The organism is Phenylobacterium sp. (assembly GCF_030646615.1).
Taxonomy (GTDB): domain Bacteria; phylum Pseudomonadota; class Alphaproteobacteria; order Caulobacterales; family Caulobacteraceae; genus Phenylobacterium.
Genome location: NZ_JAUSLG010000011.1, coordinates 1 through 55,635 on the forward strand (window position 1 = coordinate 1; position 55,635 = coordinate 55,635).

A 55,635-nucleotide genomic window follows, 5' to 3' on the forward strand; every position below is an offset into this window, starting at 1 on the left:
CTGACCCCACTCACCAGGACGCCGGTGAGGTCCCAATATTCCGACCCAGCGGTCCCCAGCACGGTCACATTGCTGTAGCCGCCACTCGTGATCGCCTCGATCCCCACAAAGCTGTGAAGGCCGATGTAGCTGTTGTGAGCACTGGCCGAGATCGTATCGGCGCCCGCGCCGCCATCGATAATGCTCCCCCAGCCGGCCAGGGAGTTCACGAGGATCGTATCGTCGCCCGTTCCGCCGCTAACGCTCTCCGCGTTCCAGCCGCCAGACAGCAGGTCGTTACCCTCGCCGCCGTGGATCGTGTCGTTCCCGCCTTCGCCATAGATGGAATCGGCGCCGCTACCGCCTGTCACGTGGTCGTCGCCGTCCCCCGCATAAATCAGATCATCGAAATCCGGCGCCCCGGCGTCTCCGAAATAGGTGTCTGATCCGCTGGTCAGATAAACGGTGTTGGTCATGGTCCCCCCCGGGAGCAGGCGAGCGTTGAGCTGGCCGATCCCGAAAACATGCCTGACAAAGCGGACACGTTAAAGGTATTGTTTGAGGCTCAGCACAACTTTTGGCTGAATCGGTTCACCCGCGCTGCGGCGTGGTTCCAATTTCAGCCGCTTTGCGGGGGCCGATGTTGAGCCTTGGCCCCGCCGCAAGAGATCGAGCGCTGCCAAGCTTGCGCCTGGGGGGCCCATTAGGGCCAGCGACTAGGCCGGAAACGTCGGCAATTTCTGGGGATATCGTGGGCGCAGCGATACACTGTTCGTTGGCTTAGGACGCTAACCACGGCGTGATGCGCTCGGACGCAGGCTGGTGGCGAAGGCTAGGATCGGCGTTGGGCGCGTCGCGGTCACCTGGCGCCCGGCGCTCTTCTCCCTTGCCGTCGAGCATTTCCGCCGCGCCCCCCTATATAGCCTCCATGATCCCGCTCTCAGTTCTCGACCTTTCGCCCATCGTGCAGGGCGGCAGCCCTGGCCAGTCCCTCCGCGACAGCCGCAACCTGGCCCGCGCCGCCGAGCGGCTGGGCTTTGCGCGCTACTGGATGGCCGAGCATCACAACATGACCGGCATCGCCAGTGCGGCCACCGCCGTGGCCCTGGCCTATGTGGGGGAGGGGACCTCGACCATCCGGCTGGGGGCCGGCGGCGTCATGCTGCCCAACCACGCGCCGCTGATCATCGCCGAGCAGTTCGGCACTCTGGACGCCCTCTATCCGGGGCGGATCGACCTGGGCGTCGGCCGGGCGCCGGGGACTGACCAGGTCACCGCCCGGGCCCTGCGCCGCAACCTGGCCGGCGGCGTGGATCAGTTCCCGCAGGATGTGATGGAGCTGATGGCCCTGCTGGACGACGCGCAGCCGGGCCAGACGGTGCGCGCCGTGCCCGGCGTCGGGTCCAAGGTGCCGGTCTGGGTGCTGGGCTCCAGCCTCTATGGCGCCCAGCTGGCCGCGGCGCTGGGCCTGCCCTACGCGTTTGCCTCCCACTTCGCGCCGGCCATGATGGACCAGGCCGCGCAGATCTATCGCCAGCAGTTCAATCCCGCGCGGCCGGGGGACCAGCCACGCCTGATGCTGGCGCTCAACCTGGTGGCGGCCGAGACCGACGCCGAGGCGAAGTATCTGTTCACCTCGCTGCAGCAGGCCTTTGTGAACCTGCACCGGGGTCAGCCCGGCCCCCTGCCGCCGCCGATCGAGGATTCGGAGGGGGCGCTGGCCGGCACGGTGGCGCCAGGCTCGCCGCTGTCCAAGGCGGTGGTCGGCGGCCCCGAGACCGTCCGCGCCGGCCTCGAACGGTTCGTGGCCGACCATCGCCCCGACGAGGTCATCATCACCGCCCAGATCTTCGACCAGGCCAAGCGCGCCCGCTCCCTGGAGATCGCCAGCGCCGCCCGCGACGCCCTGGCCGCGGCGGCCTAGACCCCGTCAATCAAGGGCGCGGCCCGGACGCGCGAACGCCCGGGCCGGCCTTGGCCTCAGTCGGTGATGGCCGAATAGATCAGGCTCTTCAGCTGGCCGCGGAAGTTGAAGGTGCCCGATGGCATCAGCTGGGTCATGAAGACCAGGGTCAGGTCCTCCTTGGGATCGACCCAGAAGATGGTCGAGGCCGCGCCGCCCCAATAGTAGTCGCCGACGCCCAGGGACCCGGTCTCCACCTGGCCCATGGTGGAGGCGAAGCCGAGGCCAAAGCCCACGCCCTCATTGGCGGTCTCGGAGAAGGCGCCGATAGCCAGCTTCGTCAGGTCCTTGCCGCCGGGCAGATGGTTCATGTGCATCATTTCCAGGGTGCGGGGACCCAGGATGCGGTGGCCGTCCAGCTCGCCGCCCCGGCGCAGCATTTCGGTGAAGCGGCCATAGTCGGCCACCGTGCCGGTCAGGCCGCCGCCGCCGGACTTGAAGCCGGGCTCGCGGACGAACTGGCTGTCGCCGCCGGGATCATCGATCAGCTTCAGCGTCTTGTCCGGCCCGCGCTGATAGTTGGCGCAGAACCGATCGATCTTGTCCGGGGTGACGTGGAAGGCGGTGTCGACCATGCCGAGCGGTTCGAAGATCTCTTCCTGGAGGTATTGGTCGAAGGGCTTGCCGGAGATGATCTCCACCAGGGCGCCGCAGACGTCGGTGGCCAGGGAGTACATCCAGCGCGTGCCCGGCTGATAGAGCAGGGGCACCTGGCCAAGCTTGTCCATGAACTCCTGCATGGAGTCAGCCCCGCCCACGGAGCGCACCTTCAGGCCGCGATAGATCTTGTCCACCGGATGCTGGATTCCCATGCCGGGCAGGCCGCCGCCATAGGTCAGGCCGCTGGTGTGGCTGAGCACGTCACGGAAGGTCGCGGGCCGGTGCGGCGCCTCGGTGACCAGGTCGTCGCCCTCGCCGGACACCCAGACCCGATGGTTGCGCCAGGACGGTACGAACCGGCTGATCGGATCATTCAGCTGAAAATGGCCCTGCTCGTACAGCATCATCAGGGCCACCGAGGTGATCGGCTTGGTCATGGAATAGATGCGGAAGATGGCGTCGTCGCGCATCGGCTTGGCCCGCTCCACATCCATGGAGCCAAAGGCCTTTTCGTAGGCGATGTGGCCGTGGCGGGCGACCTGCACCTGGCAGCCGGCGATCTTCTGCGGCTCGATATAGTTGCGTTGCAGGTGGTCGGCGATGCGGTCCAGACGCGTGGCGTCCAGCCCCGTCCATTGTGATTGGGCGTCCATGTGAAAATCCTCCCGAAAATCGCGGCGCTTCTAATTGGCGCCATCATGGGCCGGAGACGGCTTGCGGCCAAGACGTTCGTCGCCCGCGCCTGCTAGGTTCGGCGCGAAACCGGGAGAGACACGAGCATGAGCAATCTGGCGGAACTGGCGGCGCAGGTGGGCGAGGCCCTTAAGACGCAAGGGCAAAAGGTGGCCGTGGCCGAGAGCTCATCCGGCGGCCTGATCTCGGCGGCCCTGCTCGCCGTGCCGGGCGCCTCGGCCTACTATCTCGGCGGCGCGGTGGTCTATACGGGCAAGGCCCGGATGAGCCTGCTGGAGATCCCCCGCGAGGCCGTGGCCGGCATGCGCTCGGCGTCCGAGCCCTATGCGATGCTGCTGGCGCGCACAGTGCGCGAGCGGTTCGGCGCCGACTGGGGCCTGTCGGAGACCGGCGCGGCCGGGCCCACCGGCAATGGCTATGGCGACCCGGCCGGCCACACCTGCATCGCGCTCTCTGGCCCCGTGGAGCTGGTCACCACCCTGCGCACGGGCTCCGATGACCGGGCGGCCAATATGGAAGCCTTCGCCGCCGCGGCCCTGGACCTGCTGCGGCGGGCGACGGAGGCCTGAGCCGCCTCCCATCGGAACGAAAAAGGGCGGCCGCATAGGCGACCGCCCTCCCTCGCCCCGCAGGCATGAGCGCTAGAAGCTGCTCTTCATGCCCACATAGAAGTAGCGGCCCACGGGTCCGACGGGCGAGGCGCCCTCGGTGAAGGCCGCCGCCCCCGTGGTCGCCGTGCCGGTGGAGCCCCGATCCGGCAACTGGTTGGTGAAGTTGTTCACCCCGGCATAGGCCTGGTAGCGGTCCTGGAAGCTGTACTGGACCTGGATGTCGTGGGTCTTCCGCGGCGACCAGTTCCAATAGCCGTCCGGCACATAGTTCGGGTTGGAGGCGCGGCGCTCGTCGGTGAAGCGCTTGGTCTCGTCGAACCAGTTGAAGCCGTAATTGACCATCAGGTCGTTCCACAGCCAGGTCACGTCGAAGTTCGCCTGCCACTTGGGCGCGCCGGCGAAGCCGAGTTCGCTGGAGGCCTCGGCGCCGTCGATCTCCACGAATTCCAGCTTGGTCAGCCGGTTGGCCACCAGGTTGAACTGGAAGGTCCCGATGTCGCGGACGACGCCGAAGTCCACCGGGTTCAGCAGATACTGCATCGAGAAGTCGAATCCGGCTGTCTCATAGGACGAGACGTTGACCGAATACTCCCTGAAGGAGTCGACGAACTGGCTGCCCGGCGCGCGGGTGAACAGACCGCAGAAGTCGTTGGGCTGTTCCAGATCGTAGCAGCTCTCGATGATGGTGTTGGCGGTGAACAGGTTCACCGCATCAGCCAGGGTGATGCGGTAATAGTCCAGCGACATGGACAGGCCCGGCGCAAAGCGCGGGGTGAACACAAGGCCCAGGGTCTGGGTGTCGCCGGTTTCGGCCCTCAGATCTGGGTTGCCGCCGATGACGCCCTCGACCGAAGACGAGGTGGTGTTGATGAAGTCCACCTGCGTCGGATCGAAACCCAGGTCGGCGGTGCAGTTGGCGACGCGGAATTCCGTGCCGGCCTGGACATTGCGCGTGTCGCAGGGGTCGGTGATTGTGCGGAAGGTCTGGCTCTGCGGCAGGAAGAGTTCACTGATATTGGGCGCGCGCACCGCGCGGGCCCGGCTGCCGCGGACCATCAGGTCCTGGGTCAGCCGCCATTGGGCCCCGATGTTCCAGGTGTCGGTGGTGCCGATGGTGGAATAGTCAGAGAACCGGTAGGCGAGGTTTACGTCCAGCGACTCCACCATAGGCAGATCGCGCAGGATGGGGACCGCCAGCTCGCCGAACAGTTCGTGGACTTCGAACTCGCCGGTTGCGACCGCGCCTTGGCCGAGCCAGGTGACATTGTAGCCCAGCTGAGCGCCCAGCAGTTCGTCGTCCGACGGGGTGTCGGTGCTCTTTTCCTTGCGATACTCGGTCCCCAGCACGAAGCCGACCGGGCCGGCGGGCAGGGAGAAGGCCTGGGAGGAATCGCCGGTGATGTAGGCGCTGAAGACCTCCTGCTCGACCTTGGCGCTGGAGGTGGCGGCGCTGTTGATCCAGGCCGCGGCTTCCGGTGAGATGCCGCCTTCGCCGAAGATGTTGATGGGCACGCAACCGGCCGCTTGGCCGCCGCCGATATAAACGCTGTTCCAGGCGTCAGGATCGACGGTGGTCCCGAACAGATCGCCGTCGGGAATGGCCGACGGATCAAGGGTTGAGCGGCAGACGATGTTGCCAGAGCTCGGGTCCCGGACCGCATCGATGGCGGCGAACCAGCGCAGATTGTTGCGGTTGTTCAGTTCGGTGTTGGATTCCTTGGTCTGCCCGTAGGTGTAGGAGACGTTGTAGGCCACGGACGGGGACAGATCGCCCTCGAAGCCGATCACGCCGCGGAAGGTCTCGCGCTCGATCTCGCGGCGGACATTGCCGAGATCGAAGTTGTCGCGGGCCACCAGCACGCCAGGCGTGTCGAGCCAGGTCCCGGCCGCGGCCGTCCCGCCCGGCGCCAGGGCGTCGGCGCGAATGGAGTCGGGCATGAAGGGATTATCGATCGGGACCAGGATCCCGTAGTCGAAGGTCGGCTGGGATTTGAAGCTGGTCTTGGCGTTGTTGTACTTGAAATCGGCGAACAACCGGTGGTTCGGCGCGATCTCGAACATGCCGCCGACATAGCCGGTCCAGCGCTCCAGCCCTGGGACCAGCTCGGTCTGGAAGAGGTCGATGGGCGTGCCCGAGCCGCCCAGCATGGTGAAGCCGCCGGTATAGAGACCGTCCTGCCAGGGGGCGCCGTCGCCCTGGAAGCTCACGCCCGACAGGGTGTTGGGGTCGAAGCCCGCGCGGGTGTAGACGCCGCCGCCGAGGCCGGTGTCGATGTAGCGAGCGTCACGGGCGAAGACGAGGTCGGTGTCGCCCCAGGGGCCGCGGTCGATGTCGTTGTAGTCGGCCGGGTTGTTGACCAGGGTCTCGCGACTGCCTGCGCGAGAGAAGTCGCGATCTCTCGGATCAAGGGCGTCGCGGTTGGAATATTCCAGGCCGACGGTGAGGTTGGCCCGGCCGTCCATGAAGTTGCGGCCGCCCAGCGCGCTGATGAAGCTCTCCTCGCCGCCGCCCAGGTCCGACCAGCCGTACTGGGCGCGGACGTCCAGGCCATCGAAGTTGCGCTTGGTGATGAAGTTCACGACACCCGAGACGCCATCGGCGCCATAGATGGCCGAGGCGCCGCCGGTCAGGATCTCGACCCGGTCGATCAAGGCCACCGGAATGGCGTTGGTGTCCACGGCGGCCGAGCCGGGCTGGCCGGCCACGTGGCGGCGGCCGTCCACTAGCACCAGGGTGCGCTTGGTCCCGAGATTGCGCAGGTTCAGCAGGTTCAGGCCGACGCTGCCCCGGTCGGCGGCGTTGGACAGGGCCTGGGTGTCGGTGGAGCCGACCAGGGCGGGGTAGTTCTCCATCAGGTCGGTGACGTTGGTGACGCCCGAACGCTCAATGGCCTCGCCGGTCAGGGTGCTGACGGGATTGGGGGAGACGAAGTCCTGCAGCCGGATGCGCGAGCCGGTGACCACCAGCTCCTCGACGGCGACGGCGTCGTCCTGGGCGAAGGCGGCCTGCGGGGCGGCCAGGGCCGCTAGCGCGGCGGCGCTGGAAAGCAGCGTGGAGGCAAGAAGGCTGGTTCTGGTCGGCATCGGCTCTTCCCATGGAAAGGTTCGGTTGCCGAAACTTCGATCATGGAAAGACCGTCGGTACACATGGGGGAGGGCTCAATCTGGCGCAAAACCCCTAAAACGCGCCCAAAATCGCCCACATTTTGCCGCTGCTGCGGCGAAAAGGCCACAGGGTGACGGAACGATGGCATCTTGGAGACGCCTGTATGACGCCGAAAGCTTAGCCTTATCCGGACCTTAAGGCCAAGCTTGGCGTATGCGCGCGTGGCGCGAATTTTCCGCCAAGGTAAAGCATGCCTTGGCAGGCTAGCGCCGCTTGCCGAGTTCTGCGGCGATATCCTTCGTCATCCGGCCGACCTTGCGGTGGGCGGCGGTGATCTGGTCGCGGGTCACGCCCCAGCGCTTCATCCAGTATTCGACGGCCTTGCGCTCCGACAGGTCGAGACGATCCTTGTCGATGAAGCCGCGCTTGTCCTTGAGACCGGCCATGCTGTGAGCTCCCTGAAACCGCGGTGAGTGCGCTGTTTATCCCGCGTGCGCCGCGGGGGCCAGATCAGCCGAGGCCGCGGCTGGCCGCCAGCGCGACCTGCAGGGCGGCGACCACGGCGAGGGTCAGGCCGATGCGCAGGCGTCCGTACCAGACCGGCGCTTCGCCCCGACGTACGGTCCACAGATCGTAGAGCATCAGCGCCAGGAAGGCGGCCGACAGGGCCAGCAGGCCAGGCCCGCCGGGGATCAGGAAGGTCGCCCAGGCGAACAGGGCCGGCAGGACGCTGACCGCCAGGGCTCGGGCCGAGGGGCCTTGATCGTGGGCGGTGGCCAGGCCCCACTGGGCCCCGCCCATGAAGGAGAGGATAAGCGCAGCGTACAGCCGCAGTACCCGCTCGGCCTGTTCCGGCGCCAGGAGGCCGAGGCCGCCTAGGGCGATCACCAGGGCCAGGGCGGCGAACGGCAGGACGCCGGCTGCGCCCAGCAGCAGGGCGTGGGCGGGAATGGCTCTGCCTGGCTTCATGGAATCTCCTCGTGCCTGGCTGATCCTAGCACGCCCCCTTTCGCCAGCCGCAGATCGGCTACGAGGCGCCGGAGGGCGGTCGCACGTCGATGGCCTGGGGCGCTCAGGCCTCGCCCGTGACGGCGACGGGCGCAGGTTGCGGGCCACCCAGCCAGCGATAGACGAGACCGGCCAGCGCCGCGCCAACCAGTGGCGCGACCCAGAAGAGCCAAAGCTGGCCCATCGCCCAATCCCCGACGAAGACCGCGACACCCGTGCTGCGCGCCGGGTTTACCGAGGTGTTGGTGACCGGGATGCTGATCAGGTGGATCAGGGTCAGGCAAAGGCCGATGGCGATCGGCGCGAAGCCCTTGGGCGCGGCGCCGTGGGTCGAGCCGAGAATCACGATCAGAAACATGAAAGTCAGCACAATCTCGGCGGCCAGCGCGGCCAGCAGGCCAAAGCCGGCGGGCGAGTGCTCGCCGAAGCCGTTGGACGCGAAACCCGCCTGGACATCGAAGCCCGGCGCGCCGCTGGCGATCACATAGAGCACGGCTGCGCCGGCCACGGCGCCCAGCACCTGGGCGGCCACGTATGGGGCCAGGTCTTTGGCCGGAAACCGACCACCAAAGAAGAGACCGAGCGAAACAGCGGGATTGAGGTGGCAGCCAGAGACGTGGCCGATGGCGTAGGCCATGGTCAGCACGGTGAGGCCGAACGCCAGAGAGACGCCGAGCAGGCCGATCCCCACCTCGGGAAAACCGGCGGCTAACACCGCTGAGCCGCATCCGCCCAGGACCAGCCAGGACGTTCCAAGACATTCGGCGGCAAGGCGCTTCACCAGGGGCATCTCATCTCCAGTACGGTCGGCGGGCGGGCGACCGATAGGAGCCGAGACAGGCTCTGCTGTCGAATACTGAACTGTAAACAATTGTCCCATGGCGCCGCTCGTGTCGGAGACGGACCTTGTGGCTGCCCATGAAGGTTGGTTCTGCGAGCCTATAGACCGCTAGCCGCGCGTCATATCGAGGTCCTGCGGACCTCGCTGCGATGAACTGACTCAATCAACGGCGGGCTTGGCGGCGCTCATCTGCGGGACATAGAGGCCGGTGACGAAGCGGGCGCCGAAGCCTTCGACGCGGAACCGCGACCCATATTCCCGGCAGGGATCGGTTTCGGCGGTGATCTCCCGGGGCTGGTGATCCTCGGGCGTCATGGTCGCCGCAGCCGCATCGGCGAAGGGCTCGACGAACTGCAGGGCGTCGCCGATCCGGCTGAGGGACGGATTGTCGGTGCCGATGGCGGTGGCGGTGCGTCGCCAGACGATGGCGGCGATCTGCTGATCGGCGACGTCCAGAAGCTCGGCTTCCGCTCCAAGACCGCCCAGGCCGCCGGGCACGCGAATGCCGACCGGACCCGGAATGAAGAAGCCCGCCGCCGCCGAGGCCGCCGAGCCGGCCGGATTGGTCGCGACCACCTCGGTGATGGCGGCGCGAACCCGTGGGGTGGTGGGGGCCGCATCCGGGCCGGCGATCTCGAAGCGCTCCGAAAGTTCGAAGCAGAGCTGCGCGTCCACCTCGCGCAGCATCATCGTCTGCTCCTCCGGCGTCATCCAGGCCTTGGCGTTGGTGCTGGGGGAGAAGATCGTGGGCTCGATGCGGACGGCCCGGACGCTCGTAAGGGCGTCCTTATCGGCGCGGTCCAGGGCGCCGGCGCGGACCATGTCGGTCCGCGGGGCCAGATCCTCATAGCTGGACAGGAACTGGCCCTGGGTGGGCGCTCCGGCGCAGGCGGCGAGGCTGAGAAGAAGGGCGGGCGCGACGAGATGGGGGAGGGAGGTTTTCATGGCGACCTTTAACGCGGTCGCCGTCCAGTGGCTCCGCCTTATCCCATGTACGCCGGCATCCACCCTTCGTATGCATCCTGAAGCTGTTCCAGGGGCATTTGGAACAGGTCGGCGACCGCGAGGTCGGCGCCTCCGGCCAAACCGACGCGGCGCGCCGGGATCCCTGCGGACTTGGCGGCCGCCAGCAGCGGCTCAGCGTCGGCCGCGGCCACCAGATAACGGGCCTGATCCTCGCCGAACAGCTCGGCCTGGGGGGGCAGCACGCCCTGCAGTTCCAGGGTGATCCCAACGCCGGACGCCAGGGCCATCTCGGCGGCCGCGGCGATCAGGCCGCCGTCGGAGAGGTCGTGCACCACGGCGATCTGCTCGCCTTCGATCATGTCGCGCACGAAGTCGCCGGTGCGCCGTTCGCGGGCCAGGTCCACGACCGGCGGGGCGCCGTCCTCGCGGCCCAGGATCTCGCGCAGATACATGCTGGCGCCCAGCTCGCCGCGGGTTTCGCCCAGCAGCACCAGGATGTCCCCAGGTTTCAGGCTGGAGAAGTCGGCATGGCGGTCATAGTCGGCGATCAGGCCGACGGCGCCCACGGTCGGCGTCGGCGGAATGGCCTGGCCATTGGTCTCGTTGTAGAGCGAGACATTGCCGCTCACGACCGGGAAGTCGAGCTCGCGGCAGGCCTGCGCCATGCCTTCGATGGCCCGGACGATCTGGCCCATGATCTCCGGCCGCTCCGGATTGCCGAAGTTCAGATTGTCGGTGATGGCGATGGGCGTGGCGCCCACGGCGGTGAGGTTGCGCCAGGCCTCGGCCACGGCCTGCTTGCCGCCCTCGAAGGGGTCGTTCTGCACATAGCGCGGGGTGCAGTCGGAGGTGACGGCGAGCGCCTTCTTGGTCCCATGGACCCGCACGATGCCGGCGTCGGCGCCGGTGGCGGAATCTTCCATGGTGTCGGCCATGACGTGGCGGTCGTACTGCTCCCAGATCCAGCGCTTGGACGCCATGTCCGGGCTGCCCATTAGCTGGCGCACGGCCGCGGCGTAGTCGGCCGGGGCCGGCACGTCGGCGGCGACCAGGGCCGGTTGCGGGCTCGGCGCCACCCAGGGGCGGTCATAGAGGGGCGCGTCGTCGGAGAGCGGACCCAGCGGGAGGTCGCAAACCACCAGGCCCTGGTGGGTCAGGACAATGCGGCCGGTGTCAGTGGTCTGGCCGATGGTGGCGGCGTCCAGACCCCACTTTTCGAAGATGCGCTGGCCGTCGGCCTCGCGGCCGGGCTTGAGGATGGCCAGCATCCGCTCCTGGCTCTCCGACAGCATCATCTCATAGGCGCTCATGCCCTCTTCGCGTTGGGGCACGGCGTCGAGGTTCAGCTCGATGCCGACCGCGCCCTTGCCGGCCATCTCGACCGAAGACGAGGTGAGGCCAGCCGCCCCCATGTCCTGGATCGCGGCCACGGCGCCCGAGGCCATCAGCTCAAGCGTAGCTTCGATCAGCAGCTTTTCGGCGAAGGGGTCGCCGACCTGGACGGTGGGGCGCTTCTCATCGGAGGCGTCGTCGAACTCGGCCGAGGCCATGGTCGCGCCATGGATGCCGTCGCGACCGGTCTTGGAGCCGAAATAGACCACCGGCAGGCCAGGGCCAGGGGCGGCGGAATAGAAGATCTTGTCGGCGTCGGCCAGGCCCACGCACATGGCGTTGACCAGGATGTTGCCGTCATAGCCGCGATGAAAATTGGTCTCGCCGGCCACGGTGGGCACGCCCACGCAGTTGCCATAGCCGCCGATGCCGGCGACCACGCCTGAGACCAGGCGCCTGGTCTTCGGGTGCGACGGATCGCCAAACCGCAGGGCGTTCAGCAGGGCCACGGGCCGCGCGCCCATGGTGAAGACGTCGCGCATGATCCCGCCCACACCCGTGGCCGCGCCCTGATAGGGCTCGATATAGGAGGGGTGGTTGTGGCTCTCCATCTTGAAGACGCAGGCCTGGCCGTCGCCGATGTCCACCACGCCGGCGTTCTCGCCGGGTCCTTGGATCACCCGAGGTCCTGTCGTTGGGAATTTGCCCAGGTGTTTTCGGCTCGACTTGTAGGAGCAGTGCTCGCTCCACATGACCGAAAAGACGCCCAGTTCCACGAGGTTGGGCTCGCGGTTCAGGCGCTGGACGATCAGGTCATATTCCTCGGCCTTCAGGCCGAACTCGGCGGCCGTATCGGCCAGGGATTTCGCGGGCGCAGCAGTCATGGCGGCCTTCTAGAGCGCGTTCCGATAAGTGGGAACCGGTTATCGGAACGAAACGCGCTCAAGACTTGGAGTTTAGAGCCTGATTCAACGATCAGACGATTCCGTCTGATCGCATCGGGCTCGGCGAGGTTCGCGCCGCAGGGCGATAGGATGGTGCGAGAGTCCGGATGTCCTCGGTCTTGAGTTGCATTGTCGCGCCTGAATTCCCGCTAGGGGAGAAGCCTGCTTTCGCTGGGTTTTTGCGCGCGTTAACCATTCAGAGACCTATGGTTAACGAAACCTTGTCAGGTGCGACATTCCGTCCTAACAGGAGGCGTGAGCGTAAGGGGCTGATGGCTCACGCCAGCCCTTTGGTGAAATCAAACCAGGGTAGGTGTCATGCTCAAAATCGCATCCATGGCTGCTGTCACTTTGCTGGCCTCGGCCGGCGCAGCCAGTGCGCAATACCATCCGACAGCGCCGCAGCCGTCCTACCAGAACTGCCCGCCGCTCCACCCGGGCTATCCCGGGCGCGCCGACTGCTACTGCCCCCAGGAGCAGGTCTTCTATTATCCGCCGGCCGGTCCGGGCTGGAATGTCCGCCATGTGGGCGGCCCGGCGGTGCGGGTCTATTCCCAGCCGGTCTATGTGCCCTCGGGCCGGATCGATATCCAGGGGCCACCCATCTATGTGGAGGCGCCGCCGATCCGCGTCGCCCCGGCGCAGATCTATCTTCACGCGCCCGATGTTCGCGTAAAACCCTCGCAGGTCACGGTAGAGCCGCCGCAGGTCCATGTGGCGCCTTGCCCCGATGGCCGCGTCTGTGGCCCGGCCGGCGCCGGAAGCTGATCTGAAAGCGGGACACTGGAGGCCGAGATTCTGCGGCGACCGGATATGGGTTCGTCTAAGCGCCGACTGCGCAGTACAGCAGAGGGCTAGCGGCATTTGATATGGCGCATGGCGAAGTGCGTGCCTGAGAGGCAGACATTTCGCGTCTGACGAGGCCTGGAGCGCCATTTTGAATCCGCCGCACCCGGACGCCCCGTACGATGTCATCGTCATTGGCGGCGGGCAGGCAGGTCTGGCCTTAGGCTACTTCCTGCGCCGCACCGGCTTGCGCTTCGCCATCCTGGACGGCGAGCCGGGGCCCGGCGGGGCTTGGCGGCATGGCTGGGATTCACTGCGGCTCTTCTCGCCTGCGCAATGGAGTTCGCTCCCAGGCTGGCCGATGCCCTCGGCAGGCGAGGGCTATCCCAAACGCGATGATGTCGTCGCCTATCTCACCGCCTATGAGGCCCGGTACGATCTGCCGGTCGTTCGCCCGTCCGAGGTCGACTTCGTCCGCCGAGGATCGGACGGGCTGGTCGTGGAGACCTGCGCCGCCGCTTGGCGAACCCGGGCCGTGGTGAGCGCTACGGGCACATGGCGTTCTCCGTATTGGCCGCCCTATCCCAATCAGACGCTGTTTCGCGGCGTGCAGATCCATTCTGCGCAGTACCAACGGCCCGAGCCGTTCGCCGGCCAGCGCGTGCTGGTTGTTGGCGGCGGCAACAGCGGCGCACAGATTCTGGCCGAGGTGTCGCAAGTCGCCGACACCACCTGGGTGACTCCGGAGCCGCCCACCTTCCTGTCCGACGAGGTCGATGGGCGCGTGCTTTTCGAACGCGCCACCGCCCGCTGGCAGGCGCAGCAAGGCGTCGGCGGGGATGCGCCGCCGCCGGGTGGGCTTGGCGACGTCGTGATGGTCGAGCCGGTGAAGGCGGCGCGCGCCCGAGGCGTCCTGAACGCGGTCCGGCCTTTCCGGAGCTTCACCGAAGACGGGGTGGTCTGGGACGATGGACGCGAGACCAAGGTGGATGCGGTGATCTGGTGCACGGGATTCAGACCTGCGCTGCAGCACCTCACGGCCCTGGACGTCATCGAGGCCTCCGGACGCATCGCCGTCGAGGGCACGCGCGCGGTCAAGGAGCCGCGGCTGTGGCTGGTTGGCTACGGCGAGTGGACCGGCTTCGCGTCAGCGACCCTCATCGGCGTGATGCGCACCGCACGCGACACCGCACGGGAGATCGCGGAAGTGCTGGCGCCCGCTTGAGGTGATTGTCCTCGGGCCTCCGAGCGCGCGCCGATGGGCCGCGACCCAAGCGGCGACGTAAAAGGGGCGGCCTATTTTTCTGTGGCGCAGAAGGCCCGGATCTCGCGGGCGAGGGGCAGGTCGCCGCCCTCCAGGGCGGTGCGGACGGCGGCGTCGCACTGGTCCTGGGCGGCCAGGGTGGTGACCTCCAGCCTCAGGGCGGCCCTGGCGTCGGCGGCGTCCTGCAGGGCCCTGGCCTCCCGGCGATCGCCAGGCGTGCAAAGCGACATCCAGGAGGCCTCGGCGCAGCGGCGGATCAGGCGCGCCTGACGGATGGCTTCGGCGCCCGAAGGCTCGCCGACGGGTCCCGTAGCGGCGATGTTCGCAGGATCGGCTGGGGGCAGCAAAGGCGCGCTCTGCGGCGGCGAGGCGGCGGCCGCGTCTTGATCTGTCATCGGGCGGTAGATGGTGTCGGGGACCCGGTAGCGGCAGACCCAACCCTCGGCCTCCAGCACACAGGACTGCAGGGTGGCCTGGCTTTCCTGGCCGAGCAGCAACAGACCAAAGGCCAGAGCCGAAAGCACCCGATCAGCACCTCTATTCGGAAGGGCGGAGGCCGACGATAACACGTCGACCTCCAGCGCCAAGCCCGTCAGGACCTCTGGCTTCAACCCTTGGCGGGGTTGACCAGGTACTTCTCGCCCGTCGCCTTGCGGGTATAGGCGGCGATGACCTCGGGCTGCATGACCTCGGCCAGAGAGATTTCGGCCGTGTAGTGGCTGGCGAAGGTGGTCTTCAGCTCGGCCATCACCCGTTCGCGGAGTTTCTGGGCGTCGGCCGCCCCGATCTTCTGCAGGAAGTAGGTCAGCAGCCAGCCGCCGACGCCCCAGGCCATGCCGATGCTGCGGTCGATCTCGGTGCGGCGCAGTTCCAGGCCGCCATAGATATAGACCTGCTTGTGCACCGGCGAGCCGTAGCGGCTGTAGACCTCGGCCTTGCGGTTGAGCGCGGTCTCCATGGCCACCAGGATCTTGTTGGCCAGATCGCCGCCGCCGATAGCGTCGAAGGCGAGCGTCGCGCCGGTCTCTTCCATGGCGTCGGTCAGGTCGGCCATGAATGTTTCCGACGTGTTGTCGAGGACGTACTTCGCGCCGATGTCGCGCAGAATCTTCGCCTGAGCGTCGCTGCGCACGATGTTCACCAGCGGGACGCCGTCCTGGAGGCAGATCTTGTTCAGCATCTGGCCGAGGTTGGAGGCCGCCGCGGTATGGACCAGGGCGGTATGGCCTTCGCGGCGCATGACCTCGACCATGCTGAGCGCGGTGAGCGGGTTGACGAAGCACGAGGCGCCGTCGGCGGCCGTGGCGCCCTCCGGCAGCACCATCACCTCGGCGGCGCCCACCAGACGGTGTTCGGCGTACATGGCGCCGCCCAGCATCGCGACGGTCTTGCCCAGATAGGCCTCGGCGCCTTCGCCGGCCTTGATCACCAGGCCCGCTCCCTCATTGCCCACGGCCAGGGATTGGTCCAGGCGCGGATGAAGGGCGCCCATCCGTTGCGGCGGCACCTTGGCGGTGAGGGTGGCGTCGGCGCCTTCGCCGCTGGCCCTGAGTGTGGCCATGTCGGCAGGGCCGAGCAGCAGGCCGAGATCCGAGGGGTTGATCGGCGAGGCCTGTACCTGGACGAGCAACTGACCCGGGCCGGGCTCAGGCGTCGGCACGCGCGCCAACGACAGTCGAAGCTCTCCGTCGGAGGTGATCAGTGACCGCAGTTCCAGGCCGGTGGTCTTCACAGCGTCGCTCATGGGCGGCTCCCTTGTTTCGTTGGCGGGGAAACTGGGGCGCCGTGGCGCGGGCCACAAGGCCGCGTCATGGAAATCAGCCCTGACCGTCATCCCGGAAATAGGGCTCGACCTCGCCCTGCAGCTTCACCGTCACCGGATTGCCCTTGCGATCCAGGGTCTTGCCCACGGCTAGGCGGACCCAGCCCTCGCTGACGCAGTACTCGTCGACATTGTTCTTTTCGACCCCCTTGAAGCGCACGCCCACGCCGCGGGCCAGGGCCGCCTCGTCGTAGTGGGGGCTGTCGGGATTGGTGGCCAGGCGATCGGGGGGCGTGTCGGCGGTCATGGTCGGGCTCCAGAGGTCGGAGCGGTTCATAGGCCGAACGCCGCGGCGCGCCAACCGCTGCGTCACGGGCGCCCTCAAGCCCCGATAAAGGTCACCAGGGCCCAGGCGGCGATCAGCAGAGGGGCGAAATAGGCGCTCACCGCGGCGATACGGGCGGCGGTTCTGGGGCGGTAGGCCAGCAGCAGGGTCAGCGCCAGGGCGGCCAGCATGATGAGGCCGCTCCAGAGCACCGAACCGAAGCGCCAGCCTTCGGCGACGACTGCGCAGGCGAAGGCCGCGCCAAGGCCCGCGGCGCCGCCGGCCTTGGCCAGGGTCTGTTCGCGGGGGACCAGGCGACGGCCCACGGTCTCGACCTGATGCTTGGTCATCGACAGGCACAGGGCGGCGAACCCGGCATAGGCCATGAGGAAGGCGGCCGTCAGGATCATGCGGGCGCCTCCTCGGTCCGGGTCCGCCGGCGGGGCTTGGGCGCCGAACGATAGGCGCCGGCCTTGAGGGCGCAGAAGGCCAGGGCCGCGCCCAGGGCCAGCAGGGTGAGGTCGAAGGCGACCATGGCCCAGTCGCCGGTCAGCAGGGCGCTGACCAGGTTGCGTGAAGTGGTCGCGGCGCTGACCAGGGGCAGGGCGGCCACCAGGAATGCGGCGGCCGACAGGGTCTCGACCCAGGCCCGCCTGGGCGGCCGCGCGCAGGCCCAGGCGATCATTCCGCTCCAGGCGATGAAGAAGCTGTGGACCTCCCACTCTGCGCGGCCGGCCATGCCGACGGGCAGCAGGCGGTTGGCCCACAGCATGGCGGCCATGCCGGCCGGGACGCCGGCTATGGTCCCGATGTTGAGCCGCTCCACGAGGCGGAAACCGAAATGGGGTCGATCCGGATCGGGCAGCTGGGCGCGGCGCTTGACCGTCCAGAGGACGAGCCCTGTGGCGACCATGGCGCAGCCGGCCAGGCTGCACAGGAAATAGACCCAGCGCAGGATCGGATCGGCGAACCGGCCCATGTGCAGGCCGTACATGACGCGGTTGGTGAGGACCGCTGGGCCCGGTTCTGGGGTCGCCGAGATCAGCTGGCCAGTGACCCCATTGAAGGCCAGGGTTCCGCCGGCATAGGCCAGCTGGTCGCCGGAATGGCGGGTGACCTCGATGACGGCCGAGGCGTCCCCGGGGTTGCTGACATTGACGATCCAGGGCCGCCCGCCGCCCCATTGCTCAGACGCGGTCTCCAGCACGCCGGGCAGGTTGGCCAGGGGGGCGGCCACGCCGCTGCGTTCGACCTCTTCGGCCCTCGGGAACATGGCTTCGAAATAGGTCTCCGGCGCCTTGTAGTTCGCCGTGACCCCCCAGGGCATGTAGAGGCCCATCAGGGTGACCAGGCCGGTATAGGTGATCATCAGGTGGAAGGGCAGGGCGAGGACGGCGGTCAGGTTGTGGGCGTCCAGCCAGGACCGCTGGGCGGCCTTGCGCGGCCGGAAGGTGAAGAAGTCCTTGAAGATCCGCTTGTGGGTGACCACCCCAGACAGGATCGCCACCAGCATGAACATGGCGCACAGGCCCGCCACCCAACGTCCCTGCAGCACGGGCAGATAGTGCATCTGGAAATGCACCCGATAGAAGAACTCGCCGCCACGGGTGTCGCGGGGGCTCACCGGTTCGCCGGTCGCCGCGTCAAGGACGGCCCGGTTGTCGCCTCGGCCGCGTCGCCGCGGCGCCTCTTCGCCTGGCGTCGGCGCTGGTCGCCAGAAGAGGCGCGCTGTGGCCTGGCGCTCGTCAGGCAGGGTGATCGACCAGCTCTCTGCGTCAGGCGCGGTCTTGGTCAGATAGGCGACGGCGCCTTGGGCCGCCTGGGCGTAGCTGGCCGGGCGGCCGGTCTCCGGCTCCATCCACCGGGTGATCTCGGGGCGGAAATAGCTGGCCGTGCCGGTCAGGAACATTGCGAACAGCACCCAGCCGAACACCAGACCCGACCAGGTGTGGAGCCAGGCCATCGATTGGCGGAACGATCCCTTCACAGGCGCGGCTCCATCAGCAGGGACAGCCAGATCAGCACCGCCAGACCCGAAGCAACCAGGCAGCCAAAGGCCCAGACCCGCCAGGCTTCGCGGGCGGCGAAGGCCCACATGGCGACGGCGGCGAAGATGGCGAAGGAGGCCAGGCTGCCGATCATGGTCGCCTCGAGCCGCGGCGCCGGCAGCCAGCGCGCCAGGGCGGCCGCGGCCAGGGCGGCGACCAGATAGCCCAGGCCGATGGCCGCCACGGCCCGGGCGGCCACGTCGGCGCATCTCTGCCACAGGGGCGCGCGCACAACCCTGCCGCTCACGATCGGACCTCCCGACGCGGGGGGACGAGCCAAGGGGCGAAAGGCCAGGCGCAGGACAAGATCAGCCTCCAGGACGGTGCGGGCAAGCGTGCGCCCTTCCTAACCGCATCTGGCCTAGTTGCAAACGATTCCTAATAGCGAACGATAAGTATCGCTCCGGAGTGGCGCGCCCTCATTCCCATGCGGCAGGATGGCGCCATGCGAGACATCACCCCCGAAGAGCGCGCCGCCGCCGCCGCCCGCCGTCTGGCCCTGGCGCCTGGGCGGGCGGCCGGCGTCACCGAGGCGGTCATCCAGGCTCAGGTCCACGCCTTCTACGGCAAGGTGCGGGCCGACCCCATGCTGGGGCCGATCTTCGAGGCCAAGATCGCCGACTGGGGCGGGCACCTGGAGAAGCTCTGCGACTTCTGGTCCTCGGTCACCCTGGCGACCGGCCGGTTCAGGGGCGCGCCCATGCCGGCCCACATGCGCCTGACCAGCGTCGGGGGCGAGCACTTCGCCCACTGGCTGGCCATATGGCGCACGACGGCGGCGGAGACCTGCGAACCGCCTGCGGCCGAGCTGTTCATCGCCCGGGCCGAGATGATCGCCCGGAGCCTGCAGATGGGTATGGCCGTAGCCCGGGGCGAGCTGCCGCCGGTGCGCTCAGCGCCGGTCGCCCAGGCCGATGAGCAGCGCGGCCGGCAGGATCAGGACTCCCGCCAGGACAAAGGGCGCCCAGGTCCCCACACCTGAGAAAAGGAAGCCCGCCATCACCGGGCCGAGCACGCGGGCTGCGGCGCTGGACGCATTGTTGGCCCCCAGCGTCTCGCCCTGGCGTCCGGCCGGCGCAGCCCTGGAGATCAGCGACGACGTGGCCGGCTGGCTGGTGGTGTGGCCGATCACCAGGATGATCATCAGGATGATGGCCACGGTGACCGGCGGCCCAAGCGCCTCCAGGAACAGGAAGACAGCTGTGACCGTCAGGCCGATCAGCACGGTGGGCCGCTCGCCGATCCGCTTGACCGCCCAGCCGGCCAGCAGGCCCTGGCTGGTGGCTGCGGCGACGCCGGTCAGGGCCATGACGAAGCCGATCATCTTCGGGTCCCAGCCGTATTCCGCAGCTCCCCAGAGGCCGAAGATGGACCACATGGCCGAGAAGCCGGCGAAGGAGAGGAAGGTGCCGCCCATCAATCGCCGCAGGACCGGGTCGGCCAGGGTGCTGGCCAGGGCCTGAAGCGGGCCGGGACGCTGGACGCCTGCTGCTGCGCGGCTGCGGCTCTCGCGCACGAAGACGGCTGCGCCCACCGCGCCGGCGACACAGAGGGCGGCGGCGGTGAGCAGGGGAGGCTGGAAGCCTGCCGCGCCGAGTTCCGGGCGGGCCAGCAATCCGCCGAGCAGAGGGCCCACCACAAAGCCGATGCCGAAGGCCGAGCCGATCAGGCCCAGGCGCCCGGCCAGCTTCTCCGGCGGCGTCACGTCGACGATATAGCCCTGGATGGTCGAGATGTTGCCGCTGAAGACGCCGGCCACAGCGCGGGCGGCGACGGCGAACCAGATATTGGGGGCGTAGGCCAGGGCCACATAGCCCAGGGCCGCCATCAGGATGGTGCCCAGGATCACCGGTTTGCGGCCGATGCGGTCCGACAGCCGACCCCAGATCAGCTCGCCGAAGAACTGGCCTGCGGCGAACACCGCGAACATCAGGGTGACCTGCCAGGCCGTGGCGGAGAACACTACGGCGTAGAAGGGCAGGAGCGGGATCACCACCCCAAAGCCGATCAGGCTCAGGAACACCACCCCCATCAGGACCGGGACGGCCAGAGGACTGGGGGGCGGCAGGGCGGACTGGACCGAAGACATGGGCCTGCGCATAGCCCGCCTGGGCCGATCAAGCCATGCTAATGCGCCGTTATACGTCGCGAAGTTTTTGCGGCGGCCTCAGGCGCTGGCGAGCGCGCTCTGGAACAGCAGCGCGCCGTCGGCCGAGCCCAGCTCGGCCTCGAAGGCGCGGTCCGGGTGGGGCATCATGCCCAGCACATTGCCCTTGGCGTTGACGATCCCAGCGATGGCCCGGGCCGAGCCGTTGGGATTGTCCTGGTAGCGGAACACCACCTGGCCCTCGCCCTCCAGCCGGTCGAGGGTGGCCTCGTCGGCGAAATAGTTCCCCTCGCCATTGCCCACCGTCATGACCACCTCGCGGCGGCTCCCGTAGCCCGAGGTGAAGCGGGTCTGGGCGTTGGTGACCTCAAGGCTGACGGGCTTGCAGACCTATTTCAGGCGCTCGTTCTGCAGCAGGGCGCCGGGCAGCAGGCCGGCCTCGCAGAGCACCTGAAAGCCGTTGCAGATCCCCACCGTGGCGACGCCCCGCCCGGCGGCGGCCTTGACCTCGGTCATCACCGGCGAGAGGGCGGCCATGGCCCCGCAGCGCAGATAGTCGCCATAGGAGAACCCGCCCGGCAGGACGATCAGGTCCAGGCCTTCGGGCAGGGCGGTGTCGCCGTGCCAGACCATGTCCACCTGGGCGCCGGTGGAGCGCTCCACGGCGACCTTGCAGTCGCGGTCGCAGTTGGAGCCGGGGAAGACGATGACGGCGGCTTTCATGTCGCGTTCGAACCTGGTCGTTCCAAAGTTGAGCCGGCCGGAGCCGGGAGACTGGTGGTCACCGCGCGGCGGCGAGGGACTCCCAGTAGGCGAGAAGCTGATCGTATTCGGCGGCGTCGCCGAAGGCGCAGCCTTCATGGTCCATGACCCGGGCGCCGTCCCGTCGGGTGGCGGTCTGGACGAAGACCGCGGGATGGGCCGGGGCCTCGGGCCTGGTCAGTATGTAGGAGGCCCGGCCGGTTTCTTCATTGAAGATCTCGTAGGGCTCTCCAGGCGCATCGGGCGCCGGCTTCAGGCCCGGGCGGGCGAGGATCTCGCTGCGGATGGCGTCGAAGCCCTGGGCGCAGTCCAGCTGGAACGCCGCGACGGGCTCGGGCGCGGCGGGCGCGCAGGCCGCCAGACCGAATGCCAGCAGGCCAGGCGCCAGGGCGCCCCAGGCCCTCACGCCAGCTCGACCCGGTAGCTTTCGATGACCGTATTGGCCAGCAGCTTGTCGCACATGGCCTTGACCTCGACCTCGGCGGCGGCGCGGTCGGCGGCCTTGAGGTCGAACTCGATGGTCTTGCCGACGCGGACGCCCTCGACGCCGGACCAGCCCAGGCCGTGCAGGGCCTGCTCGACGGCCTTGCCCTGGACGTCCAGAACGCCGGGCTTGAGGAAGACGTGGACCTTGGCCTTCACTAGTGGAGTCCTCCTTGGATCACGGTGGGCATTTCCTTCATGATGCCCAGGCGGCGGGCTACCTCGGTATAGCTCTCGATCACATCGCCCAGGTCGCGGCGGAAGCGGTCCTTGTCGAGCTTCTCATTGGTGACCGAGTCCCACAGGCGGCAGGAGTCGGGGCTGATCTCGTCGGCCAGGATGACCCGACCAAAGTCGTTCTCCCAGATGCGGCCGAACTCGATCTTGAAGTCCACCAGGGTGATGCCGACGGCGCCGAACATGCCGGTGAGGAAGTCGTTCACCCGCAGGGTGAGCGCCATGATGTCGTCGATCTCCTGGGTGGAGGCCCAGTTGAAGGCGGTGATGTGCTCCTCGGTGACCATCGGGTCGTGGAGCTTGTCGTCCTTCAGGAAGAACTCGATGATCGAGCGGGGCAGGGCCTGGCCCTCGGGCAGCCCCAGCCGTGTGGACAGCGAACCCGCGGCGATGTTGCGGCACACCACCTCCAGCGGAATGATCTCCACCTCGCGGATCAGCTGCTCGCGCAGGTTCAGGCGCTTGATGAAGTGGTTCTGCACCCCGATCGAGTTCAGGCGGGTCATCACATATTCGCTGATGCGATTGTTGATGACGCCCTTGCCCTCCAGCACGGCCTTCTTGGTCGCGTCGAAGGCGGTGGTGTCGTCCTTGAAATACTGGATCAAGGTGCCCGGCTCTGGACCCTCGTAGAGGATCTTGGCCTTGCCCTCGTAAATCTTTTTGCGGCGGGTCATCTGCAACGCCTTCTCCCAGAACGAGGGCTTGCCGCGGTCGGAAATGAAAAAACGCGCGCAGCGGACGTCCACGCGCGGTCCCGACTCGGCCTCTCGTTCGACATGAGGCGCGCGGAAATTAGCGGATGGGCGCAAGGTGCGCAAACCTGCGCTGGGGCCTTTCGTGCGTCGCGCCGTCGCGCCTGCGAACATCTCGCCACTTGTGTGTTTCGATTGCGGGCTCGCCCAGTGGGGGGTATGGAGCCTGCGATGTGTCGCTTATCGGGGAACGCATGACCACGTTTGACGATCGTGAGAGGGGCTTCGAAAGAAAGTTCGCGCTCGATCAGGAACAGGAATTCAAGGCCAGCGCGCGGCGCAACCGCATGCTGGGTGAATGGGCGGCTGGCCTGATGGGCCTTGCCGAGGATCGTGTGGCGACCTATGCGCAAGCCGTGGTCCGCTCCGACCTCGAGCAACCCGGCGACGAGGACGTCCTGCGCAAGGTCTTCGAAGACCTGAAGGGCTCCGGCGTCCAGGTCTCTGAGGGCGAGGTCCGCATGAAGATGGACGAGTTCCTGGCCCAGGCCCGCGAACAGTTTCGCACCGGCGAATAGCCCCGCGAGAGGCGCTCGCAGCAGCGTGCGCCTCTAATCTCCAGTTTCTGAATATTGAACCTGCCGGCGCCGGCGGTTGGTCGGTCGTGCTCAGGCCGTCGCCGGCGGCGGGGCCGCCAGGCTGGGCGCCATCGGCTTCAGGCCCCAGAGAGGGCGGAGCGGCCCGACTCTGCGCACGCCTTCATAGACCAGCAGGCTGCCGCCAATGGTGACCGCGACCAGGATGGCGGCTTCCACTCCGACGGGCAGGGCGTAGGGCTTCAGCACGAAGGCTGCGATCACCAGCAGGGTCTGGTGGGCGAGATAGCAGGGAAAGATGGCGTCGGTGAGATAGCGCCGGACCGGGCCGTCCGCCTCCCGGAGATGGAGGCTGCCAAAGCCAAGGATGGCGCCCAGGGTGGCCCATTGGTCGATGGCGAACACCGTGCGCCGCACAGTTGCGACCCAGGCGGAGTCCGGGGCCAGGGCCTGCAGCACGATCAGGGTCGCAAGCGCCGTGAGAGCCGTGACCAGCAGAGGCCAGCGAAGGGCCTCGAAGCGTCGCCAGATGTCGTCGCGTCCCACCAGCACGAAGCCCAGGGCGAAAAGGCCGAGCGACATGGCGTGATTGTACCAGTCGTTCGGCAGGTGATTGGTCTGGCCGAAGATCGGAAACAGAATCAGCCGGCAGGCGGCCAGATAGGCCATGGGGACAAGGATCAGCCCCCAGCCTGAGAGCGCCTTGGCCAGCAGGGCTTCGGCTCTTTCGAGGCGCGTATCCCGGGACAGGACCGCCAGGGTCAAGAGGCTGTAGACCCCGATATAGAGGATGAACCACAGGTGGTTGAGCGGCACGCCGTCCGCCAGACCCGCGATGGAGAACTCCTTCAGCCAGAAGGCGGCGAACCCCCCCGTCCACCAGCCCTTGTCCAGGGCCTCCAGCCACGCCTGGGGCGGCACCAGAACCAGGACGCCGAACAGAAGCGGCGGAGCCAGACGGGCCATGCGCGCGCCGACGACCTCCGAGGTGCGCCGGCGTACGGTCATGAATCTCAGGGCGGCGCCGGAAATGAGGAAAAGCAGGCTGAGACGCCAGGGATTGCTGGCCAGGGCCACATATTGAAGGGCGTCGACCCGATGCTGGCTGTTCACGTGCCAGTCCCAGGGGGCGTAAACGAGACCGACATGATAGAGGATCAGGACGCCGAAGGCGCCGATCCGGAGCCAGTCGATATCCGCGCGCCGCGCCGTCGAGATGATCAAGCCTTGCGTCCTCCGATGGCGGCCCTCGTCTTGGCGAGAATCCGGCGGATCGTTGTCCAGAACGCCCATGACCACAAAGAGGCGCCAAGGCACGAATGCGGAGCGGCGCCAGGATTGGGCCGTCGCGCACCTGTGGCGCCAATAGCGTACACGGGCGGGATCGGCTACCAGGAATAGACCCCAGGGGGCGGCGCGCTGACGAGCGCCTGCGGGCCGGCCGCGCATGATGTCTTGGAGATGCGATGCCTCACGATGATTCCCTGATCCTGACGCTGGTGGCCGGCTTCGTCCTGGCCTTCGTCTTCGGCATGCTGGCCAACCGGCTGAAGCTGTCCCCGCTGGTGGGGTACCTGCTGGCGGGGGTGGCTGTGGGGCCGTTCACGCCGGGCTGGGTGGCCGACGTTTCGTTGGCGGGACAGCTGGCGGAGATCGGGGTCATCCTGCTGATGTTCGGGGTGGGACTGCACTTTTCGCCGGCCGACCTTCTGAAGGTGCGGCGGGTGGCCGTGCCGGGCGCGGTGGTGCAGATCGCCGTGGCGACGGTCCTGGGCTGGGGCGTCGGGCGGCTTCTGGGATTTTCAAACGGCGAGGCGGCGCTTTTCGGGCTGACCCTGTCGGTGGCCTCCACCGTGGTGCTGCTGCGCGCCATCGAGGAGCGCAAGGCGCTCAAGACCGAGGCTGGTCAGACCGCCGTGGGATGGCTCATCGTCGAGGACTTGGTGATGGTCATCGCCCTGGTCCTGGTGCCGCTGATGGCGCTCAATCAGGCCGGGACCAGCGCTGGCGAGGTCGCCCTGCGCATCGGCTCGACCCTGGTTCAGATCGCCATCTTCCTGGCTTTCATGATGATTGTGGGTTCGCGCGTCCTGCCCTGGCTGCTGGTGCGGATCGCCCACACCAAGTCGCGCGAACTCTTCACCCTGGGGGTGCTCGCCATTGCGCTGGGCATCGCCTATCTGGCCTATGCGGTGTTCGGGGCCTCCTTCGCCCTGGGCGCCTTCGTGGCCGGCGTGGTGCTGAGCAGCTCGCCCCTGGGCCACAACGCCGCCGAGCGCTCCCTGCCGCTGCGGGACGCCTTCGCCGTGCTGTTCTTCGTCTCGGTCGGCATGCTGTTCGATCCGATGGTGATCGTCGAGCGGCCCTTGGCGGTGATCGCCGTCGTGCTGATCGTGGTGGTCGGCAAGTCCGCCGCCGCGCTCGCCATCACCAGCCTGTTCAGGATGGAGAAGCGCTCGAGCCTGATGATCGCCGCCAGCCTCGCCCAGATCGGCGAGTTCTCGTTCATCCTGGCGGGCGTTGGGGTGTCGGTGGGGATCATGGCCCGGGAGACCCACGACCTGGTGCTGGCCGGCGCCCTGATCTCGATCCTGGCCAACCCCTTCGTCTTCCGCCTGGCCGACCGGCTGGCCCGGCCCGAAGACAGCGAGCCCCCCACGGGCGATCAGGCGGAGAGCGTGGTCCCGGCCCAACCGTGACGTGCTGGCCTAGGCCTGCTCGCCGAACACCCGGGCGAAGACCGTGTCCACGTGTTTGAAGTGGTAGCCCAGGTCGAACAGCGCCTCCAACTCCTCATCGGCCAGGGTGATCTCGGGATCGGCCTTGAGGAAGTCCAGGAAGTTCCCCTCGCCGCGCCAGACCTTCATGGCGTTGCGCTGGACCGCCGCATAGCCGCCCTCCCGTGAGGAGCCCTTCTGGGTCAGGGCCAGCAGCACCCGCTGGGAATGCACCAGGCCGCCCAGACGATCGAGGTTCTTGGCCATGTTCTCCGGATAGACCACCAGCCGCTCCATGACACCGGCCAGGCGGCGCAGGGCGAAGTCCATATGGATGGTGGCGTCGGGCGCGATGCCGCGCTCGACCGAGGAGTGGCTGATGTCGCGTTCGTGCCACAGGGCGACATTCTCCAGCGCAGGGACCGCGGCCGAGCGGATCAGGCGGGCGAGGCCCGTCAGGTTCTCGGTGAGGATCGGGTTGCGCTTGTGCGGCATGGCGCTCGAGCCCTTCTGGCCCACATCGAAGGCCTCCTCGGCTTCGAGCACCTCGGTGCGCTGCAGGTGGCGGATCTCGACGGCCAGGCGCTCGATGGACGAGGCGACGACGGCGAGCGCACAGAAATAGGCTGCGTGGCGGTCCCGCGGGATCACCTGGGTGGAGACCGGCTCCACCGCCAGGCCCATCTTTTCGGCCACGTGGGCTTCGACCTGCGGCGAGACATTGGCGAAGGTGCCGACGGCGCCGGAGATGGCGCAGGTGGCGATCTCGAACTTGGCCATGGCCAGGCGCTCCTTGGCGCGCTGGAACTCGGCATAGTGGCCGGCGAGCTTGAGGCCGAAGGTGGTCGGCTCGGCGTGGATGGCGTGGCTGCGGCCGACGCAGGGGGTCATGCGGTGTTCGAAGGCGCGCTTCTTCAGGGCGGCGAGAACCAGGTCCACGTCCTCGATCAGCAGGTCGGTGGCCCGGCTGAGCTGGACGGCCAGGGCCGTGTCGTTCACGTCCGACGACGTCATGCCCTGGTGCAGGAAGCGGGCTTCCGGCCCGACCACCTCGGTGACGTGGGTCAGGAAGGCGATGACGTCGTGCTTCACCTCACGCTCGATGGCGTCGATGCGCTCGGCGTCCCAGATCACGTCGCGGCCCTTGGCCCAGATGGTCTCCGCCGCTTCCTTCGGAATCACCCCGAGGTCCGCCATGGCGTCGGCGGCGTGGGCCTCGATCTCGAACATGATCGAAAACCGGGTCTGGGGGGACCAGATGTCGGCGGCGGCGGCGCGGGCGTAGCGGGGGATCATAGGCGGGCTCCTTGGACACCGGCTGATGGAGGCCAAGGCGCCCGCCTGTCAAGGCGAAGGGGTCAGTCTTCGTTGGAGGCCGCCAGGGCCGAGGCCATGTCCTTGGGCAGGGTGATGGCCGCCAGCAGGTAGTGGACGCCGGCCCAGGCATAGATCAGCAGGTTCCAGATGATCCCCTGGCGGGAGCCTTCTGCGATCGCCGCCCGGCAGGCCGCATCCACCACAGGGCCAGCGCCCGGCGCCCCGATGCCGCCGGGGCAGAGGGTGAAGAAGTCCCCCATATTGTTGGCGGCGAACAGGTGCTGGCTGATCATGTCGATGCACCAGCCGCAGAAGGGCGGGCCGAAGCCCAGCGCGATCAGGTTCAGGACGAAGAATAGCAGGGCCGTCGCCGTGGCCCGCATCCGCAGGGACACCGCATTCTGGATCACCCCGAAAGTCGGACCCAGATAGGTGTAGTGGAAGATGCCCGGCAGCAGCAGCAGGGCTGCGGCCCAGCGCCAGTCGTTCTGCAGATAGACCAGGATGTAGAGGGGGCAGGCCACCAGCAGGCCGATGGCCGGCACCAGGGCGTACCAGCGCCCCGAGCGCTTGCCGGCCCAGTCGGTGAGGAAGCCGCCCATCAGGGTGCCGACCCCGGCGGCGACCCCGCCGATCAGGCCGAAGATGAGCCCGACGGTGGCCAGGTCCAGGCCGAACATGCGGATGAAGTAGGCGGCCTGATACTGGCCGGTGCCGTAGCTGGCGAAGGAGGCGACGGTGATGCCCGCCACCATGTGGAAGAAGCTCCAGCGGCCGAAGATGCGCTTGGCCACCGCCAGGATGGAGGGCGGCTTGATGGTCGCCGGGGGGACGGTCTCCTCGCCCTCCAGCATCGGCGTATCGACCACGGGAACCTGCTCGGAATAGCCCCGGGGAGGTTCCTTGACGAAGAGCTTGAGGGCGATGGCCACCAGGATGCCCGGCAGGCCCACAAGGACGAAGGCCGCGCGCCAGGAGATGTTCTGGGCGATCCAGCCCCCGGCGACCGCGCCAAACATGGTGCCCAGCGGAATGCCGAAGGAGTAGATCGACAGGGCCGTGGCCCGTCGGCGGGGCTCATAATAGTCCGAGATCAGCGAATGGGCCGGCGGCGAAAGGCCCGCCTCGCCGACCCCGACGCCGAGGCGGAAGAGGATCAGCATCAGGAAGTTGTTGGCCATGCCGCACAGGGCGGTGAAGGCCGACCAGATGACGATCGAGATGGAGATGATGTTGACGCGGTTGCGCCGCTCGGCCAGCCGGGCGATCGGGATGCCCAAAGTGGTGTAGAGCAGGGCGAAGGCCAGGCCCCCCAGCAGGCCCAGCTGGGTGTCGGTGAGGCCCAGGTCGACCTTGATCGCCTGACCGATGGTCGAGATGATCGTCCGGTCGATGAAGTTGAAGGTGTAGGCCAGGACCAGCAGGCCAAGGACGCTGGTCTTGTAGCTCTCTGAATATAAAGGCTTGGGCGCGCTCGCCGCCCCCGGATCGATCGCCGTCACGTCTCACTCCCCCGAACTGTTGTCGTCCTTATGGGGCGGCATCTGGACACAGGCTTGACCGCCGCGCCAGGGGGCAAAAGGAGCCCCGCCCGACGCCGTAGGGGCGCCGGGCGGGCTGGCCTTAGCCGACGTGGTCTTCGCGGATGGTCTGGGTCGCCCGCCAGAAGCAGTAGAAGGCGACGAGGCCGAAGGTGGTCGAGACGATCAGCGCCCAGCGGACGCCTTCGCCAGACCCCATGCCCATGCCGACGGCGAAGTAGTCGCTGAGCAGGCCCACGGCGAGCGGGCCAAGGCCCAGGCCGATCAGATTGATGATGAACAGCAGAATGGCCGAGGTCGTCGCCCGCATGTGCGGCGGCACGATCGACTGCGCCGTGCCGTAGACCGGGCCATACCAGATGGTGCCCAGCAGGCCGTTCACCGTGAGCAGCAGCAGGGCCAGGGGCACGCTGCCGATCGTCACTGCAGCAATATAGATCGGGATGGTGACCAGGGAGGCGATGGCCGGGGCGACCATCTGGGCGCGCAGGTCGCGGGCGGCGAACTTGTCGGCGATGAACCCGCCGAGCCAGGAGCCCAGCGCCCCGGCTGTCCCCGACATCAGGCCGAGCGCCAGGCCCAGGAAGCCGATGGACTGCAGATTATAGCCCACGGTGGCGCCGACCGTGGAGGCCAGGGACTGCACCTGGTCGGGATAGTTGCGCAGGAAGAAGGATGCGGTGAAGGGCGCGTGGCCATAGCCGATGAAGGCTTTGATCGCCGCGGCGAAGGAGATGTACCAGAAGGTCTTGCGGCCCTTCAGGAACTTCAGGGTCTCGGGGAAGGTGGCCGAGTTCGACTGGATCTTGACCGTGCGGCGCGCCAGCTCCTTGCGCGGCTCGGGCAGGGTGAAGAAGGCCAGGATGGCGAACAGGATGCCCGGCACCCCGGCGACGAAGAAGGCCACTCGCCAGCCATAGGCGTCGGCGATCAGGCCGCCGAAGATCAGGCCGAGAAGCCCGCCGATCGGCGTGCCCATGGAATAGAAGGCGAGCGCCGTAGAGCGGTTTTCCTTGGGCACATAGTCGCTGATCAGCGAGTGGGCCGGGGGCGAACAGCCCGCCTCGCCGACGCCGACGCCGATGCGGAACAGGATCAGCTGGACGAAGTTCTGCGCTACGCCGCACAGGGCGGTGAAGGCGCTCCAGGCGGCCACGGCCGTGCCGATGATCATCGGCCGGTTGCCGCGCTCGGCCAGCCGGGCGATCGGGATGCCCAGGACGGTGTAGAAGAGGGCGAAGGCCAGGCCGCTCATCAGGCCGAGCTGCCAGTCGGCGAGACCCAGATCCTGCTTGATCGGTTCGGCCAGGATGTTCACCACCTGCCGATCGAGGAAATTGATCGTATAGATGCCGAGCAGCAGGCTCATGGCATAGGTCCGAACCGGCTTGGCGAGCGGCGTGATCCCCTCGGCGGGCGCAGGCGCGGTGTCCGGCGTGGGCGCCACAGGCGCGGCGGTGTCTGTCATACGGCTTGGTCTCCTGGGCATAAGGCTTCTTATCGTTGCGGCACTCTAGACAGGCTCCCTTGGGCTTGGGCAAGTGCGATACCCAGATTTCGAGGAGGTCGGGATGGAGCTGGTCATCGGAACGAAGCGCTGGTCCACTTGGTCGTTGCGGCCCTGGCTGGTGCTGCGCAAGACCGGGGCCGCGTTCACCGAAACCCTCGTGAATCTGCGGCAGGGCGAGGTCACCCAGGGACAGATTGCGCCCCATTCCCCCTTCGGCCAGGTCCCGGTGCTGAAGGATGGCGACCTGCTGGTCTGGGATTCCCTGGCCATCTGCGAGTATGTGGCCGAGCGCTATCCCGACGCGCGCCTCTGGCCAGAAGACCCCGCCGCCCGCGCCCAGGCCCGCGCCGCCAGCGCGCTGATGCACTCGGGATTCGCAGTCCTGCGCAGCGCCTGTCCCATGGCGCTCGACCAGGCGCCCTCCGGGATCGAGGTCACGGAGGCGCTGGCTGGCGACCTGAAGCGCCTGGCCACCCTTTGGGACCTGATGCTGGACCGGCATGGCGGCCCGTTTCTGGCCGGGTCCTGGTCGATCGCCGACGCCTTTTTCACACCGGTCGCCTCGCGCCTGCGAACCTACGGCCTGGCGCTGACCGACTTCGGCGGCCGCCCGGCCGCCGACGCCTATGGCGCGCGCCTGCTGCAGGACGCCGATTTCCTGGCCTGGGAGGCGGACGCCAAGGCCGAGGGGGCAGGGGCGACACCGTGATTTAGCGCCAAGCGCGAATGGCGTTACACTGGCCTTGGAGGTCGCCATGGTCCGTTCCCGGTTGTTGAACGCGTTGGCGCTGGCCCCTCTCGCCGCGATCGCCCTGACCGCCTGCGAGCCGGCCGCCGGCCCTGCGCCCAGTCCTGAAATCGTCGCCGTCGAGCCGGTGGCCCAGCCCCTGGGGAGCCCGCTGGTCCTGGAGGACAGCGCTGTCGTCTATCGCTGCGCCAATGGGGAGCGGTTGCGGGTGGACTATCGCCGGGACGAGACGGCGCTCATCGAATATCGTGGGGAGATCAAGCTTCTGACCCTGGCGCCGGCGGCCAGCGGCGCGCGCTATGTGGGCGCCGGCCAGCAGTGGTGGATCAAGGGTCAGGCGGAAGGCGTGCTGAGCCGGCTGGAGACGGGGCAGGCCATGGCGACAGGGGAGGGGACGCTCTGTCGCGTCGCCCAGGCGAGGCCCGCCCAGGCGGTGGGCGCGCGTCCGGACGAGGCGTCGCCCCCATGACGCCGCTGCGCTGGCGCCGGCCGCACATTGATGCTAGGGTGACCGGACATTGCACTGGTTCGGTTGCTCTCCACGCCCGCTCTTCGGATCGAGCCCGAGCCTACTTCGATCCTCGCCGGCAATTCTGATGAACGCCCTCAAGGATGGGGGTGCGAACACTTGTGCTTGAACGACGCGGCCAGGACCCTCGTGGCCACGCCGGACCTGCTGAACCTAGGAGGACGACCATGTCCACCCTCGAACGCGCCTATTTCCTCGCTCGCTCCGGCGAAGTCGCCGATCTCCCGGAACTGAAGCAGCGCCTGAAGGGCGAGGGCTTCCGCGCCGTGGACGCCCTGCTGGCCACCTATTCGGTCCGCCGTCATCTACAGGCGATCTGCGCGGCCACCTTCCGGTCGGCCGAAGCCAATGCCGAAACCCCCTCTGAACCCGAAGCCGCCCCTGCGGCGCAACACGACGAAAGCTCCACATGAACCAAAACGACCGCACGAGTTTCTCTGAACGCCTGAAGACCGCCGCCGAGGCCAAGAAGGCCCTCCTGGCCAACTTCAAGCCCAAGGCCGCCGCCGCCGATCCCCAGTTTGCTGAACGCGCCGCCCTGCGCGAGGCTGAGCTGGAGCGGGTCCGTCAGGAGCGCCAGGCCGCCAAGGAAGCCAAGAAGCAGGCCGCCGCTGAAGCCGAAGAGGCCGCGCGTCTGGCCGCCGAAGCGGTCGAGGCCGACGCCCTGGAAGCCAAGCGCGGCGAGCGCAAGGCGCGCAAGGCCCTGACCAAGGCCGAGCAAAAGGAAGCTCGCGACCGTCGCTACGCCGCCCGCAAGGCGCGCCAGTAGAAGATGCCAGGAGGGCGCGTTCGTCGCGCCCTCGACGCCTCACGCGATGAGGCCGCCCTACATCAGGCCAAGGGCCTTGAAGCTCGCCACCCCGTCGCGCCCCACCACCAGATGATCATGGACGGCGATGCGCAGGGTCCGGCCCGCCTCGACCACCTGCCGGGTCATATCCACATCTGCAGATGACGGCGTCGGGTCGCCCGACGGATGGTTGTGAACCAGGATGATGGCGCTCGCCGACAGCTCGAGCGCCCGGCGCATCACCTCCCGGGGATAGACCGGCGCGTGGTCCACCGTGCCGTGGTTCTGAACCTCATCGGCGATCAGCTGGTTCTTCTTGTCCAGGAACAGGACCCGGAACTGCTCGCGGGCCTCGTGCGCCAGGGCCAGCTTCACATAGGCCAGCAACTGGCTCCATGAGGTGATCACCGTCCGCCGGGCGACCTGTTCGCGGCCGATGCGCAGGGCGGTGTGATGCAACAGCTTCAGATCCAGAGCCACCGACGGACCGACGCCCTTGACGCTTCGCAGTTCGGCCACCGAGGCGCCGAGCACGGCGGCGAGCGACCCAAACCGCGCCAGAAGCGCCTTGGCCAACGGCTTGACGTCGCCCCGGGGGATCGCGCGGAAGAGATGCATCTCCAGCAATTCGTAGTCGGGCAAGGCCTCGATCCCGCCGTTGAGCGCCCGATCCCGCAAACGCTCCCGATGCCCCAGATGATGCGGCTTCACCTCCGCCGCGGCCCAGAGCTCGGCCTGGCGGGAAAGATCTTCGGACAGGCCTGAGGCGTCGGACATGGCGCCAGAATGTTCCTTATCCGTTCCGGATTGGCAAGACCCGTTCTGCCGTCGTCACGGCCGGCGCCTCCGGCTTCAACCCGAACAGCGGGCGGAGCAGGGGAACCCGGCGGACAACTTCATAGGTGGCGCCGCAGGCGGCGACGGTCAGGCTGATCAGCAGGGCGGCCTCCAGCGCCTGGGGCAGCCCCGCCTGCGCCAGGTGATGGCCGGCGACGACGATCACCGTCTGGTGGACGATGTAGTAGGGGAAGACCGCCAGGGTCAGGTAGCTCAGGGCCGGATGGCTGCGATTCAGGTGTCTGGCGCCGAAGCCCAGTATGGCGATGATGGCGCCCCATTGATCGACGGCGTAGACGAAGCGCATGGCCAGGACGAGGCTGGCGGCGGGATCGGTCGCGGCGTCCCGCCAGGTCCAGGCATAGAGGCTGAAGGCCAGATAGGCGCAGACCGCCAGGGCGAGGGCCGGCCAGCGCAGGGCGATCAGACGCGTCCGCACCGCCTCGGACTTGGCCGTGAGATAGCCGAACAGGAACATGCTGAACGACAGGACGTGGTTGTACCCGTCGTCCACCAGGGCGTGGGTCACGCCGAACCTCGGCAAGAGGACGGCGCGGGCGAGCCCCAGAAACACGATGGGGGCGAGCAGGAGCGTCCAGGCCGGGAGGCGCGCCAACGCCTGTTCCAGACGGATCAGGGCGGGCCTGCCCCAGGCGATGAGCCCTGCCAGGACCAGGGTGTAGACCAGCAGATAGGCCACGAACCACAGGTGGTTCCAGGTGGGCGTGATCAGGCAGCCGTCGGCGTCGCACCAGTTCCCCGACGCCGTCAGGTAACGGCCATAGAAGGCGAGATAGCCCTGGTCGAAGCCCAGCTGCTCGACGATTTCGTAATAGGACTGGGGCGGCACGACGATCAACATGCCAAAGACCAGCGGCGGCAGGAGCCTTGCCGTGCGCTGTCCTGCCAGGATGCTGGGCGCCAGCTTGTCGGCCATGAAGCGGGTCGCCGCACCGGAGACCAGGAACAACAGGGAAAGCCGCCAAGGGTTGGTGGCCAACATCACAGGCTCAAGCCAGGCGATCGGGTGCGGGCTCTTCACATGCCAGTCCCAGGGCACATAGAACATGCCCACGTGGTAGAGGATCAGCAGGAAGAAGGCGCCGATGCGGATCCAGTCCAGGTCATATCGGCGCGGGCTCGGATCGTTCATGGCGCAGACTCCATCACCGGCGGGCGGCCCTTCCCATGGCGGGGTCGCAGGGCGGACGAAAGCGCTCTGGGATGAGCGGCGGGCCGGCGGGGACGAGCGGCGGCGTCAGCTGGCCATCGGCTGGGGCCTGATCCTGATCGTGGCGGCCGCGGTGTGCCTGCTCAATGTGCTGGGGTTCACCCAGGGCGGACGGGGACGGGTGGTCGAACACCTGGTCTATGAGGGCTCAAGCTGGCTGGGGATCGCCCTCCTGGCCTGGCTGCCCTGGGCGGTGCTTCGCGGCACGACCACGTGGACGTGGGTCCCGCGCCTGATCGCCCACGGGGCGGCCGCCCTGGTCTTTTCCATCCTGCATGTGGGGCTGTTCATCCTGTTTCGCGCCCTCGCCTTCGGGGCGCTGGGCCAGCCCTATGACCCGGGCGTGGCCATGGGCGAATATCGCTACGAGGTCTGGAAGGATCTGCTGGCCTACGCGATGTTCGCCGGCTGCTATGGGATGGCGGGGCTGTTGGCCGCGGCGCGTCCGGCCCAGCCTGAGGCCCCGGCGGCGCCCTTGGAAAACCTCTTCGACATCCGCGACGGCGCCCGCCTGGTGCGCGTGCGGCTGGATGACATCCTGGCGGTGAGCAGCGCGGGCAATTATGCGCAGTTCCATCTGCGCGACGGGCGCCGGCCCCTCATGCGCAGCTCGCTGGCCGCCCTGGAGACAGAGCTTGGAACTGGGGGCTTCGTCCGCACGCACAAGTCCTGGCTGGTGAACGCCCGGGCCGTACGAGGCCTGACGCCCGAAGGCTCGGGGGACTACGCGGTGGCCCTGGATGAGGGGCAGACCGCCCCGCTCTCGCGGCGATATCCGCAAGCTCTGCACCGGCTGAGGGCCCCGGCGGCGTCCTGATCTGGCCGGCGAATTAGGGAAAGTTCATGCCGAGCTCTGGGTCGAACGTCCGATGAGCGCTATCACCTTCCCATGACCCAGACCCGCCAGATCCATCTCGTCCGCCGTCCCAATGGCAAGCCCGTGGCCGCCGACTTCGCCCTGGTGGAGGTCCCCGTGGCCGACGCCGGCGAAGGCGAGATCCAGGTGAGCGCGCTCATCATGTCGGTGGACCCCTATATGCGGCCGCGGCTGGACGCCGATCAGGCCCTGGATGCGCCCCTGCTGGGCGGCGGCATCGGCCGGGTCGTCCAGTCCCGGAACCCGAAGTTCAAGGAAGGCGACCTGGTTCGCCACGGGGCCGGATTCCGCGAGACCTTCGTCTCGGACGGCAAGGGCGTGTCGCGTCTCCAGCGCGATCCCGACCTGCCGCTCAGCGTCTATATGCACGCCCTGGGCGGCACCGGGATCACGGCCTATGGCGGTCTGCTGGAAACCGGCGCGCTGAAGGACGGCGAGCAGGTCTTCATCTCCACCGCCGCCGGCGCGGTCGGATCGGTGGCCGCCCAGATCGCCAAGATCAAGGGCTGCCATGTGGTGGGCTCGACGGGCTCGGACGAGAAGGCCGCCTGGCTGAGGGACGAGGTCGGGCTGGACGCGGTGATCAACTACACGACCCAGGATCTGGCCCAGGCCCTGAAGGACGCCACACCCAAGGGGATCGACGTCTATTTCGAGAATGTCGGCGGCGCCCATCTGGACGCGGCCCTGCCGCGGATGAATGTGCGCGGCCGCATTCCGGTCTGCGGCATGATCTCGACCTATAATGGCGGCGGCGAAGGGGTGCAGAACCTGTTCAGCCTGATCTATGGCCGCATCCGCATGGAAGGCTTCGTGGCCAGCGACTTCGCCCACCTGAACGCCGCCTTCGTCGCGGACATGACCGCGTGGCTGAAGTCGGGCCAGATCAAGTATCAGGAGACGGTGCTCGACGGCTTCGAGCGGGCGCCCGAGGGCCTGATCGGCCTGTTCGAGGGCGCCAACAGCGGCAAGATGCTGATCCACATCGCCGACTGAGGCCTGAGGCGGCGCAGAGCCGGATTTCGACCGAGCCCGCCAGAGAGGATCGGCGGTGACGGGCGCGTGCGGCGGAACGTCAGAAGATTCAGGCGCTCAGGCCGTCCGCCCTCTGATCCTCAGGCCGTCTCGATCGGCGGCTGGAAGAGGCCGGCCGGCGAGGCGGTGAAGATCTCGGCTCCGTCCTCGGTGACGCCGATGGAGTGCTCGCACTGGGCCGAGAGCGACTTGTCGCGGGTGACGGCCGTCCAGCCATCGGCCAGCACCTTCACCGCCGGCTTGCCCAGGTTCACCATGGGCTCGATGGTGAAGAACATGCCGGTCTTCAGCACCTCGCCCTGACCCGGTTGCCCGAAGTGCAGGATGTTCGGCGCGTCATGGAACACCTTGCCCAGGCCATGGCCGCAGAAGTCTCGGACCACCGAGCAACGCATGGACTCCACATAGGACTGGATCGCATGGCCGATGTCCCCGGTGGTGGCGCCGGGCTTTACCGCCGCGATGCCGCGGGCGATGGATTCGTAGGTCACCTCCACCAACCGCTTGGACCGGGCCGAAACCGGGCCGACCCCATACATGCGGCTGTGGTCGCCGTGCCAGCCGTCGAGGATGCAGGTGACGTCGATATTGGCGATGTCGCCTTCGCGCAGTACGCGCTCGCCGGGAATGCCGTGGCAGACCACGTGGTTGACCGAGATGCAGACCGTCTTTGAATAGCCCCGATAGAAGAGGCAGGCTGGCAGCGCGCCGTGATCGAGGATGAACTCGCGGGCCAGGCGGTCGAGCTCGTCGGTGACGACGCCGGGCACGACATAGGGGGTCAGCATGTCCAGGCATTCGGCCGCCAGCCGGCCGGCCTTGCGCATGCCTTCAAAACCCTCAGGCCCGTGGGTGCGGATCTGGCCGTCGCGGAAATCGGCTTCGAGAACGTCGGTGGTGCTCATGGCGGTGCGAAACTCCCGGTCCGTCTGCGGTCAGCCAGCCGACCTCGGCGGCGGCGCAGGCGAAACGTCTGAATGAGGGCTATGTCGCAATCCTAGCACAAAACTTCAACGCCCGCCGCAGATCCGCTGCGGCGGGCGTAGGTGCTCACCTACCAGGCGATGGACGCTGTCGCGGCCAGGGCGTGGCTCTCGCTCTGATCAGACGCGCCATAGCGGTAGTTGAAGCTGAGGCGCGTATTGGCCCCGGCCATCGCCTCGACCCCGGCTGACAGGCGCAGGCTCGTGCGGCCGGGCGAGGCGGCGCGGGCGGTGAAGGCGGCGCCGTCGAGGCGAGCCTCGCTGCGGCCCTCAACGTCGGCGAACTCCTGCAGCACGAAGGCCGAGGCCTGCGGCCGGAGGATCAGGCCGCCCCAGGGCGCCTGACGGCTGACCCGCAGGCCGATGCGGCCCTGCACGGCGTCCCGGGTCGCGGCCGAAAGGCTCAGGGCCGTAAGCGCCGAGCCTTCCTCGACAACGGCGTCCCGTTCAATGCGGTCAGCGGCGAGACCCGCGACGAGGGCCACGTCGAGCGCTTGGAAGCCCAATTCGCGACCTGCCTCGAGGTCGACGCCATAGGCCTCGCCCTTGGGCTTGGTGAAGGCCGTTTGCGGACCCGCGGGCAGGGCGATCGTTCGCGCCGTCTTGTAGCTGTCGCGGCTGATCGAGACGGCGCCATCGACATAGTGCGGGCCCTGCCGCCAGCCGGCATAGGCCAAGCCCTGGTAGGAGAAGGTGGTCGCAGCCCCCATCGCGCCAGCGTCCACCTCGGTTTCCGAATAGGCGACGCCGGCCCCGATCAGCAACTGATCGCTGAGGCGGCGATCGGCGCCGACCGCCACATGGGTGCGCTCGCTGTCATAGCCCAGGGCCCGGGCGTCGGATTCTACGTCCCAGGTTTCCACATTCACCCGGCCCCAGACTCGCTGGTCGGTGTCGAAACCCTCGGCGATCCGGGCGCCAAGCGGCGTACGGGCGGCCCGGTGGCTCTGCAGCGCCGTGTCCAGGGTCGCCGCATGGATTTCGCCCGACGCCTGCTGGAGAACCAGGGTCGTCTGGTCGAGGGTCAGACCGGCCAGGCTGCGGGTGAAGGGGGCAGCCTGTGTGCGCGCATGGGCGGCCGGCCGCACGGTGTCGAGGGCGGCGCCCACGGCCTGGCCGTTGGCGCGGCCCCCCAAGGCGGCGAGCCGGTCGGGAGTCACCACCAGGATCACCGCGTCAGGACGATAGACCACCTCGAAGCGGGCATTGGCCGGCATGCCGCTGGTGGGTTGGACCAGGCTGTCATAGGCGCCGACAACGCCGCCCTCGGCGGTGACCACCTGGAAGGCGTCGCCAATGGCCGGGGTGAAGCTGTTGGTCGCCTCGCCGGTGATGCCCCGAGTGATCGGTACGATCGCGCCGCCGGCGGTGTAGACGCCGCCAGAGCCCGTCAGCACCAAGGTGTCGTAGTGGCCCGCGCCGACGCCGGGGGTCGAGCCATCGATGTCCAGGCCGAGCACGCTGCCCGCTGACTGCGTCAGGCTGCCGGCGATCACCAGGCGACCGGGAGAATTGCCTGGCGAGACCAGGCCATTGGCCACCACGTCGCCCGCGATGTTGCCGCTGCCGCCCATCTCGCCGCCGGCCTCGACCCAGACATTGCCGGCGAACAGGTTGTTGAAGCTGAGACGGCCTTCTTCGACGCAGGCGCCGATGGCGTTGGCGCCGGCGCCCAGCAGGTTCAGATGACCGACGCCCACCTTGGTGAAGCAGGCGGCGCCGGCGATGGCGCCGGTGAGGTTCACATTGTGACTTCCGGTGTCGAACTGGCTGTCGGCGCCGTTGACGACCACCGACTGGGTCATGGTGAAGTCGCCGCCGACCCCGAAGCTGGCGCCGCTCTGCAGCAGGATCACGCCATCGGACGCGCCGAGCGCCTGCTGGGTCTCGACGAAGACGCGGCCCTGCTGGATGTCTAGAAGACCGTGGTCATTAGCGCCGCTCAGGGTCAGCACGCCGCCGCCCAGCTTCTGAACTGCGCCGCCGCCGATGATTCCGCCGTCCAGGCGCACCTGATGAACCCCGGTGTCGATGCCGCCGCCCTGCCCGGACGCGATGTTGAGGGTTTGGCCCACCGTGAGGTCGCCCAGCGCCTGCAGTTGGGCGCCTTGTGAGATCGAGATGCGTCCACCTGGGGCGCCCAGTGCGCCGGCGTGGGTGAAGGCCAGGACGCCGCCCATCAGATTGACGCCGGTATAGGTGTTGTCGCCGGTGAGGGTGAGCGCCCCGCCGCCGATCTTGGTCAGCTGCCCGGCGCCGGTGAGCGCGCCCGTCAGGGTCAGGTCGAAGCCGGCGGTGTCGATGGTTCCGCCCGCCTCAAGAATGGTGAAGTCGACATCGGTGTCGCCGGTGGAGCCCAGGGTCAGGGTGCCGCCGTCAAAGACCGGGATGACCGAGCCGCTCTTCAATTGATCAACGCTGTAGGAGGCGCTGGTGTCGATGGTGGACGGCGGCGGCGGATTTGCCGCTGGGGCGCCCCCGCCGCTAGCCTGGACGGCGGCGGCGATGTCGGTGCCGAAGATGTAGCGATAGACCAGGGTGATCTTGGAGCCCATCAGCAAGGTGCCGATACTGAACCCCAGGCCGATCGTGTTGTCGCCATTGCCCACATTGGTCCCGGCGAGATAGTCCGACGTGCTCGACGTCCAGCTTGTGATCGCCGAATTGTGGGTCGTCGTGTCGTTCGTATAGAGGCCGATGACGTACTTCGAGGCCAGCGCCTCGGCATAGACCAGATCGGTCTCCGGCACGCCGGTCGCCCCGCGGACGTTGTTGGTGGAACTTGAGTCGCCGGCGGCGGCCACCGCGTCGGGGTCGATAAAGCGGGCGAAGGTCAGGTCGGTGAGATCGGCGAGCGCCTCGATCGTTGTGCCGATATTGAGCTGCTGGCCGTCGGCGTTGAAGGCGTAGTCGTGGGTGATGTTGAACAAGCCGCCAAAGGAGCCGGTCCAGACGGCCCGATTGTCGCTAGTCGTCCCGCCATAGGCGACGCCGTTATAGCTTGTGAGGATGCCGCTTATGTCGGCGGAGCTAAGGTCGGAGTTGTTGTTGGTCGCAGTGAAGGCGCTGCTGGCGACACCGCTGATCGTGAAGCCTTCAAAGGGCGACCCGGGGGTCAGGTAGTCATAGGCGGGATTGAAGGTCCCGGTGCCGGTTCCGTCATAAAGGACGCCGGGTGAGGTGTTACCGTCGACCCCGAGGGTCCCTTTGTCATTAAGCCCGATCTTGATGTAGTCGCCGCTCAGCACCTCGTTGGAGAGCGGCGCGGCGGCTGCGGGGGCAGGCAGGCCAAGGGCGACGCCGGCCAGGGCGGCCAGGACGAGGCGCGAGGCGCCAGAAACATGGACGCGGCGGGCGGTGGACGAAGGCGCGGCGACGGAAAGCGAGTGAATAGACACGGAGAACCCCCAGCTGAAATGAGGGCTGGAGCTACAGTCAGGAGCATGGGTAGAAAGTTACCGGCCGCTGCGGCAAGTTCGCGCAGGAATCTGACCGGTTGGACCACAAGAGTCAGAAAAGTCTAGATTTCCTGTCTGAGCATCCGGGGGTGCGACTTAACGCGCCCAGGGCATCTGACCGCCGATGCTGACGCGCTCGGGGCTGAGGTCGCAGCCATAGACCAGCACCTCGACCCCAGCCTCGGCCGCCGCTTCCAGCCCCCGGGCGAAGGCCGGATCCAGGTCGTGGCAGGCGGCGAAGGCGTCGCAGTCCGTGCGCTGGACGACGAAGAGCGCGACGGCCCGGTCGCCCTGAGCCGCCATGGCGACGAGTTCCCTCAGGTGCTTGGTCGAGCGGGCCGCCACGCAGTCGGGAAACTCCGCCAGGGTTCCAGCGCGGCGCAGGTGGCAGTTCTTGACCTCCAGCCAGCAGCGGGGGCGGTCAGGCTCCTCCAGCAGGAAGTCGATGCGGCTGGCCTGGCCGTACTTCACCTCGCGACGGTGGCTGGCGTAGCCGCTGAGCTCGGGGATGGCGTCAGCCGCCAGGGCCTCGGCCACCAGGCGGTTGGGATGCATGGTGTTGATCCCCACCAGGCCGCCATCGACCTCCACCAGTTCCAGGGTGTGGGCGAGCTTGCGCTTGGGATCGGGCGAGCGGGAGACCCAAACGGGCAGGCCCGGCATGTTGAGGCCGAGCATGGCCCCGGGATTGGGGCAGTGGGCGGTGATCTCCGTCCCGTCCTCCAGGACGATGTCGGCCAGGAAGCGCTTGTAGCGCTGGATGAGCTGGCCGCGCTTGAGCGGTTGCGGGAAATCCATCGGTGGCGTTAGTCCGTACCTTGAGTAGTCAGTCAGGGTTTAGGTGAGGACGAGGGCGATGGACAGGACCGAGGGCGACGCGGCTGATCCCTTCACGGCGGGACGGGTGACCGCCGCCGTGCTGATCATCGGCGACGAGATCCTGTCGGGGCGCACCCGCGACACCAATCTCGGCGACATCGCCCGCTATCTCGGCGCCCATGGGGTGGAGCTGGCCGAGGCGCGAACCGTATCCGATGTGCTCGAAGAGATCGTGGCGGCGCTGAACGCCCTGCGCGCCCGCTACGACTATGTGGTCACCACCGGCGGGATCGGCCCGACCCATGACGACATCACCGCCGATGCGGTGGCTGCGGCCTTCGGCGTCGAGCTGGTGGAGCATCCGGATATCCTGGCCATGATGGCGGCCCGGTGGGGCGGCGAGGTCAACGCCGCCCGGCGGCGGATGGCGCGGATCCCGGTGGGCGGAGACCTGGTGAACAATCCGGTCCAGGGGCCGCCGGGTTTCACCATCGGCAATGTGTTCGTGCTGGCTGGCGTGCCGCAGATCATGCGCGGCATGCTGCAGGATGTGGGGCCGCGCCTGAAGGGCGGCGCGGTCGTGGTCTCGCGCACCCTGCGGGTCGAGGGTTCAGGCGAGGGCGCCATCGCAGCTCCGCTGGAGGGGCTCGCCAAGGCCCATCCCGCCCTCTCGCTGGGCAGCTATCCATTTTATGGGGCCGACGGGTTTGGCTCGAACCTGGTGATCCGCGGCCGCGACCCTGCGGAGGTCGAGGCGACCCTAAGCGAACTCATTGCCGTGCTGCGCGCGGCCGGCATCGAGCAGGTGCAGGTCGTGGAGACGCCGGCCTGAGAGCCGGCGCTGGCCCAGGGGCCGATGGCGTCAGGGGATCGCCGTCTGGGCCGGCTGGCCAAAGGGCTGCGACGGCGTCTGGACGCGGCGGCTCTTGGCGGGGCGATAGGTCTGGGCGCGGGTGGTCTTCAGGCCGTCCAGGCCATGGCGTTCAAACAGGCTGAGCCAGCCGGCGATTTCTTCGGCCGACAGCTTATAGAGGGCCACAGCCTCACGCAGGGAGATCAGCTCGGCGCGGATGGCGAGCAGAAGCTCGGCCTTGCGCCGGGCGTTCCACCGCACGGTGTCCGGCGGCGGCAGGGTGTCGCGGGTGATCGGATAGCCCAGGGGGCCGACGACGGCGCGAAGGATATCGCCTGGCTGGCTCATTGGGGACGTCCCTCCGGGGGCGGCGCATGCGCCCGCCCGGTGAATGGATCAAGCAGGCGCGAGAGCAACTGGGCGCCCACGGGGCGCGGCTCTCGGGCTGGCGGTTGAAAACTGCGGGCCTCCTCCATGGGGAAGGGCACGATCACGGCGTCGGCGACGTCCTCGGGGGGATTGCGCAGAGCCTCCTCGCCGATGGCCCAGACCTCATGCAGCCGGGCGGCCACCAGGAAGGCGGTGAACTCCGATTCCAGGGCCTCAGCGTGGGCGCGGGCCATGCGGGCGCAGGCGGCCGGCGCGCGCGCCCGGAGCTGACGGTTCTCGTAGAACTCCTGGCCCTCGATCACACGCCGGGCCTCCTCGATGGCGGAGATGGGCAGAAGAGAGTCCTCAGCCTTGCGGCTGGCGATGACCACGGTCTCGCGGGCCACGGCCAGGCGCAACATCAGAAGACCAGCCAAGGCGTCCGACCCCGGCTGCCAGCGCAGGCGGCCATGGCTGAAGGTCAGGGTCCATTCGGCCCGGAACTTCAGCGCAATCGTGGCGAAGGTGTCGAGCAGGCAGTACTCCACCACACGCCGATCACTATCCTGGCTCAGCAGACCCGACCCGAAGAAATAGGGTGCGGCGGGCTGGGGGGCGTCTACAGCGTCGGGTTCTCGGCTCAATTCAAGATTGAATATCTGGGCCGACGGGGAGTCTGAGCCGATCATTGGAGGGCCTCCCAATCGTAGGGGAGCTCCAGGGGCTGGGCGCGTTGAACAAACTCCCGGATCGCCTCGCGAGCGAGTGTCAGGCTGAAAGCCGAGCCGGGACCTGGCACGATCATGCCCCGCTCCGACAGGATCCGCAGCTTGCGGCGGACTGTTTCCCTGGGGATGCCTGTCATAGAGGCGATGCTGAAGGCCGACAATGTGGCGGTCACTTCATCGCCCATGTCTTCTTCGTTCAGGCCAACGGACTTCACCGCCTCTGCCGCTAGGGCAAGCAAAAAGGCCGTGTAGATGTATAGCGCTTCTGAATCATTTCCGCACTTCGCGCGCCATGACGACGTCAACTTGAACAGCGTGCTAGCGGCCAAGTGAAAGCGATACATCAGAGATGTAAAGTTATCAGAAGAATGAGATTTCACTCTCGCTAAGGGCCAGTGTGCTGAAGGTTCGGTGACCATGACAACCTCGCAAATTCCACTCTAAGGTGGTCCCCTGCGACAATTTGGCAAGCAAGTCGGTGCGCAATATGGGCACGCTGTGCTCAATTTGGATGGTTAACGAACCGTTAAGGGGCGGCTTCTGGTCGAAACGCCTCGGCTGCAGGCGGAGCTTGAGCGCGTTCGCCCAATGGCCATTGGGGGATGGAAAGCGCAAGGGGCCTGGCGGAAATAATTCGCCTTTGACGGGAATTTATTAACCTCACCCAGGGCGCCGGTTGCCCGTCACGGTGGCAAACTTCGCCATTATTTCGGGGGGTCGGCGCCGTCGACACACGCCGCAACATTCGAGCAATGGCGCGGCGCGAGCCTCAAATGATCGAAACGCGCTGGGTTGCGTTTCACTTGAACAACATACGCGCGGGGAAGGCGAGGTTCGCCTAGGCTCTCGCTCTTTCAGGCTGTAGACCCCCCAGGCATGCTCGACACCCCCCTAGCCACTGACGTCCTTCATCCGCCCCATTCCGGCCGCGTGCGAAGAGGCGGTCCGCTGAGGATCGCCTTCCTGTCGTATCGATCCGATCCTCGCGTCGGCGGGCAGGGCGTTTACCTTTTTCAGGCGGCGCGGGCCCTGGCCGCTCGGGGCCATAAGGTCGATATCCTGTCTGGACCGCCCTATCCCGATCTCCCGGCAGGGGTCGAGTTGGTCAAGATCCCGTCCCTTGACCTCTATGCTCAACCCCATAATGGGCATCTAGCCTTGCGTCTGAAGCATCTTCTGAGCTGGACGGACCTGGCGGAGTATTTCGGCCACCTGTCGGGCAAGTTCATGGAGCCCTACACCTTCGGTCGTCGAGTCGCCCGCTATCTGAAGGCGCATATCCGCGACTATGACGTGGTCATCGACAACCAGTCGCTCTGCTACGGACTGCTCGACGCCCAGCGCGCAGGCCTGCCGGTGGTGGGCGTGATCCATCACCCGATCCGGCGGGACCTGGAACTGGCCCTGGACGCCGAACCCGACAGGAAGGTCCGTTGGCTGATCCGCCGCTGGTACAGCTTCCTGGGTATGCAGGAGCATGTGGCGCCCAAGCTGGACAGGGTGATCGTGGTGTCCAAGAGCGCAGGGCGCGATGTCGCTCAGTATCTGAACATTGCGCCCGAGCGGATGACGGCCATCCCCATCGGGGTCGATCAGAACGTCTTTCGCCCACAGCCTGACCTGCGTCGGCGTGATCGTCGGCTGCTGACCACCGCTAGCGCCGATGTGCCCCTGAAGGGGCTGGGCGTCCTGATTCAGGCCTATGCCGATCTGCTGCCGGCCTATCCCGATCTTGAGCTGGTGGTCATCGGCAAGCTCAAGCCGGATGGCCCCACTGGAAAACTGCTCAACAGCCTGGGCCTGGCCGATCGGGTCAGCTTCATCAGCGATCTGAGCGGTGAAGAGATGGCCGAGCAGTACGCCCGGGCCACAGTCTGTGTGACGCCGTCCCTATACGAAGGCTTCGGCCTGCCGGCGGCAGAGGCCATGAGTTGCGCCTCGCCGGTGGTGGTCACGGACGGCGGCGCCCTGCCCGAAGTGGTGGGGGAGGCCGGGATCGTGGTGCGACGCGGCGATCCCCAGGCCCTGGCCACGGCGATCGCACAATTGCTCGATGATCCAGCCAAGCGCACGGCCCTTGGCGAGGCCAGTCGCCGTCGCGCGCGCGACGTGTTCTCCTGGGACCGGGCCGCGGCCGCCTATGAAACGGTCCTCGAAGATGCGGTGATCTCGGCGTGCTGACCGTGAAAATAGACCGCCTGGCCCTGCGGCCGGGGGACTGGGTTCTGGATCTGGGTTGCGGCGAAGGGCGTCATTGTCACGGGGTCCATCTGGAGGACGGCGTCAATGTCGTCGGCCTGGACATGGATCTCCCCTCCCTTCGCAAGGCGATGACCGGGGTGGGCGAATTGCCCAAGCCTGCGAAGCCGGGGGCCTGCGCCTTTATCAAGGGCGACGCCTATCGCCTGCCGTTCGCCGAGGCGACCTTCGACGCGGTCATCTGCTCCGAAGTGCTCGAGCACCTGGACGACTATTTCGCGGTGCTGGCCGAGATCAGCCGGGTCCTGAAGCCGGGCGGCGTGTTTTCCCCCACGGTCCCCCGGGCCTGGCCCGAGGCCATCTGCTGGAAGCTCGCGCCGGGAAAGGGCGGCTATGCCGACCAGCCTGGCGGCCATGTTCGCATCTTCCAGGAAGACAGCCTGCGCCGGGAGATCGAACGCCTTGGCTACCGGTTCCTGGGGCAGCACTATGCGCATGGTCTGCACAGTCCCTATTGGTGGCTCAAAACCGCCTTCTGGAGCCGCCAGGACGATCATCCGATGATCAAGGCCTATCACCGCTTCCTGGTGTGGGACCTGATGGAAAAGCCCGCCCTGACCCAAGGTCTTGAGGCGCTGGCCAATCCGATCATGGGCAAGAGCGTCGCCTTCTATTTCCGCAAATCGGCCATGGCCGGCGAGGCCGCGACATGAGTCAGGGCGTGGTTTCGCGCCGGGCGCCCCCTCGGCCGCGCGATCCCCTGGGCGGCGCGGTGAGCTGCATGCTGGAGGCTCAGGAGCCTGACGGCGCCATTCCCTGGTTCACCGGCGGTCCCTGGGACCCCTGGAACCATGGGGAGTGCGTCATGGGCCTGGCGGTCGCCGGGGAGTGGGACGCCGCCCGCGCCGGTCTCGACTGCCTCATGGCGCGCCAAGGCGCCGACGGCGGCTGGCTCGGCGAGTACGGCAACATGCTGCCCATGGCCGATCGGCTGCATATGGCGCGGGTCCAGCCGCCCGCCTTCCGCGACACCAATTTCGCCGCCTATTGCGCCGTCGTCGTCTGGCACTTCGTGACCCTCACCGGCGAGGCCGAGGTCGCCCGCCGCTACTGGCCCATGGTGCGCAAGGCGATGGCCTTCATCCTGAGCCTGCAACACCCGCAGGGCGACATTTCGTGGTCGCAGGAAGCCCATGGGACCTCGGCCGATGACGCCGTGCGCGCCGGCTGCGCCTCGATCCACAAGAGCCTGGACTGCGCCCTTCGATTGGCGAACCTGGTCGGCGAGCCCCAGCCCGCCTGGGGGGCGGCCCGGGCGCAGCTTGGCGAGGCGCTGCGTGGCCGCCCGGCGCGCTTCGACCGGACCGCCGACCGCTCGGGATTCGCCATGGACTGGTACTATCCGATGCTGGGCGGCGCCTTGCAGGGCGCGGCGGCGCTCGAACGGCTGGACGCCGGATGGGACCGGTTCGTCGAGCCTGGTGTCGGCTGCCGCTGCGTGGTCGAGCAGCCCTGGGCCACCGTGGCGGAATCCTGCGAACTGGTGATGACGCTCATCGCGCTTGATCGTCGTGACCAGGCCGCCGAACTCCTGACCTGGCAGGACGCCCACCGGGACGCCAATGGCGCCTATTGGATGGGATGGCAGTTCGAAGAGGCGATCATCTGGCCCGAGGAGCGGCCCACCTGGACTCAGGCCGCCGCCATCCTGGCGCACGACGCCGTCTACGACCTGACCCGAGCCTCCGCGGTCCTGGTCCGTTAGGGCCGACCCGCAAGCCGGCTAGAGTCGGCGGAGCACCCGCAGGCTCTTGACCGCCTCCACCTCCGCGAACAGGTCGGAGGCGAGCGCCCGCTGATAGATTTCGAAGGGCGGCCGGCCCCCGTCTGCGGGATCGGGAAAGACGTCGTGGATCGCCAGCAGTCCGCCGGGCGTGAGGTGCGGCGTCCATCCGCGATAGTCGGCGAGCGCCGCCTCCAGGGTGTGGCCCCCATCGATGAACAGGAAGCCCAGCCGCCCGCCCCAGAGAGCAGCCACCGTCGCTGAGCGCCCCACGACGGGGACCACCGTGTCTTCCAGGCCCGCAGCCCGCAGGGTGCGGCGAAGGACGGGCAGGGTGTCCATGGCCCCGGCTTCGGCGTCCCAGAGGTCGGGGTCGTGGTACTCCCAGCCGGGCTGGTTTTCCTCTGACCCTCGGTGGTGGTCGATCGAGAACAGGGCGGCGCCCACGCTCTTGCAGGCTGTGCCGATATAGACCGCCGACTTGCCGCAATAGGCGCCGATCTCAAGACAGGCGCCGAGCGGCGCGCCAGCCAGGGCGGCTCGCTGCAAGGCTGCGCCCTCCGCCGGATCGAGGAAGCCTTTGATCTGGTCGATATCCAGGGGCAGAGCCAGCATTGTGGTGTCTCTTCGGGCAAGTCGGCAGGTTGGGGGTTCGCACATAGACGGCTTCTGGGCAGGATGCGATGGGCGCCTCGGTAGGATAGCGTGGTCGCAGGGCCACAGGAGTCAGCGGTCCAGGGCTTGCATCGGCGCCTGTTGGTCCGCTTTAGTTTGTCCGAATCCTGATCAGTCCGTCTGCAAAAAGGGGGCGCGTACCGGCATGACGCTGCTCTTCTACGAGAATATAGCCCCGATCACCTTCGCTCAGCACGGGACGATGCGTCTTCGTACGCCTCTCGACTATGGGTTCGCTGGCGGCGCCAACGCCGTGCCTCTCACGCTGTCGGAAATTCCCCTGGCCGCGCCGTGGTACCCGATCGCCTTCAGCCGTGAGCCTAGGCCCCGGCCCCTGGCGATCCTGGGGCTGCGTGAGGGCGAGAACCTCTTTGTCGATAGTAAGGGCCGCTGGCGGGAGGGCGCCTATGTGCCCATCTATGTCCGTCGCTTTCCCTTCGTCCTCGGTCAGGAAGGCGAGCTGATCACCCTGTGCATCGAGAACCGCCCAGAGGTGCTGAGCGAGACCGCCGGCAAGCCCCTGTTCGATGGGGACAGGCCGAGCGCATTGCTGGAGTCGGCCATGACCTTTTGCCGCTCGGCCCAGGCCGCCGAGCGGGCCACCATACCCTTCGTCGAGCAACTGCTGGAGCTCGACCTGCTGGAAAGCCGCACCGCCGTGGTGGAGGTGCCAGAGGGCGCCAAGGTGTCCCTGTCAGGCTTTCTCACCATCGACGAGTCCCGCTTTCGGGGGCTCAGCGACGAGGTCTTTCTCGATCTGCGCCGCCGCGGCTGGCTCGCGGCCATCTACGCCCAGATGCAGGCCGCCCTGAACTGGGGCCGCCTCGCTGACCGGCTGGGGGACAGACAGGCGGCCTGAGCGCGTCCGTCGCCCCAGGCGGCTCTCGCCGTGCGCCTGGCGGAGATCGGCCAGGGCCGGGCCGAGCAGGGACCACGGCTCCAGGCCATAGCGCCGCCAGAGCCGCCCGGGATCTGACACAAGACGGAACAGCCATTCCAGTCCCGCCCGTCCCATCCAGCGGGGCGCGGCCTTTTGCGCCCCGGCCTCATAGTCGAAGGCTGCGCCCACCGGCAGGATGACGCAGGACGGCAGGGCGGCGCGGTTGTCGAGGATCCAGAACTCCTGCCGCGGCATCCCCATGCCGACCAGCAGGACGTCCGGCGCAAAGGCTGTGATCGTGTCGAGGACGGCGGCGTTGTCGGCGGAGTTGGGCTCAGGATCGAAATAGCCGTCGCGGACGCCGATCACCGCGCCGGGATAGGCCGCGGACAGGCGCTCAGCGGCCCGTTGCGCCACGCCGGGCGCCGCGCCCAGATAGAAGACCCGCCAGCCATGACGGTTGGCCAGACTCCAGAACTGGGGCCGCCAGTCGAGATAGGTGCAGCGATGGAACGGCCGGGCAGGCCAACCCAGCAGGCCGGCGAAGACCAGCAGCGGGGTGGAGTCCGCCTCGATGAGGTCGGCCTCGGCGAAGAAGGCGGCCAGCTCGGGCCGCTTCTGGAGGAGATAGAGACTGTGCAGGTTGTGGTTGGCGATCAGAGCCGGCGCGCCGGTCGACACCCAGGTGGCGAGGAGGGTCATCACCTCTTCCGGGCGCGTCAGATCGATCTCACCGCCCAGAACGGCGACCCTTGTCCGAGGGCGATCGACCGCTCGGACCGAGGGGCGGGGGGACCTGCGCCGTTCCACTTGATCCGTCCGTTGAGGGTTTGCGAGACGCCGAACCTAGGCCGGCCGGGTTAAGCCGGCCTTTCGCCCGCGCCTTTTGCGCACTTGCCCCTCGCCTGACGCGCGCGGCTGTGGCACGACCCAGGCCATGCGGACGTGGCGAAACTGGTAGACGCAGCAGACTTTGACTTCAGAGTGCCCGCGGGGAAATCCGCGGCGTAGAACCGCTCAAATTCGGGGAAGGCTAAGGGGCGACCTAGGCTAATCCCGAGCCAAGCCCCGGTTCGCCGGCGGAAGGTGTAGAGACTAGACGGGCGGCGCCTAAGGCCATGCGGCTAGGGCGAAGGGATAGTCCAGACCACGAACAGCCCAGGTGACGGGCGGGCGGCGAAAGTCGAAGTGGTACGAAAATCTGTTTTCCGAAAGGAAGTGCGGGTTCGATTCCCGCCGTCCGCACCAAATCCCAGAGGGGGCCCTAGGAACTCCACGCCGGCAAGGTTGGTTGGCGTCGCATCAGGTCTTTCAGGAGATGCGACATGCCCGCCAAATCCGCCGCCCAGCAAAAGGCCGCCGGCGCCGCCCTGTCGGCCAAGCGCGGCGACACGCCCAAATCCGAGCTCAAGGGCGCCTCGAAATCGATGGTCAAGTCGATGAGCGAGAAGGAGCTCGAGAAGATGGCGTCCACCTCCCGCAAGGATAAGCCGCAGCACAAGTCCGACTGACGGCTCCACGGCGCGAGCTTCACCTGGCCGTGATTTCGTGCGACCCCTGCGCGGCTCGGCGGTTCGATCGCCCGGTCGTGGAATGGAGTTCCAAGCTTGGTCATGGCGGCGCCCGTCATCGTCACCGGCGCAGCCGGCTTCATCGGCATGCACGTGGCCGAGCGCCTGCTGCTCCGGGGCCACGCCGTGGTCGGCGTCGACGAGTTCAACGCCTATTACGATCCGGCGCTGAAGGCCGCCCGTGCTGCGCGGCTGGAGGCCTATCCGGCCTTTCGCATGGTGCGCATGGATATTGCCGACGCCCCGGCCTTTGCGGCCCTTATGGCTGAGTGCGGCGCGCGGCGCGTCGTGCACCTGGCCGCCCAGGCCGGCGTGCGCCACTCCATCGAAAACCCCTTCGCCTATGAGCGCTCCAACCTGGCGGGCCACCTGTCGGTGATGGAGGCCTGCCGCCATGCGCCGGGCTTCGAGCACCTGGTCTATGCCTCGTCGAGCTCGGTCTATGGGGATCGGCCCGGGGATGGCGCGGGCTTTCGCGAGGAGGACGCCGTCGATGCGCCGGTCTCGCTCTATGCGGCCACCAAGCGCGCCTGTGAGCTCATGAGCCACGCCTATGGCAAGCTCTATGGCTTCCCGCAGACGGGCCTGCGGTTCTTTACCGTCTATGGCCCCTGGGGCCGGCCCGACATGGCCTATTTCTCGTTCACCGAGAAGATTCTGGCCGGCGAACCCATCGAGGTGTTCGGACAGGGCCAGATGGCCCGGGACTTCACCTATATCGACGACATCGTCGATGGCGTGATCGGCGCCCTCGACCATCCCCCCGAGCCGGGGGTCAACCGCATCCTGAATATTGGCGACAGCCGGCCCGTGGGCCTGATGGACATGATCGCGCTGCTGGAAGCGGCGTTGGGGAAGACCGCGCAGAAGGTGTTCCTGCCCATGCAGCCCGGGGATGTGACGACCACCTATGCCGACATCTCCAAGCTCGCGGCGCTCACAGGCTATGCGCCCAAGGTCTCGCTGGAAGAGGGCATCCCGCGGTTCGTCGCCTGGTGGCGGGCCTTTCATGGCCAAGGCGTCGGACGGTGATGCGCAGCGTTCGCGCAAGGAAGCCGAGCGGCCTGTGATGCAGGCGCAATAAAATCAGCCGATAAGCAGCCGCCGCGCAGAATGAGCGGCTTTAGGCTTGGCCGGCGCAGGACTTGCACGCTAACCGAGAACTGGCGCTTTTTCGCGCGAAGGGGCGTATCTGGCTCCCAACGCGATACGCCGCAGTGCGGGGGAAGATCTCAGTTGGCCATCTATCCCGTCATCATGTGCGGCGGCTCAGGCTCGCGCCTGTGGCCGGCGTCACGTCCGTCCCATCCCAAGCAGTTTCTCCCCCTCGTGGGCGCGCGGTCCATGTTCCAGGAGACCGTCCTGCGGGTCGTCGACCTGGGACAGGCAGGCGACATGGTCATCGTGGCCGGCATCGCCCATGCCGAAATGATCGCCGCCCAGCTGGGCGAAATCGGCGTCTCGGCCACGGTTCTGCTGGAGCCTGAGCCCCGGGACTCCGCCCCGGCCATGGCGGCGGCCTGCGCCTGGATCGCGGGGCGCGATGCTGAGGGCGTCGCCATTGTGGTCGCCGCCGATCACCACATGCCCGATGGCGCCGCCTTCCGGGCCGCCGCACTGACGGCTGTTGACGCCGCCCGCCAGGGCCAGATCGTCACCCTAGGGATGCGCCCGGATGGCCCTTCGGTCGCCTATGGCTACATATCGCCGGGCGAGGCGACCGGGCCTGTGCGCCCGGTGCAGGCCTTTGTCGAGAAGCCTGACGCGGCGACGGCCCAGGCCTATATCGAGGCCGGATATCTTTGGAACAGCGGCAACTTCGTCGTGGCCGCCGACGTGCTCATGGCCGAACTGGACGCCTTCGCCCCGGCCATCGCCGAGGCCGCCCGGGCCGCCGTCAGTACATGCGCCGCGGGGCAGAGCGTGCTGGCCGAGACGTTCCGGACGGCGCCCAAGATTTCCATCGACTATGCAGTCATGGAGAAGACCCGGCGGGCCGCTGTCCTCCCCGTGGACTTCGCCTGGTCCGACCTCGGCGCCTGGGACGCGGTCTGGCAGGCCAGCGACAAGGACGCCAGGGGCAACGGCGTCCGGGGCGAGGCGCTGATGGTCGGCTCGACCGGCTGCCTGGTCCGGGCGCCGGCCGGGATGCAGGTGACCCTGGTGGGGGTCAAGGACCTCGCCGTGGTGGCCGATGGCGGCCAGATCCTGGTCTGCGACCTGGCCTCCAGCCAGCAGGTCAAGACCGCCGTCGATCAGCTAAAGGCGCAGGGCCGTGAGACCGTGGCGCCGGTCGCGCCGTTCGACACGGTGGATCAGGCGGCCGCCTGGTTCGACCAGTGGCTGAAGACCAGCGCCCTGCCGCTGTGGTGGACCCTGGGCGCCGACCATGTGCGGGGCGGCTTCCGCGAGGCCCTTACGCCGGAGGGCGCGCCGGTCGACGCGCCGCGACGCTCCCGGGTCCAGACCCGCCAGACCTTCGTCTACGCCACTGCTGGCCTGATGGGCTGGCAGGGACCCTGGCGTCAGGCCGCCTGGCACGGGATGGACTATTTCCTGTCCCGCTATCGTCGCCCCGACGGCCTGTTCCGCGCCGTGGTGTCGAACGAGGGCGAGCCGGTGGACGAGACCGCGGCCCTCTATGACCAGGCCTTCGCCCTGCTGGCCATGGCCACCCTGAACCAGGCCGATCCCGGCCATACGGACCTGGCCGCCGAGGGGCAGCGCCTGCTGGCGGCCCTTCAGGTCATGCGTCATCCGGCGGGCGGCTTCCGCGAGCAAGGCGCCCATCCCTTCCAGGCCAACGCCCACATGCACCTGCTCGAGGCCGCCATGGCCTGGGCCGAGGCGGGCGGCGGCCCGGAATGGCAGGCCCTGGCCGCCGAGATCATCGAACTGGCCCTGACCCGCTTCATCGATGCCGACGGCGGCGCCTTAAGGGAATTCTTCGACTCCGACTGGGCGCCGGCGCCCGGCGAGGACGGCCGCCTGATCGAGCCCGGCCACCAGTTCGAATGGGCCTGGCTGCTGGAACGCTGGGCCAGGCGGACCGGCGAGGCCCGCTGCCACCAGGCCGCCCGCCGCCTCTACGCCGCCGGTCTCCGGGGCGTCGACGCCAAGCGCGGCGTGGCCATCAACGCCCTGAACGACGACTTCACCGTGCGCGACGCCAATGCCCGCCTGTGGCCGCAGACCGAGTGGCTGAAGGCCGCCCTGATCCTGGGCGAGGACGTTCTGGCGCCGGCCCGCGCCCTGGTCCGCTACCTCGATACGCCAGCACGGGGCGTCTGGGCCGACGCCTGCGAGGCCAGCGGCCGTTTCCGAACCGAGCCGGCCCCGGCCAGTTCATTCTATCACCTGGCGGCAGCCTGTATGATGTTTCCAAGTATAGGCTGAGCGATCTGCCCATCATTTGAGTTTGTGGCCTGAAGGCCGGCGGCTGAGAAAAATATGACTATGTTATCCCAGGTGAAGTCGATCGTGCGGCACAATCTCGTCCTGATGAGGTTGGCTCGTGGTGCGGTATATGACTTCACTAGGTTTTCGAATTACGCCGCTATTGCGCCAAGGTTCAAAAATCAAAGTCAGTTTGATGCGATTCTGGTAAAGGAATACCACAAAGTCGAGAAGGGGCTGAGCTTGCCCTCTCCTCGTCGGTTCTTCGGGCAGCCGGTGCTTCGCAAAGTGCTGCGAATGCTGGATTCCGAGTATGGAAGAGCCTCAGCATTCCGCGACGCCGCCCTCGGAAGCATAGCGGCCTATGTCAAGTTTCATGAGCAGCTTGAGCCCCCCGAAGGCAGCGCCGGCCTGCTGAAGGCGCTGGGCGATCTCAGGGGCGCCTGGCAGGGGACTGAAGAGCGTGGCGGCGTTCAAACGGTCCGAAAGGCCGATATCACGCGCGACGGCGAGATCGATTTCGGGAAGTTTGTGAGATCTCGCCATAGTGTTCGAGAATTCGAACCGGGGGTGATCCCGATATCAACTTTCGAACAATGCGTAACCGAAGCCATGTATGCGCCATCTGTCTGCAACAGACAGTCGGCTAGGTGCTATCTGATCCAGGACAAGAGCGTCATAGACAGGGCGCTGGCTCTTCAAAACGGAAACCGTGGATTTTCCGACCAGATCGAGAATCTAGTGATCGTCACCTCTGATCTATCGGCTTTCAATACGTCGGGAGAGCGATACCAGTCTTGGATCGACGGGGGCATGTTCGCCATGGCTTTGGTGTTTGCCCTGCATTCCAGAGGCATTGGTTCCTGCTGTCTGAACTGGAGTCAGAACCCTGATGCCGACAAGGCGTTGCGGGCCAGGATGCCCATAGCCGACGCAGACAATGTGATCATGTACATCGCTGTCGGAGAGCTCAGGGACGAGTTCGAAGTCTGCCGGTCGATGCGTAAGCCGCTTACTGAAGTTCTCAAGGAAATCTAGATGGGTCGGACCTTTTATCTTACGGGCCAGAGAACATTCTCGAACCGCGGCTGCGAGGCGATTGTCAGGTCGACGGTGGACATCCTCACAAAGTCGCTGGGTGAGAGCCGTTTTCTCGTACCGTCCGACGATCCCGGACTTGACGCGCGTCAGTGGCCCGAGAGTCGGGAACTGGGCGTGGAGTTTGTCGGCTCCGGCGCGCAGCCCCGGACCCAACGGCTGTGGCAGGAGGTGCTGGGGCGATTTCCGGCTCTCCAGGCCCAGCCCTGGCCCTTTCCCATCAGCCATGAGGTGTCGGCGGGGATAGACAGCAGTGATGCGGTCATTTCCGTGGGCGGCGACATGTATTCGCTCGACTACAGATTTCCGATCCGGGTCATGTCCCACGACGCCGCGGCGATGAACAAGGGCAAGCCCACCTTCCTCTGGGGCGCGTCCGTAGGACCCTTCTCCAAGACGCCGGCCTTTGAACCGACGGCCCTTCGTCATCTGGCTCGAATGCAGGACCTGTTCATCAGAGACGAGCTTACGGCCAAGTACCTGGAGGATCATGGCCTCAAGAACGTCACGCGGGTGTCCGATCCGGCCTTTGTTCTCAAGCCCGCGACGTCCGTGGAGATCGATCTCCCGCCCGGGTCCAGGG

At 67.5% G+C, this 55,635-nt stretch carries 54 protein-coding genes and 2 pseudogenes (1 of these 56 only partly in view); 23 read left to right on the plus strand and 33 right to left on the minus strand.

Translation table 11 applies throughout. The features are described from left to right. A partial coding sequence (locus Q7S93_RS01205) for a calcium-binding protein (RefSeq protein ID WP_370652037.1) occupies nt 1-455 on the minus strand: 455 nt, incomplete at its 3' end. Nucleotides 456-907: 452 nt separating this feature from the next. Here Q7S93_RS01205 and Q7S93_RS01210 point away from each other — a divergent pair. Next, on the plus strand, nt 908-1,903 hold the full coding sequence (locus Q7S93_RS01210) for an LLM class flavin-dependent oxidoreductase (RefSeq protein ID WP_304711695.1): 996 nt from the start codon (nt 908-910) through the stop codon (nt 1,901-1,903). 56 nt (nt 1,904-1,959) lie between these two features. Here Q7S93_RS01210 and Q7S93_RS01215 read toward each other — a convergent pair whose 3' ends face one another. After that, nucleotides 1,960-3,195: a serine hydrolase domain-containing protein gene (locus tag Q7S93_RS01215; RefSeq protein ID WP_304711696.1), complete on the minus strand. Its 1,236-nt coding sequence runs from the start codon at nt 3,193-3,195 to the stop codon at nt 1,960-1,962. A 126-nt stretch (nt 3,196-3,321) separates the two neighbouring features. Here Q7S93_RS01215 and Q7S93_RS01220 point away from each other — a divergent pair, with 126 nt between their 5' ends. Next, nucleotides 3,322-3,804, plus strand: coding sequence for a CinA family protein (locus Q7S93_RS01220; protein WP_304711698.1), 483 nt, complete (start codon nt 3,322-3,324; stop codon nt 3,802-3,804). A 72-nt stretch (nt 3,805-3,876) separates the two neighbouring features. Here Q7S93_RS01220 and Q7S93_RS01225 read toward each other — a convergent pair whose 3' ends face one another. The 6 genes from Q7S93_RS01225 to purL form a co-directional block, all read right to left on the minus strand. Next, nucleotides 3,877-6,930 carry a TonB-dependent receptor domain-containing protein gene (locus Q7S93_RS01225; RefSeq protein WP_304711700.1) on the minus strand — a complete coding sequence of 1,018 codons (3,054 nt, stop codon included), beginning with the start codon at nt 6,928-6,930 and terminating at the stop codon, nt 3,877-3,879. Nucleotides 6,931-7,215: 285 nt separating this feature from the next. Then, nucleotides 7,216-7,398 (minus strand): DUF3606 domain-containing protein, encoded by a 183-nt coding sequence (locus Q7S93_RS01230; protein ID WP_293320868.1) that lies wholly within the window; start codon nt 7,396-7,398, stop codon nt 7,216-7,218. Nucleotides 7,399-7,462: 64 nt separating this feature from the next. Next, nucleotides 7,463-7,921, minus strand: a complete 459-nt coding sequence (locus Q7S93_RS01235; protein WP_304711702.1) for a DUF3429 domain-containing protein — start codon at nt 7,919-7,921, stop codon at nt 7,463-7,465. Between the two features lie 103 nt (nt 7,922-8,024). Beyond that, nucleotides 8,025-8,750 carry an aquaporin Z gene (gene aqpZ / locus Q7S93_RS01240; RefSeq protein WP_370652038.1) on the minus strand — a complete coding sequence of 242 codons (726 nt, stop codon included), beginning with the start codon at nt 8,748-8,750 and terminating at the stop codon, nt 8,025-8,027. A gap of 210 nt (nt 8,751-8,960) precedes the next feature. After that, entirely contained in the window at nt 8,961-9,746 is a 786-nt protein-coding gene (locus Q7S93_RS01245; RefSeq protein ID WP_304711704.1) for a DUF3313 domain-containing protein, read from the minus strand. Between the two features lie 38 nt (nt 9,747-9,784). Continuing rightward, complete coding sequence (gene purL, locus Q7S93_RS01250) at nt 9,785-11,983, minus strand: phosphoribosylformylglycinamidine synthase subunit PurL (RefSeq protein ID WP_304711706.1); 2,199 nt, start codon at nt 11,981-11,983, stop codon at nt 9,785-9,787. A 396-nt stretch (nt 11,984-12,379) separates the two neighbouring features. Here purL and Q7S93_RS01255 point away from each other — a divergent pair, with 396 nt between their 5' ends. Both Q7S93_RS01255 and Q7S93_RS01260 read left to right on the plus strand, forming a co-directional pair. Next, nucleotides 12,380-12,811, plus strand: a complete 432-nt coding sequence (locus tag Q7S93_RS01255; RefSeq protein WP_304711707.1) for a hypothetical protein — start codon at nt 12,380-12,382, stop codon at nt 12,809-12,811. A 169-nt stretch (nt 12,812-12,980) separates the two neighbouring features. Beyond that, a complete protein-coding gene (locus Q7S93_RS01260) occupies nt 12,981-14,054 on the plus strand; it encodes an ArsO family NAD(P)H-dependent flavin-containing monooxygenase (protein ID WP_304711708.1) in 1,074 nt (357 codons plus the stop codon). 71 nt (nt 14,055-14,125) lie between these two features. Here the strand turns inward: Q7S93_RS01260 and Q7S93_RS01265 are convergent, their stop codons facing one another. The 6 genes from Q7S93_RS01265 to Q7S93_RS01290 all read right to left on the minus strand — a co-directional run bounded on the left by Q7S93_RS01265 (nt 14,126) and on the right by Q7S93_RS01290 (nt 18,475). Beyond that, entirely contained in the window at nt 14,126-14,617 is a 492-nt protein-coding gene (locus tag Q7S93_RS01265; protein WP_304711710.1) for a hypothetical protein, read from the minus strand. Between the two features lie 83 nt (nt 14,618-14,700). Then, nucleotides 14,701-15,837, minus strand: coding sequence for a zinc-binding dehydrogenase (locus Q7S93_RS01270; RefSeq protein WP_304711711.1), 1,137 nt, complete (start codon nt 15,835-15,837; stop codon nt 14,701-14,703). A 73-nt stretch (nt 15,838-15,910) separates the two neighbouring features. Continuing rightward, the gene (locus tag Q7S93_RS01275; protein ID WP_304711713.1) at nt 15,911-16,162 is read right to left on the minus strand and encodes a DUF3297 family protein; all 252 of its coding nucleotides are present in this window, start codon (nt 16,160-16,162) and stop codon (nt 15,911-15,913) included. A gap of 74 nt (nt 16,163-16,236) precedes the next feature. Next, nucleotides 16,237-16,590, minus strand: coding sequence for a DUF3325 domain-containing protein (locus tag Q7S93_RS01280; protein ID WP_304711714.1), 354 nt, complete (start codon nt 16,588-16,590; stop codon nt 16,237-16,239). Then, nucleotides 16,587-18,167 carry a PepSY-associated TM helix domain-containing protein gene (locus tag Q7S93_RS01285; protein ID WP_304711715.1) on the minus strand — a complete coding sequence of 527 codons (1,581 nt, stop codon included), beginning with the start codon at nt 18,165-18,167 and terminating at the stop codon, nt 16,587-16,589. The genes Q7S93_RS01280 and Q7S93_RS01285 overlap by 4 nt, the downstream gene beginning before the upstream one ends. Beyond that, entirely contained in the window at nt 18,164-18,475 is a 312-nt protein-coding gene (locus tag Q7S93_RS01290; RefSeq protein WP_304711717.1) for a hypothetical protein, read from the minus strand. The genes Q7S93_RS01285 and Q7S93_RS01290 overlap by 4 nt, the downstream gene beginning before the upstream one ends. Nucleotides 18,476-18,673: 198 nt before the next feature. Between Q7S93_RS01290 and Q7S93_RS01295 the strand changes: the two genes are divergently transcribed. Further along, on the plus strand, nt 18,674-19,210 hold the full coding sequence (locus Q7S93_RS01295) for a group III truncated hemoglobin (protein WP_304711718.1): 537 nt from the start codon (nt 18,674-18,676) through the stop codon (nt 19,208-19,210). Here Q7S93_RS01295 and Q7S93_RS01300 read toward each other — a convergent pair. The 5 genes and pseudogenes from Q7S93_RS01300 to purC form a co-directional block, all read right to left on the minus strand. After that, nucleotides 19,121-20,317, minus strand: coding sequence for an MFS transporter (locus Q7S93_RS01300; protein WP_441339424.1), 1,197 nt, complete (start codon nt 20,315-20,317; stop codon nt 19,121-19,123). The two genes, Q7S93_RS01295 and Q7S93_RS01300, sit on opposite strands and share 90 nt — an antisense overlap. Before the next feature lie 78 nt (nt 20,318-20,395). After that, nucleotides 20,396-21,058: pseudogene (purQ, locus tag Q7S93_RS01305) on the minus strand (phosphoribosylformylglycinamidine synthase subunit PurQ). A 58-nt stretch (nt 21,059-21,116) separates the two neighbouring features. Further along, nucleotides 21,117-21,503, minus strand: coding sequence for a hypothetical protein (locus Q7S93_RS01310; protein ID WP_304711719.1), 387 nt, complete (start codon nt 21,501-21,503; stop codon nt 21,117-21,119). Next, nucleotides 21,500-21,739 carry a phosphoribosylformylglycinamidine synthase subunit PurS gene (gene purS / locus Q7S93_RS01315; protein WP_304711721.1) on the minus strand — a complete coding sequence of 80 codons (240 nt, stop codon included), beginning with the start codon at nt 21,737-21,739 and terminating at the stop codon, nt 21,500-21,502. The genes Q7S93_RS01310 and purS overlap by 4 nt, the downstream gene beginning before the upstream one ends. Continuing rightward, entirely contained in the window at nt 21,739-22,494 is a 756-nt protein-coding gene (gene purC, locus Q7S93_RS01320; RefSeq protein WP_304711722.1) for a phosphoribosylaminoimidazolesuccinocarboxamide synthase, read from the minus strand. The genes purS and purC overlap by 1 nt, the downstream gene beginning before the upstream one ends. Nucleotides 22,495-22,766: 272 nt before the next feature. On the opposite strand from purC, the gene Q7S93_RS01325 reads away from it, so the two are divergent. Further along, a complete protein-coding gene (locus Q7S93_RS01325; RefSeq protein WP_304711724.1) occupies nt 22,767-23,090 on the plus strand; it encodes a DUF1476 domain-containing protein in 324 nt (107 codons plus the stop codon). A gap of 90 nt (nt 23,091-23,180) precedes the next feature. On the opposite strand, the gene Q7S93_RS01330 is transcribed toward Q7S93_RS01325, so the two are convergent. After that, nucleotides 23,181-24,332 (minus strand): acyltransferase family protein, encoded by a 1,152-nt coding sequence (locus Q7S93_RS01330; protein ID WP_304711726.1) that lies wholly within the window; start codon nt 24,330-24,332, stop codon nt 23,181-23,183. A gap of 242 nt (nt 24,333-24,574) precedes the next feature. On the opposite strand from Q7S93_RS01330, the gene Q7S93_RS01335 reads away from it, so the two are divergent. Next, on the plus strand, nt 24,575-25,807 hold the full coding sequence (locus tag Q7S93_RS01335) for a cation:proton antiporter domain-containing protein (RefSeq protein ID WP_304711727.1): 1,233 nt from the start codon (nt 24,575-24,577) through the stop codon (nt 25,805-25,807). A 9-nt stretch (nt 25,808-25,816) separates the two neighbouring features. On the opposite strand, the gene purB is transcribed toward Q7S93_RS01335, so the two are convergent. The 3 genes from purB to Q7S93_RS01350 all read right to left on the minus strand — a co-directional run bounded on the left by purB (nt 25,817) and on the right by Q7S93_RS01350 (nt 30,151). Continuing rightward, nucleotides 25,817-27,121, minus strand: a complete 1,305-nt coding sequence (purB, locus tag Q7S93_RS01340) for an adenylosuccinate lyase (protein WP_304711730.1) — start codon at nt 27,119-27,121, stop codon at nt 25,817-25,819. Between the two features lie 62 nt (nt 27,122-27,183). Next, the gene (locus Q7S93_RS01345; protein ID WP_304711732.1) at nt 27,184-28,644 is read right to left on the minus strand and encodes a spinster family MFS transporter; all 1,461 of its coding nucleotides are present in this window, start codon (nt 28,642-28,644) and stop codon (nt 27,184-27,186) included. A 121-nt stretch (nt 28,645-28,765) separates the two neighbouring features. Next, nucleotides 28,766-30,151: a spinster family MFS transporter gene (locus tag Q7S93_RS01350; RefSeq protein WP_304711733.1), complete on the minus strand. Its 1,386-nt coding sequence runs from the start codon at nt 30,149-30,151 to the stop codon at nt 28,766-28,768. A gap of 103 nt (nt 30,152-30,254) precedes the next feature. Between Q7S93_RS01350 and Q7S93_RS01355 the strand changes: the two genes are divergently transcribed. From Q7S93_RS01355 to Q7S93_RS01370, 4 genes are all read left to right on the plus strand, one after another. Further along, nucleotides 30,255-30,902 carry a glutathione S-transferase family protein gene (locus Q7S93_RS01355; protein WP_304711734.1) on the plus strand — a complete coding sequence of 216 codons (648 nt, stop codon included), beginning with the start codon at nt 30,255-30,257 and terminating at the stop codon, nt 30,900-30,902. Nucleotides 30,903-30,948: 46 nt separating this feature from the next. Next, nucleotides 30,949-31,410, plus strand: a complete 462-nt coding sequence (locus Q7S93_RS01360) for an MliC family protein (protein ID WP_304711736.1) — start codon at nt 30,949-30,951, stop codon at nt 31,408-31,410. Nucleotides 31,411-31,637: 227 nt separating this feature from the next. Then, nucleotides 31,638-31,883 carry a hypothetical protein gene (locus Q7S93_RS01365; protein WP_304711737.1) on the plus strand — a complete coding sequence of 82 codons (246 nt, stop codon included), beginning with the start codon at nt 31,638-31,640 and terminating at the stop codon, nt 31,881-31,883. Then, entirely contained in the window at nt 31,880-32,239 is a 360-nt protein-coding gene (locus tag Q7S93_RS01370) for a DUF6481 family protein (protein ID WP_304711738.1), read from the plus strand. The genes Q7S93_RS01365 and Q7S93_RS01370 overlap by 4 nt, the downstream gene beginning before the upstream one ends. A 57-nt stretch (nt 32,240-32,296) precedes the next feature. Here Q7S93_RS01370 and radC read toward each other — a convergent pair whose 3' ends face one another. Continuing rightward, on the minus strand, nt 32,297-33,037 hold the full coding sequence (gene radC, locus Q7S93_RS01375) for a RadC family protein (protein ID WP_304711739.1): 741 nt from the start codon (nt 33,035-33,037) through the stop codon (nt 32,297-32,299). Between the two features lie 16 nt (nt 33,038-33,053). Next, entirely contained in the window at nt 33,054-34,250 is a 1,197-nt protein-coding gene (locus Q7S93_RS01380; RefSeq protein WP_304711740.1) for an acyltransferase family protein, read from the minus strand. Here Q7S93_RS01380 and Q7S93_RS01385 point away from each other — a divergent pair. Both Q7S93_RS01385 and Q7S93_RS01390 read left to right on the plus strand, forming a co-directional pair. Continuing rightward, the gene (locus Q7S93_RS01385) at nt 34,249-35,145 is read left to right on the plus strand and encodes a LytTR family DNA-binding domain-containing protein (RefSeq protein WP_304711742.1); all 897 of its coding nucleotides are present in this window, start codon (nt 34,249-34,251) and stop codon (nt 35,143-35,145) included. The two genes, Q7S93_RS01380 and Q7S93_RS01385, sit on opposite strands and share 2 nt — an antisense overlap. Nucleotides 35,146-35,217: 72 nt before the next feature. After that, complete coding sequence (locus tag Q7S93_RS01390) at nt 35,218-36,201, plus strand: NADP-dependent oxidoreductase (protein ID WP_304711743.1); 984 nt, start codon at nt 35,218-35,220, stop codon at nt 36,199-36,201. A 119-nt stretch (nt 36,202-36,320) separates the two neighbouring features. On the opposite strand, the gene map is transcribed toward Q7S93_RS01390, so the two are convergent. The 3 genes from map to sfsA form a co-directional block, all read right to left on the minus strand. Then, nucleotides 36,321-37,145 carry a type I methionyl aminopeptidase gene (map, locus tag Q7S93_RS01395; protein WP_304711744.1) on the minus strand — a complete coding sequence of 275 codons (825 nt, stop codon included), beginning with the start codon at nt 37,143-37,145 and terminating at the stop codon, nt 36,321-36,323. A gap of 149 nt (nt 37,146-37,294) precedes the next feature. After that, nucleotides 37,295-40,621 (minus strand): autotransporter outer membrane beta-barrel domain-containing protein, encoded by a 3,327-nt coding sequence (locus Q7S93_RS01400; RefSeq protein ID WP_304711746.1) that lies wholly within the window; start codon nt 40,619-40,621, stop codon nt 37,295-37,297. A gap of 156 nt (nt 40,622-40,777) precedes the next feature. Beyond that, nucleotides 40,778-41,479, minus strand: a complete 702-nt coding sequence (gene sfsA, locus Q7S93_RS01405) for a DNA/RNA nuclease SfsA (RefSeq protein ID WP_304711747.1) — start codon at nt 41,477-41,479, stop codon at nt 40,778-40,780. Nucleotides 41,480-41,537: 58 nt separating this feature from the next. Here sfsA and Q7S93_RS01410 point away from each other — a divergent pair, with 58 nt between their 5' ends. After that, entirely contained in the window at nt 41,538-42,332 is a 795-nt protein-coding gene (locus Q7S93_RS01410) for a competence/damage-inducible protein A (RefSeq protein WP_304711749.1), read from the plus strand. Between the two features lie 30 nt (nt 42,333-42,362). On the opposite strand, the gene Q7S93_RS01415 is transcribed toward Q7S93_RS01410, so the two are convergent. From Q7S93_RS01415 to Q7S93_RS01425, 3 genes are read right to left on the minus strand one after another with little or no spacing between them, the layout of a single operon-like run. Then, nucleotides 42,363-42,701, minus strand: coding sequence for a DUF1153 domain-containing protein (locus tag Q7S93_RS01415; protein WP_304711750.1), 339 nt, complete (start codon nt 42,699-42,701; stop codon nt 42,363-42,365). Then, entirely contained in the window at nt 42,698-43,366 is a 669-nt protein-coding gene (locus tag Q7S93_RS01420) for a hypothetical protein (protein WP_304711752.1), read from the minus strand. Before Q7S93_RS01420 ends, Q7S93_RS01415 begins: the two co-directional genes overlap by 4 nt. Nucleotides 43,367-43,407: 41 nt before the next feature. Further along, nucleotides 43,408-43,869, minus strand: coding sequence for a helix-turn-helix domain-containing protein (locus Q7S93_RS01425; protein WP_304711754.1), 462 nt, complete (start codon nt 43,867-43,869; stop codon nt 43,408-43,410). A 457-nt stretch (nt 43,870-44,326) separates the two neighbouring features. Here Q7S93_RS01425 and Q7S93_RS01430 point away from each other — a divergent pair, with 457 nt between their 5' ends. Genes Q7S93_RS01430 through Q7S93_RS01440 form a run of 3 tightly spaced genes read left to right on the plus strand, consistent with a single transcriptional unit; the run spans nt 44,327 to nt 47,414 of the window. Next, nucleotides 44,327-45,631, plus strand: a complete 1,305-nt coding sequence (locus Q7S93_RS01430; protein ID WP_304711755.1) for a glycosyltransferase family 4 protein — start codon at nt 44,327-44,329, stop codon at nt 45,629-45,631. Then, complete coding sequence (locus tag Q7S93_RS01435; protein ID WP_304711756.1) at nt 45,625-46,362, plus strand: class I SAM-dependent methyltransferase; 738 nt, start codon at nt 45,625-45,627, stop codon at nt 46,360-46,362. Before Q7S93_RS01430 ends, Q7S93_RS01435 begins: the two co-directional genes overlap by 7 nt. Next, on the plus strand, nt 46,359-47,414 hold the full coding sequence (locus Q7S93_RS01440) for a hypothetical protein (protein WP_304711758.1): 1,056 nt from the start codon (nt 46,359-46,361) through the stop codon (nt 47,412-47,414). The genes Q7S93_RS01435 and Q7S93_RS01440 overlap by 4 nt, the downstream gene beginning before the upstream one ends. Nucleotides 47,415-47,432: 18 nt before the next feature. Here Q7S93_RS01440 and Q7S93_RS01445 read toward each other — a convergent pair whose 3' ends face one another. Further along, on the minus strand, nt 47,433-48,047 hold the full coding sequence (locus tag Q7S93_RS01445) for a class I SAM-dependent methyltransferase (protein WP_304711760.1): 615 nt from the start codon (nt 48,045-48,047) through the stop codon (nt 47,433-47,435). 262 nt (nt 48,048-48,309) lie between these two features. Between Q7S93_RS01445 and Q7S93_RS01450 the strand changes: the two are divergent. Beyond that, nucleotides 48,310-48,873, plus strand: a pseudogene (locus Q7S93_RS01450) (SapC family protein); the annotation flags it as partial. Here the strand turns inward: Q7S93_RS01450 and Q7S93_RS01455 are convergent. Further along, nucleotides 48,802-49,689: a WecB/TagA/CpsF family glycosyltransferase gene (locus Q7S93_RS01455; protein ID WP_370652040.1), complete on the minus strand. Its 888-nt coding sequence runs from the start codon at nt 49,687-49,689 to the stop codon at nt 48,802-48,804. The pseudogene Q7S93_RS01450 and the gene Q7S93_RS01455 sit on opposite strands and share 72 nt — an antisense overlap. Before the next feature lie 623 nt (nt 49,690-50,312). Between Q7S93_RS01455 and Q7S93_RS01460 the strand changes: the two genes are divergently transcribed. The 5 genes from Q7S93_RS01460 to Q7S93_RS01480 form a co-directional block, all read left to right on the plus strand. Beyond that, the gene (locus Q7S93_RS01460) at nt 50,313-50,498 is read left to right on the plus strand and encodes a DUF3008 family protein (protein WP_304711762.1); all 186 of its coding nucleotides are present in this window, start codon (nt 50,313-50,315) and stop codon (nt 50,496-50,498) included. Nucleotides 50,499-50,600: 102 nt separating this feature from the next. Continuing rightward, nucleotides 50,601-51,590, plus strand: coding sequence for an NAD-dependent epimerase/dehydratase family protein (locus Q7S93_RS01465; protein ID WP_304711763.1), 990 nt, complete (start codon nt 50,601-50,603; stop codon nt 51,588-51,590). Between the two features lie 204 nt (nt 51,591-51,794). Further along, the gene (locus Q7S93_RS01470) at nt 51,795-53,954 is read left to right on the plus strand and encodes an AGE family epimerase/isomerase (protein WP_304711764.1); all 2,160 of its coding nucleotides are present in this window, start codon (nt 51,795-51,797) and stop codon (nt 53,952-53,954) included. A gap of 72 nt (nt 53,955-54,026) precedes the next feature. Then, nucleotides 54,027-54,992, plus strand: coding sequence for a nitroreductase family protein (locus Q7S93_RS01475; RefSeq protein WP_304711765.1), 966 nt, complete (start codon nt 54,027-54,029; stop codon nt 54,990-54,992). Beyond that, a protein-coding gene (locus Q7S93_RS01480; RefSeq protein ID WP_304711766.1) for a polysaccharide pyruvyl transferase family protein crosses the window boundary here: on the plus strand, nt 54,993-55,635 show its 5' portion. It continues 581 nt past the right edge of the window; the window shows 643 of its 1,224 coding nt (coding positions 1-643); its start codon is at nt 54,993-54,995; the stop codon falls past the right edge of the window.

Coding starts and splice junctions, on each gene's coding strand:
- Q7S93_RS01370 (WP_304711738.1), top strand. CDS start 31,880: ATGAACCAAAACGACCGCACGAGTTTCTCTGAACGCCTGAAGACCGCC.
- Q7S93_RS01430 (WP_304711755.1), top strand. CDS start 44,327: ATGCTCGACACCCCCCTAGCCACTGACGTCCTTCATCCGCCCCATTCC.
- Q7S93_RS01360 (WP_304711736.1), top strand. CDS start 30,949: ATGGTCCGTTCCCGGTTGTTGAACGCGTTGGCGCTGGCCCCTCTCGCC.
- purB (WP_304711730.1), bottom strand. CDS start 27,121: ATGATCCCCCGCTACGCCCGCGCCGCCGCCGCCGACATCTGGTCCCCC.
- radC (WP_304711739.1), bottom strand. CDS start 33,037: ATGTCCGACGCCTCAGGCCTGTCCGAAGATCTTTCCCGCCAGGCCGAG.
- Q7S93_RS01350 (WP_304711733.1), bottom strand. CDS start 30,151: ATGACAGACACCGCCGCGCCTGTGGCGCCCACGCCGGACACCGCGCCT.
- Q7S93_RS01455 (WP_370652040.1), bottom strand. CDS start 49,689: ATGACCCTCCTCGCCACCTGGGTGTCGACCGGCGCGCCGGCTCTGATC.
- purL (WP_304711706.1), bottom strand. CDS start 11,983: ATGACTGCTGCGCCCGCGAAATCCCTGGCCGATACGGCCGCCGAGTTC.
- Q7S93_RS01380 (WP_304711740.1), bottom strand. CDS start 34,250: ATGAACGATCCGAGCCCGCGCCGATATGACCTGGACTGGATCCGCATC.
- Q7S93_RS01385 (WP_304711742.1), top strand. CDS start 34,249: ATGGCGCAGACTCCATCACCGGCGGGCGGCCCTTCCCATGGCGGGGTC.
- Q7S93_RS01300 (WP_441339424.1), bottom strand. CDS start 20,317: ATGTCTTCGGTCCAGTCCGCCCTGCCGCCCCCCAGTCCTCTGGCCGTC.
- Q7S93_RS01235 (WP_304711702.1), bottom strand. CDS start 7,921: ATGAAGCCAGGCAGAGCCATTCCCGCCCACGCCCTGCTGCTGGGCGCA.
- Q7S93_RS01245 (WP_304711704.1), bottom strand. CDS start 9,746: ATGAAAACCTCCCTCCCCCATCTCGTCGCGCCCGCCCTTCTTCTCAGC.
- Q7S93_RS01425 (WP_304711754.1), bottom strand. CDS start 43,869: ATGGTCACCGAACCTTCAGCACACTGGCCCTTAGCGAGAGTGAAATCT.
- Q7S93_RS01355 (WP_304711734.1), top strand. CDS start 30,255: ATGGAGCTGGTCATCGGAACGAAGCGCTGGTCCACTTGGTCGTTGCGG.
- Q7S93_RS01445 (WP_304711760.1), bottom strand. CDS start 48,047: ATGCTGGCTCTGCCCCTGGATATCGACCAGATCAAAGGCTTCCTCGAT.
- Q7S93_RS01325 (WP_304711724.1), top strand. CDS start 22,767: ATGACCACGTTTGACGATCGTGAGAGGGGCTTCGAAAGAAAGTTCGCG.
- Q7S93_RS01225 (WP_304711700.1), bottom strand. CDS start 6,930: ATGCCGACCAGAACCAGCCTTCTTGCCTCCACGCTGCTTTCCAGCGCC.
- Q7S93_RS01410 (WP_304711749.1), top strand. CDS start 41,538: ATGGACAGGACCGAGGGCGACGCGGCTGATCCCTTCACGGCGGGACGG.
- Q7S93_RS01210 (WP_304711695.1), top strand. CDS start 908: ATGATCCCGCTCTCAGTTCTCGACCTTTCGCCCATCGTGCAGGGCGGC.
- Q7S93_RS01275 (WP_304711713.1), bottom strand. CDS start 16,162: ATGACCGCCGACACGCCCCCCGATCGCCTGGCCACCAATCCCGACAGC.
- Q7S93_RS01220 (WP_304711698.1), top strand. CDS start 3,322: ATGAGCAATCTGGCGGAACTGGCGGCGCAGGTGGGCGAGGCCCTTAAG.
- Q7S93_RS01295 (WP_304711718.1), top strand. CDS start 18,674: ATGCGAGACATCACCCCCGAAGAGCGCGCCGCCGCCGCCGCCCGCCGT.
- Q7S93_RS01365 (WP_304711737.1), top strand. CDS start 31,638: ATGTCCACCCTCGAACGCGCCTATTTCCTCGCTCGCTCCGGCGAAGTC.
- Q7S93_RS01255 (WP_304711707.1), top strand. CDS start 12,380: ATGGCTGCTGTCACTTTGCTGGCCTCGGCCGGCGCAGCCAGTGCGCAA.
- Q7S93_RS01270 (WP_304711711.1), bottom strand. CDS start 15,837: ATGAGCGACGCTGTGAAGACCACCGGCCTGGAACTGCGGTCACTGATC.
- Q7S93_RS01415 (WP_304711750.1), bottom strand. CDS start 42,701: ATGAGCCAGCCAGGCGATATCCTTCGCGCCGTCGTCGGCCCCCTGGGC.
- Q7S93_RS01335 (WP_304711727.1), top strand. CDS start 24,575: ATGCCTCACGATGATTCCCTGATCCTGACGCTGGTGGCCGGCTTCGTC.
- purC (WP_304711722.1), bottom strand. CDS start 22,494: ATGACCCGCCGCAAAAAGATTTACGAGGGCAAGGCCAAGATCCTCTAC.
- Q7S93_RS01390 (WP_304711743.1), top strand. CDS start 35,218: ATGACCCAGACCCGCCAGATCCATCTCGTCCGCCGTCCCAATGGCAAG.
- Q7S93_RS01230 (WP_293320868.1), bottom strand. CDS start 7,398: ATGGCCGGTCTCAAGGACAAGCGCGGCTTCATCGACAAGGATCGTCTC.
- map (WP_304711744.1), bottom strand. CDS start 37,145: ATGAGCACCACCGACGTTCTCGAAGCCGATTTCCGCGACGGCCAGATC.
- Q7S93_RS01465 (WP_304711763.1), top strand. CDS start 50,601: ATGGCGGCGCCCGTCATCGTCACCGGCGCAGCCGGCTTCATCGGCATG.
- Q7S93_RS01460 (WP_304711762.1), top strand. CDS start 50,313: ATGCCCGCCAAATCCGCCGCCCAGCAAAAGGCCGCCGGCGCCGCCCTG.
- sfsA (WP_304711747.1), bottom strand. CDS start 41,479: ATGGATTTCCCGCAACCGCTCAAGCGCGGCCAGCTCATCCAGCGCTAC.
- aqpZ (WP_370652038.1), bottom strand. CDS start 8,750: ATGCCCCTGGTGAAGCGCCTTGCCGCCGAATGTCTTGGAACGTCCTGG.
- Q7S93_RS01280 (WP_304711714.1), bottom strand. CDS start 16,590: ATGATCCTGACGGCCGCCTTCCTCATGGCCTATGCCGGGTTCGCCGCC.
- Q7S93_RS01440 (WP_304711758.1), top strand. CDS start 46,359: ATGAGTCAGGGCGTGGTTTCGCGCCGGGCGCCCCCTCGGCCGCGCGAT.
- Q7S93_RS01215 (WP_304711696.1), bottom strand. CDS start 3,195: ATGGACGCCCAATCACAATGGACGGGGCTGGACGCCACGCGTCTGGAC.